48 protein-coding genes (1 of these 48 running past the window's edge) are annotated in these 57671 nt (G+C 42.6%); 25 read left to right on the forward strand and 23 right to left on the reverse strand.

Features of this window, described 5'->3' with window-relative positions; genetic code table 11:
- Positions 1-452: DUF4157 domain-containing protein (locus HWQ43_RS20395; protein ID WP_292737437.1), on the forward strand; the 452-nt coding region annotated here is incomplete at its 5' end.
- 119 nt (positions 453-571) lie between these two features.
- The gene (locus HWQ43_RS20400) at positions 572-1051 is read left to right on the forward strand and encodes a hypothetical protein (RefSeq protein ID WP_292737439.1); all 480 of its coding nucleotides are present in this window, start codon (positions 572-574) and stop codon (positions 1049-1051) included.
- A 93-nt stretch (positions 1052-1144) separates the two neighbouring features.
- Here HWQ43_RS20400 and HWQ43_RS20405 read toward each other — a convergent pair whose 3' ends face one another.
- The 4 genes from HWQ43_RS20405 to HWQ43_RS20420 all read right to left on the reverse strand — a co-directional run bounded on the left by HWQ43_RS20405 (position 1145) and on the right by HWQ43_RS20420 (position 5891).
- Positions 1145-2092, reverse strand: coding sequence for a LysR family transcriptional regulator (locus tag HWQ43_RS20405; protein ID WP_292737441.1), 948 nt, complete (start codon positions 2090-2092; stop codon positions 1145-1147).
- A gap of 236 nt (positions 2093-2328) precedes the next feature.
- Positions 2329-3117 carry a WGxxGxxG-CTERM domain-containing protein gene (locus tag HWQ43_RS20410; protein ID WP_292737443.1) on the reverse strand — a complete coding sequence of 263 codons (789 nt, stop codon included), beginning with the start codon at positions 3115-3117 and terminating at the stop codon, positions 2329-2331.
- Between the two features lie 894 nt (positions 3118-4011).
- A complete protein-coding gene (locus HWQ43_RS20415; protein WP_292737592.1) occupies positions 4012-5313 on the reverse strand; it encodes a HEAT repeat domain-containing protein in 1302 nt (433 codons plus the stop codon).
- 164 nt (positions 5314-5477) lie between these two features.
- Positions 5478-5891, reverse strand: a complete 414-nt coding sequence (locus HWQ43_RS20420; protein WP_292737445.1) for a ubiquinol-cytochrome c reductase iron-sulfur subunit — start codon at positions 5889-5891, stop codon at positions 5478-5480.
- Positions 5892-6409: 518 nt separating this feature from the next.
- Between HWQ43_RS20420 and HWQ43_RS20425 the strand changes: the two genes are divergently transcribed.
- The 7 genes from HWQ43_RS20425 to HWQ43_RS20455 all read left to right on the forward strand — a co-directional run bounded on the left by HWQ43_RS20425 (position 6410) and on the right by HWQ43_RS20455 (position 16318).
- Positions 6410-8029, forward strand: a complete 1620-nt coding sequence (locus HWQ43_RS20425; protein WP_292737447.1) for a ferredoxin--nitrite reductase — start codon at positions 6410-6412, stop codon at positions 8027-8029.
- A 293-nt stretch (positions 8030-8322) separates the two neighbouring features.
- The gene (locus HWQ43_RS20430; RefSeq protein ID WP_292737448.1) at positions 8323-9825 is read left to right on the forward strand and encodes a NarK family nitrate/nitrite MFS transporter; all 1503 of its coding nucleotides are present in this window, start codon (positions 8323-8325) and stop codon (positions 9823-9825) included.
- 244 nt (positions 9826-10069) lie between these two features.
- Entirely contained in the window at positions 10070-12304 is a 2235-nt protein-coding gene (locus HWQ43_RS20435; RefSeq protein WP_292737450.1) for a molybdopterin oxidoreductase family protein, read from the forward strand.
- 296 nt (positions 12305-12600) lie between these two features.
- Complete coding sequence (locus HWQ43_RS20440) at positions 12601-13059, forward strand: phosphate-starvation-inducible PsiE family protein (RefSeq protein ID WP_292737452.1); 459 nt, start codon at positions 12601-12603, stop codon at positions 13057-13059.
- 59 nt (positions 13060-13118) lie between these two features.
- Positions 13119-13568 carry a nitrate reductase associated protein gene (locus HWQ43_RS20445; protein ID WP_292737454.1) on the forward strand — a complete coding sequence of 150 codons (450 nt, stop codon included), beginning with the start codon at positions 13119-13121 and terminating at the stop codon, positions 13566-13568.
- Between the two features lie 328 nt (positions 13569-13896).
- Positions 13897-14499: a DJ-1/PfpI family protein gene (locus HWQ43_RS20450; RefSeq protein ID WP_292737456.1), complete on the forward strand. Its 603-nt coding sequence runs from the start codon at positions 13897-13899 to the stop codon at positions 14497-14499.
- Between the two features lie 436 nt (positions 14500-14935).
- Positions 14936-16318, forward strand: a complete 1383-nt coding sequence (locus HWQ43_RS20455; protein WP_292737458.1) for a PrsW family glutamic-type intramembrane protease — start codon at positions 14936-14938, stop codon at positions 16316-16318.
- Between the two features lie 379 nt (positions 16319-16697).
- On the opposite strand, the gene HWQ43_RS20460 is transcribed toward HWQ43_RS20455, so the two are convergent.
- The 4 genes from HWQ43_RS20460 to HWQ43_RS20475 all read right to left on the reverse strand — a co-directional run bounded on the left by HWQ43_RS20460 (position 16698) and on the right by HWQ43_RS20475 (position 22708).
- Positions 16698-17345: a hypothetical protein gene (locus tag HWQ43_RS20460; RefSeq protein WP_292737460.1), complete on the reverse strand. Its 648-nt coding sequence runs from the start codon at positions 17343-17345 to the stop codon at positions 16698-16700.
- 164 nt (positions 17346-17509) lie between these two features.
- Complete coding sequence (locus HWQ43_RS20465; RefSeq protein WP_292737462.1) at positions 17510-19084, reverse strand: CHAT domain-containing protein; 1575 nt, start codon at positions 19082-19084, stop codon at positions 17510-17512.
- A 356-nt stretch (positions 19085-19440) separates the two neighbouring features.
- Positions 19441-21699: a protein phosphatase 2C domain-containing protein gene (locus tag HWQ43_RS20470; RefSeq protein WP_292737464.1), complete on the reverse strand. Its 2259-nt coding sequence runs from the start codon at positions 21697-21699 to the stop codon at positions 19441-19443.
- Between the two features lie 649 nt (positions 21700-22348).
- Positions 22349-22708 carry an NAD(P)H-quinone oxidoreductase subunit M gene (locus tag HWQ43_RS20475; protein ID WP_094350943.1) on the reverse strand — a complete coding sequence of 120 codons (360 nt, stop codon included), beginning with the start codon at positions 22706-22708 and terminating at the stop codon, positions 22349-22351.
- An 867-nt stretch (positions 22709-23575) separates the two neighbouring features.
- On the opposite strand from HWQ43_RS20475, the gene HWQ43_RS20480 reads away from it, so the two are divergent.
- Entirely contained in the window at positions 23576-23860 is a 285-nt protein-coding gene (locus HWQ43_RS20480; protein WP_094350942.1) for an Npun_R1517 family heterocyst differentiation transcriptional regulator, read from the forward strand.
- 647 nt (positions 23861-24507) lie between these two features.
- On the opposite strand, the gene HWQ43_RS20485 is transcribed toward HWQ43_RS20480, so the two are convergent.
- The 5 genes from HWQ43_RS20485 to ctpB all read right to left on the reverse strand — a co-directional run bounded on the left by HWQ43_RS20485 (position 24508) and on the right by ctpB (position 30626).
- Positions 24508-25203, reverse strand: a complete 696-nt coding sequence (locus HWQ43_RS20485; protein WP_094328649.1) for a response regulator transcription factor — start codon at positions 25201-25203, stop codon at positions 24508-24510.
- 122 nt (positions 25204-25325) lie between these two features.
- Positions 25326-25496 carry a hypothetical protein gene (locus HWQ43_RS20490; RefSeq protein ID WP_292737468.1) on the reverse strand — a complete coding sequence of 57 codons (171 nt, stop codon included), beginning with the start codon at positions 25494-25496 and terminating at the stop codon, positions 25326-25328.
- 67 nt (positions 25497-25563) lie between these two features.
- Complete coding sequence (locus HWQ43_RS20495; protein ID WP_292737470.1) at positions 25564-27450, reverse strand: EAL domain-containing protein; 1887 nt, start codon at positions 27448-27450, stop codon at positions 25564-25566.
- 697 nt (positions 27451-28147) lie between these two features.
- Positions 28148-29137: a glycosyltransferase gene (locus HWQ43_RS20500; RefSeq protein WP_292737472.1), complete on the reverse strand. Its 990-nt coding sequence runs from the start codon at positions 29135-29137 to the stop codon at positions 28148-28150.
- 148 nt (positions 29138-29285) lie between these two features.
- Complete coding sequence (ctpB, locus tag HWQ43_RS20505) at positions 29286-30626, reverse strand: carboxyl-terminal processing protease CtpB (protein WP_292737474.1); 1341 nt, start codon at positions 30624-30626, stop codon at positions 29286-29288.
- Positions 30627-30938: 312 nt separating this feature from the next.
- On the opposite strand from ctpB, the gene HWQ43_RS20510 reads away from it, so the two are divergent.
- Positions 30939-31637 (forward strand): YdcF family protein, encoded by a 699-nt coding sequence (locus HWQ43_RS20510; RefSeq protein ID WP_292737477.1) that lies wholly within the window; start codon positions 30939-30941, stop codon positions 31635-31637.
- Positions 31638-32107: 470 nt separating this feature from the next.
- Here HWQ43_RS20510 and HWQ43_RS20515 read toward each other — a convergent pair whose 3' ends face one another.
- Positions 32108-33310: a 3-dehydroquinate synthase gene (locus tag HWQ43_RS20515; protein ID WP_292737479.1), complete on the reverse strand. Its 1203-nt coding sequence runs from the start codon at positions 33308-33310 to the stop codon at positions 32108-32110.
- Between the two features lie 474 nt (positions 33311-33784).
- Here HWQ43_RS20515 and HWQ43_RS20520 point away from each other — a divergent pair, with 474 nt between their 5' ends.
- From HWQ43_RS20520 to eboC, 3 genes are all read left to right on the forward strand, one after another.
- Entirely contained in the window at positions 33785-34666 is an 882-nt protein-coding gene (locus HWQ43_RS20520; RefSeq protein ID WP_292737481.1) for an EboA family metabolite traffic protein, read from the forward strand.
- Between the two features lie 100 nt (positions 34667-34766).
- A complete protein-coding gene (locus HWQ43_RS20525; protein WP_292737483.1) occupies positions 34767-35750 on the forward strand; it encodes a TatD family hydrolase in 984 nt (327 codons plus the stop codon).
- A gap of 88 nt (positions 35751-35838) precedes the next feature.
- Positions 35839-36771: a UbiA-like protein EboC gene (gene eboC, locus HWQ43_RS20530; protein WP_366932871.1), complete on the forward strand. Its 933-nt coding sequence runs from the start codon at positions 35839-35841 to the stop codon at positions 36769-36771.
- Between the two features lie 75 nt (positions 36772-36846).
- Here eboC and HWQ43_RS20535 read toward each other — a convergent pair whose 3' ends face one another.
- From HWQ43_RS20535 to HWQ43_RS20545, 3 genes are all read right to left on the reverse strand, one after another.
- On the reverse strand, positions 36847-37989 hold the full coding sequence (locus tag HWQ43_RS20535) for a beta-ketoacyl-ACP synthase (RefSeq protein WP_292737485.1): 1143 nt from the start codon (positions 37987-37989) through the stop codon (positions 36847-36849).
- Positions 37990-38072: 83 nt separating this feature from the next.
- The gene (locus HWQ43_RS20540; protein ID WP_292737487.1) at positions 38073-38873 is read right to left on the reverse strand and encodes a peptidylprolyl isomerase; all 801 of its coding nucleotides are present in this window, start codon (positions 38871-38873) and stop codon (positions 38073-38075) included.
- A 121-nt stretch (positions 38874-38994) separates the two neighbouring features.
- Positions 38995-39564 (reverse strand): photosystem I assembly protein Ycf4, encoded by a 570-nt coding sequence (locus HWQ43_RS20545; protein ID WP_292737489.1) that lies wholly within the window; start codon positions 39562-39564, stop codon positions 38995-38997.
- 918 nt (positions 39565-40482) lie between these two features.
- Between HWQ43_RS20545 and psbD the strand changes: the two genes are divergently transcribed.
- The 3 genes from psbD (at position 40483) to HWQ43_RS20560 (ending at position 43233) form a co-directional block, all read left to right on the forward strand.
- Positions 40483-41538 carry a photosystem II D2 protein (photosystem q(a) protein) gene (gene psbD, locus HWQ43_RS20550; protein WP_012409998.1) on the forward strand — a complete coding sequence of 352 codons (1056 nt, stop codon included), beginning with the start codon at positions 40483-40485 and terminating at the stop codon, positions 41536-41538.
- On the forward strand, positions 41522-42913 hold the full coding sequence (psbC, locus tag HWQ43_RS20555) for a photosystem II reaction center protein CP43 (protein WP_292737493.1): 1392 nt from the start codon (positions 41522-41524) through the stop codon (positions 42911-42913). Before psbD ends, psbC begins: the two co-directional genes overlap by 17 nt.
- Positions 42914-43047: 134 nt before the next feature.
- Positions 43048-43233 carry a PCP reductase family protein gene (locus HWQ43_RS20560; RefSeq protein WP_292737495.1) on the forward strand — a complete coding sequence of 62 codons (186 nt, stop codon included), beginning with the start codon at positions 43048-43050 and terminating at the stop codon, positions 43231-43233.
- A gap of 138 nt (positions 43234-43371) precedes the next feature.
- Here the strand turns inward: HWQ43_RS20560 and HWQ43_RS20565 are convergent, their stop codons facing one another.
- Both HWQ43_RS20565 and HWQ43_RS20570 read right to left on the reverse strand, forming a co-directional pair.
- Positions 43372-44208 (reverse strand): SWIM zinc finger family protein, encoded by an 837-nt coding sequence (locus HWQ43_RS20565; RefSeq protein ID WP_292737497.1) that lies wholly within the window; start codon positions 44206-44208, stop codon positions 43372-43374.
- 385 nt (positions 44209-44593) lie between these two features.
- A complete protein-coding gene (locus HWQ43_RS20570) occupies positions 44594-44914 on the reverse strand; it encodes a hypothetical protein (RefSeq protein ID WP_292737499.1) in 321 nt (106 codons plus the stop codon).
- 64 nt (positions 44915-44978) lie between these two features.
- Between HWQ43_RS20570 and HWQ43_RS20575 the strand changes: the two genes are divergently transcribed.
- The 6 genes from HWQ43_RS20575 (at position 44979) to minE (ending at position 50180) form a co-directional block, all read left to right on the forward strand.
- Positions 44979-45476 carry a DUF29 domain-containing protein gene (locus HWQ43_RS20575; RefSeq protein WP_292737501.1) on the forward strand — a complete coding sequence of 166 codons (498 nt, stop codon included), beginning with the start codon at positions 44979-44981 and terminating at the stop codon, positions 45474-45476.
- Between the two features lie 40 nt (positions 45477-45516).
- Positions 45517-46179, forward strand: a complete 663-nt coding sequence (locus tag HWQ43_RS20580; RefSeq protein WP_292737503.1) for a hypothetical protein — start codon at positions 45517-45519, stop codon at positions 46177-46179.
- Between the two features lie 160 nt (positions 46180-46339).
- Positions 46340-47662, forward strand: coding sequence for a four-carbon acid sugar kinase family protein (locus tag HWQ43_RS20585; RefSeq protein WP_292737505.1), 1323 nt, complete (start codon positions 46340-46342; stop codon positions 47660-47662).
- A gap of 165 nt (positions 47663-47827) precedes the next feature.
- Complete coding sequence (gene minC, locus HWQ43_RS20590) at positions 47828-48868, forward strand: septum site-determining protein MinC (RefSeq protein WP_292737507.1); 1041 nt, start codon at positions 47828-47830, stop codon at positions 48866-48868.
- Positions 48869-49040: 172 nt separating this feature from the next.
- Positions 49041-49847 (forward strand): septum site-determining protein MinD, encoded by an 807-nt coding sequence (minD, locus tag HWQ43_RS20595; RefSeq protein WP_292737509.1) that lies wholly within the window; start codon positions 49041-49043, stop codon positions 49845-49847.
- Positions 49848-49883: 36 nt separating this feature from the next.
- Positions 49884-50180 carry a cell division topological specificity factor MinE gene (gene minE, locus HWQ43_RS20600; RefSeq protein ID WP_094350996.1) on the forward strand — a complete coding sequence of 99 codons (297 nt, stop codon included), beginning with the start codon at positions 49884-49886 and terminating at the stop codon, positions 50178-50180.
- Positions 50181-50568: 388 nt separating this feature from the next.
- On the opposite strand, the gene HWQ43_RS20605 is transcribed toward minE, so the two are convergent.
- On the reverse strand, positions 50569-51903 hold the full coding sequence (locus tag HWQ43_RS20605) for a hypothetical protein (RefSeq protein ID WP_292737511.1): 1335 nt from the start codon (positions 51901-51903) through the stop codon (positions 50569-50571).
- 1138 nt (positions 51904-53041) lie between these two features.
- On the opposite strand from HWQ43_RS20605, the gene fmt reads away from it, so the two are divergent.
- Complete coding sequence (fmt, locus tag HWQ43_RS20610) at positions 53042-54073, forward strand: methionyl-tRNA formyltransferase (RefSeq protein ID WP_292737513.1); 1032 nt, start codon at positions 53042-53044, stop codon at positions 54071-54073.
- 75 nt (positions 54074-54148) lie between these two features.
- On the opposite strand, the gene HWQ43_RS20615 is transcribed toward fmt, so the two are convergent.
- Both HWQ43_RS20615 and HWQ43_RS20620 read right to left on the reverse strand, forming a co-directional pair.
- A complete protein-coding gene (locus HWQ43_RS20615) occupies positions 54149-54502 on the reverse strand; it encodes a DUF6464 family protein (RefSeq protein WP_289797939.1) in 354 nt (117 codons plus the stop codon).
- Between the two features lie 145 nt (positions 54503-54647).
- A complete protein-coding gene (locus HWQ43_RS20620) occupies positions 54648-56156 on the reverse strand; it encodes an FAD-dependent oxidoreductase (RefSeq protein WP_292737516.1) in 1509 nt (502 codons plus the stop codon).
- A gap of 251 nt (positions 56157-56407) precedes the next feature.
- Here HWQ43_RS20620 and HWQ43_RS20625 point away from each other — a divergent pair, with 251 nt between their 5' ends.
- Positions 56408-57310 (forward strand): class I SAM-dependent methyltransferase, encoded by a 903-nt coding sequence (locus HWQ43_RS20625; RefSeq protein ID WP_292737518.1) that lies wholly within the window; start codon positions 56408-56410, stop codon positions 57308-57310.
- Between the two features lie 287 nt (positions 57311-57597).
- Here HWQ43_RS20625 and HWQ43_RS20630 read toward each other — a convergent pair whose 3' ends face one another.
- Positions 57598-57671, reverse strand: the 3' end of a protein-coding gene (locus HWQ43_RS20630) for a TrkA family potassium uptake protein (protein WP_292737520.1). 1975 nt of this gene lie beyond the right edge of the window; the window shows 74 of its 2049 coding nt (coding positions 1976-2049); its start codon lies off the right edge, out of view; it ends in the stop codon at positions 57598-57600.

A 57671-nucleotide genomic window follows, 5' to 3' on the forward strand; every position in this document is an offset into this window, starting at 1 on the left:
TACCAGAGGAAGAAGAAGAATTACAAATGAAATCTCTGGCGGATACCAATATTTCACTACAACGTCAGGGTGGTGGGGTTGCAGCCACATCTGACTTGGAAACTTCAATCCAACAACAACGGGGAAGTGGACAGCCACTCTCAGACGATATCCGCCAACCAATGGAGCAAGCTTTTGGGACTGACTTTAGCAATGTCAAAATCCACACAGATAGCCGCTCTGACCAACTCAACCAATCTATCCAAGCTCGTGCCTTCACTACAGGACAGGATATATTCTTTCGTCAAGGAGAATATGCTCCAGAGAGTCATGGAGGAAAAGAATTACTTGCCCATGAGTTAACTCACGTTGTCCAACAAAATGGTAGTGCGCTTGGGCGTAAATTGCTTCCTGACCAGGGGATAAAAAAAAACAAAATCCAAGCCAAAGCCCTTCTGGGTATCAACCAGTAATCCAGCGTAACCCTTTTAAAAAGGTTAAAAAATTCTTTTCCAAAGACAGTGGCGATATAGATAACGGTGGCGAGCAAATAGAAGAAATAGAGGTGAACGGGGAGGACTGGAAAAAATACATGGAGTTAGATATCTTGACGATGCAGCCTAGCGATATCATAACGGACAGGCAATTTGGGCATAATTTATATATAAATATCAGATGGTACAACAAATCGCAGAAAAGATTACGCCTTTTGACACCGCCACCATTGGAATATTTTGAGGAAATAACAAAGATCACGACAGACAACGGTGGCAATAGAACTACAGAAACAGAATCGCTGGATCAGTACGCAAACAGGCCAAATTCTAATACTTTCCGTAGCTACGCACTCGGAACCCAGGGCATGATTATAGATCCAGGTAAGTCGCTCACCGCAAGATTTCTTGATCCGCCGCAGATCACAATCACACAAGAGTATAAATCCCGCACAGTTAAGTTCAAAATCGGGTTACAGGGGTCGCAACAGTGGCTAACTGGTGTGCAGCGACTAACGTGCGAGAATAACAAGATCATAGAGCATGAGTTTATCCCAACAAGACTCAGGGCTGGCTAAGAACCACGGCATAGTTAGTTTTATATAAACTATTAATTATCTTGCAAAAGTCCCATCAGAAATTAAAGACTCTTGAATAATGACTAATAACGCTTAAGAAGCCGATCGCTGCTGGTTAATTTGCAGTGGAATATTTTCTCGCACTAGTTGCCAAAAGTGTTTGATGGGAGGAATTTGCAGACGGTCTTGAGTTGTCACCATAACGACCCGACGAGTCAAACTCGAACCATCTGCTAAACCACTAGTATTGTTACTGGCCAAGGAACGAATCGCCAGGGTAGGGTCAAGATGAGCTTCTAGTAATGCTGATTGAGGTAGCAAAGCTATCAATTTCCCTTGGCGCACAACTCCCCGGAAGGCATCTAGGGTATTTACTTCTAAAGCCGACTGGAGTGTAACTTCCATCCGCTCAAATCTGTCTTGTATTAAGCGTTGCATCCCATAACCATCCTTAAAAACCACTTGGGGATAACGAATTAGCTCCGACCAAGGGATGAATTCATATTGTGCCAGGGGATGATTAGCTGCGATTAAAACTTCTATAGGTTCATCATAAAGTACTTCTACCACCATTTCTTTACTAGTGGTTAAAAAGCGATTATTCATCACAATTGCTAAATCCACCAATCCATCTTTGAGGACTTTGAGAGCGCGATCGCTTCCTAATGAAGTCACTCGCAATTGCACTTCTGGATAATCATGACAAAATTTTTGCAACACTGGTGGTAAGTAAGATCCACATAGGGAGTGAATCACGGCAATGCAAAGTTCTGGTTGCTTTCCGGCAATTAAATCGGCTAATTCTTCTGTAGCAGTCTGCCACTCTTGACAAATTTTGCGGACGCGGGGTAACAAACGTTCACCTCCTAGCGTCAGTTTGGCATGAGTGCTTCTGTGAAACAGTTCTATCCCCAAATCTGCTTCTAATGCTTGAATTTGGCGACTAATCGTCGATTGGGTAACACCGGATGTTCGCGCTGCTTGTTGAAAGCTGCCGGTTTGGGCGATCGCTAGAAAGGCTTGCAACTGCTCTAGGCGCATTTTTATGTAGCCTGAATTACATTTATCAGTTTTATTAAGTTAACGGATTTTTATCCACAATTTAGTAGAGTTTGTTACTTTTGAATTGTTAAATAGCGATTCCTAAGACAAGGTTTTACAGAACCTCAAGCAAATAGCCGTACACTTGCGGATACGGCTGCGATCGTGTCAAATTTGTAAGAGGTGCAGAGGGCACAAACAAAGGCTGTACCCTCCTAAAGTAAGTGTAGTGAATACTATCTGGAGCCAGAACCTTTTACTTCATCGGGATCTCTATAAGCCCGCACTTTTTCGCGATTACGAGCCAGTCCTGCTAAACCAGCTAGACCAAGCAAACCTAGCCAACCGAAATTGAAACCGCGATCGCTAGTTCTTTCGGAGGCTACGACACCTGTATTTCTGTTAGTACCTGTGGCATCAGTGCCAGTACCTGTGGTATCAGTGCCAGTGCCTGTAGTTCCAGTACCTGTGCCTGTAGTTCCAGTACCTGTGGTATCAGTGCCTGTTGTACCAGTACCTGTGGCATCCGAGCCTGTTGTTCCAGTACCTGTAGTTCCACTGCCCGTTGTACCACTGCCTGTGGTTCCAGCGCCTGTAGTTCCAGTGCCCGTTGTGCCACTGCCTGTACCAGTGCCAGTACCTAGACCACTACCCGTTGTGCCACTACCTGTACCTGTAGTTCCAGTGCCCGTTGAGCCACTGCCTGTACCTGTACCAGTACCTAGACCACTACCCGTTGTGCCAGTACCTGTAGTTCCAGTGCCCGTTGTTCCACTACCCGTTGTGCCACTGCCAGTACCTGTAGTTCCAGTACCTGTAGTTCCAGCACCTGTACCAGTACCTGTAGTTCCAGTACCTGAGCTAGAGCCTCCACTGGCGCCACCACTGCCGGAGCCACCACTGCCGGAGCCACCACTGCCGGAGCCTCCACTCTGGGCAAAGACTGAAGGAGGTAAGGACACAGAAGCGAAACTGATTGCAAAGACAGTAGCTAAAACAGCTTTAGATAAATTCAAAGGCTTCATACTTATGGTTCCTGTTATGTTCTTAGATTTCTGTGGGTGATTGATTTTAAAACCGATATTGTCTACTCAATCCACTGCTAGATAAGTAAATGTTTACAAGAGTTGAGGAGTCTTTCGCCTAGCTTTTTTGGAAAAGTTGAAAGCATTTGAATATCTCACAGCAACTTACTATTGGAACTTACTATTGGTCAGATATAGCAAAACAATTCACAATCAGTAATTACTAATTTAGGATTAGAAAACCACGATAAAATTGCTTTTTCACACTAGCTAGATAATGAATAACAATATTTATTATTAATAAAATAAAATATTATATTCACTTCTATCCGATTTTTAATTACTTATTGTGAATTATTTTGTAACTGCTACACAGCATAGCTGCTAGTTTTTCGTCTGACTTCTACCATAAGAGTAAAACCATTTATATCGCAGGAATTAATTTGGCATTTTCGTCTATGAGTGTGAAAAAATGCAACCTTTTAGAGCTTGTAATTAAATGAACCTCTTGAAGACGTGAGGCGTAGCTTGCTTTTCCAATAGAAAGGGTCTACTACAAACTTTTAATTATTTACACCAACCTACTTAAAAACTACAAGCGATCGCTAAGTTAAGTAAGATTGTTTCCCTCAATAAATATAATTACTTTGTTGACATTAGCTTTTAGTTATTTGGATATAAAGGAACTAGAGATTATAAGCAGCCCGACGCTGCCAACGGTTGAGGCTCTATTAAGAATACTTCACAATCTTATTTCACCTGAGAGCTTATAACTTCATACTCCAGGTGTGTCTTGCTTTAGACTTAAGGAATACTTTTATTGTCAGTTATAGCGGTTCTCGGTTCAGTAGGTACTTAACCCCACCCTACACGATTAAAAGTTGACACTGAAATTTACCATTCAGCTAAAGCGATCGCTATTCCTTGTTTTAAATCTGGTGTGATTGCGTCATTATTCGCTAACTGCTGCAATTGTTGATATGTGGTTTCCCTATTCAGATTTTTCAGTGCTGCGATCGCATGTAGTCTCACCGATGCATTAGAATCGCCTAACAGCGAAATCAATGGTTCAATTGCCTGCATTTGGCCTAACTGTCCTAAAGACAAGGCGATCGTACTTTTGATACTGGCAATCTCTGTCGCTGGATGGTGCAATCGCAGTATTTGCAGTAAGATTTCGGCGGCTGGTGTAGTTAACTGCGGTTCTTGGACTCGTCCCAAAACTGTGACAATTTCTTGCCACACTGTCTCGGAAGTGCTTTGATTCAGTGCTATTTGCAAATATTCTAAACTCGATAACGTCCCCATCCAACTTAAAGCGCGGATGGTTTCTAATTGCAGCGTTATCGGTGTCTGGGGTGAAATCAGCAAATCAAATAAATATTTGGCAGCGTCATCACTACCAATTCGAGAAAGGGTAACTGCGGCTGCACAACAAACATCAAGGTTAAAGTCGTAAAGTTTGGGTTGCAGTCTCGTTATTAAATCTAATGCTTGATGTAAATCGGGGCGAAAACCTAAACCAAGCACTGCTGCACGCCTCGCTGTGGCGGCTGTATCATCCAAAGCTTTTAACAATACTGGCGGTACGCGTTCATCATGAAAACTGCTGAGGGCTTCAATTGCAGCGGCGCGGATTGCTGCTTGTGGATCTTGCACTATACTTAACAGCGGCGTAATGGTTTCTGGCTGCCGAATACAACAAAGTGATCGCACTGCTAACAATCGTGTATTTTCATCTAATAGAAGTTCAGTTAGTGAAGCAATAGCAACAGTACCCATTTGTCCCAGTGCTGTCGCTGCGATCGCTTTGAGTTCTTCATCCTCATCATTTTTCAGCAATTCAACTATTGAGGCGATGACTTCTGGGTGTTTAAATTCACCCAAAGTTCTTGCTGCATACCACCGCAATTCTTCTTCTGCATCTTCATCTTCTAATATTTCAATCAGTGGTGGGATGGCAATATTACCAAAGTGAATCAACACTTTGGTAATTTCCCAGCGTTGCTGAAAATCCCCCATCTCTAAGATTGAAAGTGTTAATTTCAGGAGATATTCTCGATTTTTAACTATCTCTGTATCTTCCGAGTCTGCACCTAAAATTAACTGTTGTAAATATTGAATTAGTGATGACCAATCAGCAGCATTCTGTGCTGCCTCGGCTTGTACCAAAAGCTGGTTGATGTTACTCACAATATCTTGCTTTAATATCTTGCTTTAATTATCATCTTCTGCCCCCTAAGAGTGCTGAGTTATGAGTGCTGAGTGGGGAATCTCACTTCTTTACTCAGGACTGGGAACTGGCCCAACGCCCCGGTATCACTAACGGAAAAGAGGAACTATTTTGTCTCCTGCCTCTATTAGCTTGGTTTGACTACAACAGAATTACCCTCAATTTTGGCGGCGTAAGTTTTCAGTGGATCTGTCGCTGGGCCTTTTTGCACTTTACCATCGGCCCCATATTCCGAACCATGACAGGGACAAGCGAATTTTTTTGCATCAGCTTTCCATGCTACAGTGCAACCTGCGTGAGTACAGGTAGGATCAACGGCAGTTAGAGTTCCGGTTTTAGATGTGCCGACTACCAGCACAGACCCAGCAGGTGAGTCTTTCACCAGCAATTGACCTGTTTTATCTAATTCTGCTGATGTACCTACTGTTTGCCAATCTTTAGATACCGGAGTTGTTTGAGAAGAACAAGCTGCGATCGCTACAGGTAGAGAACTCGCAATCAAACCTAAACCTACCCAATTAATAAAGTCACGACGTTTCATAGCTACTGAAATAATATCTAAGTTTTAGCTAACATCTGCCACTCAATTTTGGATTTTAGATTTGAGATTAATCTATGGCGATCCAAAATTGCTTCAGTCATCTCAAATATCGTTGATTGAGGATTTTACATGGTTCATTGGTGACTCTAATGTAAAAAATGCATACTATTCATGCGTTTTTTGGAAATTTTCCCAAAAAACGTAACATTTTATACGATTTTAACAAAAATATCATCTTAAGTTATGAGTATCGAAATTGTTACATAAACATTATCTAAACCTGCTTGACAAATTCCCAAGATGTAAATGGCCACAAGTTTCCTTTAACTAACCACGGATTTGAAGTTTCGCGTAGGAATGTTCTTGAGTAAAAATAATCAGCCGTAGTTAAATAATTAAGTTTTTATTCCCTAGCCCTCGTAGATACAGCACCTGATGTAACTACGGATTGATTGGTATTGGGAAATTACGACCACAGTTCCCGATCATATCAGTAATTTGCAACGATATTTAGCCTCATGACAGACACAGCAACTACCACTAACCTTAATAAGTTCGAGAAATTAAAAGCAGAAAAAGATGGACTCGCCATCAAGAGTGAGATAGAGGAATTTGCCGCTTTGGGTTGGGAGGCGATGAACGAAACAGATCGCGATCATCGACTCAAATGGGTAGGCGTGTTTTTTCGCCCAGTTACCCCAGGCAAGTTTATGATGCGGTTGCGGATGCCTAACGGTATTCTTACCAGCAGCCAGATGCGTGTTTTGGCCCAAGTAGTGCAGCGTTACGGTGATGATGGTTGCGCTGATATTACTACCAGACAAAATATTCAATTACGGGGGATTAGGATTGAAGATTTACCAGATATCTTTAATAGATTTCACGCAGTTGGTTTAACCACAGTGCAGTCAGGGATGGATAACGTCCGCAATATTACAGGCGATCCTGTGGCGGGGTTAGATGCAGATGAGTTGTACGACACGCGAGAGTTGGTACAGCAAATTCAAGATATGCTCACCAATAAAGGGGAAGGAAACCCAGAATTTAGCAACTTACCACGGAAGTTTAATATTGCGATCGCAGGTGGACGAGACAATTCGGTTCATGCTGAAATTAACGATTTAGCTTTTGTGCCAGCATTTCAAGAAGCAGGGGAGCAGGGGAGCAGGGGAGCAGGGGAGCAAAATTTCCCCTCTGCTGATTCCCACCACAAAATTTTTGGGTTTAACGTTTTAGTCGGTGGCTTTTTCTCAGCTAAACGTTGTGAGGCGGCGATTCCTCTAAATGCTTGGGTGGCTCCAGAAGATGTAGTAGCTTTATGTAGAGCGGTTTTGGAAGTATTTCGAGACCATGGCCCGCGTGCTAATCGGCAAAAATCGCGCTTGATGTGGCTAATCGATGAATGGGGTTTAGATAAGTTTCGAGCAGAAGTAGAAAGCCGTTTGGGTAAATCATTATTACCCGCAGCAGCAAAAGACGAGATCGACTGGGAAAAACGCGACCACATCGGGGTATATAAACAAAAACAAGCAGGATTAAATTACGCAGGCTTGAACATTCCTGTTGGTCGGTTGTATGCCGAAGATATGTTTGAAATCGCTCGTCTAGCAGAAGTTTACGGCACTGGTGAAATCCGTTTTACAGTTGAGCAAAACATTGTTATACCCAACATTGCTGACTCGCGTTTGGCAACATTTTTAACAGAGCCTTTGCTGGAAAGATTTTCTATCGATCCAGGTTTGCTGACGCGATCGCTAGTATCTTGCACAGGCGCACAATTTTGCAACTTTGCCCTCATCGAAACCAAAAACCTCGCCCTGGCAATGATTAAAGTCTTAGAAGAAGAGTTAACCTTCTCCAAACCAGTGCGAATTCACTGGACAGGTTGCCCCAACTCCTGCGGACAACCCCAAGTTGCAGACATCGGCTTGATGGGAACTAAAACTCGCAAAAATGGCAAAACCTTGGAAGGTGTTGACATATATATGGGCGGCAAAGTTGGTAAAGATGCCCATTTGGGAACTTGCACCATCAAAGGCGTACCATGCGAAGACTTGCAGCCATTATTGCAAGATTTACTGATCAAAAACTTTGGGGCGAAACTCAAGCAAGAAGCCTTACTAGTTAGTAACTGCTAGTACTTATCGGGGGTATTGGGTATTGGGTAAAACTCATACTTCAACCTTAAAGGCTTAATCTTCAAACTTAAAGGCTTAATCTTCAAACTTAAAGGCTTAACCTTCAACCTTTAAGGCTTAACTTTCAACCTTAAAGGCTTAACCTTCAACCTTAAAGGCTTAACCTTCGACCTTTAAGACTTAATCTTCAACCTTAAAGACTTAACCTTCAACCTTAAAGGCTTAATCTTCGACCTTTAAGGCTCATCTTCTCCTACCTCTTCACCGTATTTTATTCAATTAGAAAGATTGGAATGCTTAAAAACTTATTTTCATTTAGCGATCGCTACCGAATCTTACATCAGACTTGGTTTGCTTTTTTTCTCACCTTTGTTTGTTGGTTTAACTTTGCCCCCTTCGCTACAACCATTGGCAGAGAACTACATTTAGCACCAGAGCAAATCAAAACTTTAGGCATCTGTAACCTCGCCCTGACAATTCCCGCACGGCTAATTATTGGGATGCTTCTGGATCGTTTTGGCCCCAGAATCACCTACTCAATGCTGCTAATGTTTGCGGTTGTTCCTTGTTTAGCGACGGCGCTAGCGCAAGATTTTAATCAACTAGTCATCAGTCGCTTGTTGATGGGGATTGTCGGCTCTGGGTTTGTTGTGGGTATCCGCATGGTGGCCGAATGGTTCGAGCCGAAAGAGATGGGAATTGCTCAAGGTATTTATGGCGGTTGGGGCAACTTTGGGGCTTTTGGCGCAGAATTTGCGTTGCCGATACTTGCAGTTTCTACGAGCTTTTTCGCTGGTGGTGCTTCTAACTGGCGGTTTGCGATCGCACTTACAGGGATCATTACAGCCATCTACGGCGTAATTTATTATAACAACGTCCAAGATACGCCCACAGGTAAAGTCTACAAGAAACCTAAGAAAAATGGTTCTCTAGAAGTGACCAGTATTAAAAGCTTCTGGGCGATGATTGTCTCAAATTTTGGTTTGATATTCGCTCTAGGTTTATTAGCTTGGCGCTTAGAACAAAAGAATATTCACTTCCTAACTTTGAACCAAATGTATCTGACTTGGTTGCTATTAGCAGGATTATTTGCTTACCAAAGTTACAAAGCTTGGCAGGTAAACCGAGAACTTCTAATTGGCAAGAAAACTTATGCTCCATCTCAACGTTTCCAATTTGGTCAAGTAGCCTTACTCGAATTCACTTACATAACTAGTTTTGGTAGCGAACTGGCAGCCGTTTCCATGCTTCCGGCATTCTTTGAAAAAACCTTTGCTTTAGAACATGTTGCCGCTGGGATGATTGCTGCTACTTATCCCTTCTTAAACTTGATTTCTCGTCCCAGCGGTGGCTTAATTTCTGATAAATTTAACTCCCGTAAATGGACAATGACAATTATCAGTGCTGGCATTGGTGTTAGTTATTTAATGGCACATTTTATTAGTAGTAGCTGGCCAATTCCGCTAGCGATCGCAGTGACAATGTTGGCCGCCTACTTTGCCCAAGCTGGCTGCGGTGCAACTTACAGCATCGTCCCCCTAATTAAAAAAGAAGCCACTGGACAAATCGCCGGTAACGTCGGAGCTTACGGTAATTTTGGCGGCGTAGTTTACCTGACAATTTTCAGCTTAACCGACGCTCCCACACTATTTTCCACAATGGGTATAGCTGCACTAGTCTGCGCTTTTCTGTGTGCCTTCTTCCTCAAAGAACCCAAAGGTTCCTTTGCCGCTACATTTGAAGATGAATTACCAGAAACCGCAACAAAAACCCCTATCTTCTTAACTGAAGAATAATTAACTATCAAATCTGAATTAGGTAACTTTACACTTCATCCTTCCATAGCAATCCTAATTCACTGAAAATCTCCTTTTCTTCTCTCTGCGCTCTCTGCGTCTCTGCGGTTCGTTAAAAAAATTATGAAAAAACGAACCGCAAAGGACGCAAAGGAACAAGAGTTTCAAAGAGTTTTTGCATAACACACAAATTTTTCAACCTGGCGCTACATCTGAGATTGCACAATTAAAATAACAAAATGCTATGAGTGAATTTACCAAAACTCTCTGTCCCTACTGTGGTGTTGGCTGTGGACTAGAAGTTTCACCTCCAGCCCAACTTGGCAAAGCAACTAATCGAGATAGCCAAGGAAATCCAACTTGGCGAGTGCGGGGAGACAAAACCCATCCATCCAGTCAGGGGATGGTTTGCGTCAAAGGCGCAACGATCGCAGAATCTTTAGATAAAAATAGATTACATTACCCAATGGTGCGAGACACATTAGATCAAGAGTTTCGCCGGGTTAGTTGGGATGAAGCTTTTAATCTCATCACCAAACGCATTCAAACTGTACGCTTCACCCAAGGGCCAGAAGCCTTATGTATGTATGGTTCCGGTCAGTTTCAAACTGAGGATTATTATATAGCCCAGAAACTCATGAAAGGCTGTCTGGGTACTAATAATTTTGATGCCAACTCTCGCTTATGTATGTCTAGTGCTGTGGCTGGCTACATTCAAAGCTTTGGCTCAGATGGGCCTCCATGCTGTTACGATGACTTGGAATTAACCGACTGTGCATTTTTAATTGGTACTAATACGGCTGAATGTCATCCCATCGTTTTCAATCGGCTGGAAAAATATCACAAAAAGAACCGCAAAGTCAAAATGATTGTGGTCGATCCCCGTCGCACACCAACCGCAGAAGCCGCTGATTTGCATTTAGCCATTCGTCCCGGTACAGATATCGACTTGTTAAACGGCATCGCCCACTTGTTGATGCGCTGGAACTACATTGATACCATGTTCATGGACGACTGCACCATCAACTTTCCGGCTTATGCTGAGGTTATTCGCCACTATCCGCCAGAAGTGGTAGCTCGTCAATGTGGAATCAGCATTGAAGATTTAGAAACAGCAGCTCGCTACTGGGGTAAATCTGAGCGGGTACTATCTTTGTGGTCAATGGGTGTGAATCAATCCTCAGAAGGAACGGCCAAGGTTAGAACGATTATTAACCTGCACTTGATGACTGGACAGATTGGCAAACCTGGGGCTGGCCCTTTTTCCCTCACTGGTCAGCCGAACGCGATGGGAGGACGGGAAGCCGGAGGTTTGGCGCATTTATTACCAGGTTATCGAACGGTAAAAAATCCTCAGCACCGCACAGAAGTTGAGGAGTTTTGGGGACTCAAACCGGGACAAATTTCGCCCAATCCCGGTTTGACTGCTTGGGACATGATTACTGGCTTGGAAAATGGCGCTGTAGAGTTACTGTGGATTGCAGCTACCAACCCAGCTGTAAGTATGCCAGATTTAGAGCGGACTAAAAAAGCGTTGTTGCGATCGCCTTTCACTATTTACCAAGACGCTTATTATCCCACAGAAACCTCTGCCTACGCTCATGTTTTGCTACCAGCAGCCCAATGGGGTGAAAAAACTGGCGTGATGACAAATTCTGAACGCGTGGTAACTCTGTGTTCAGCATTCCGTCAACCGCCAAGAGAAGCTAAAGCCGATTGGGAAATTTTTGCCGAAGTTGGACGGAGATTAGGTTTTGAGAGAGAATTTGCCTTTGCTAACTCTGCTGAAGTTTACGCTGAGTTTGTCAAACTAACTAAAAATCGCCCCTGCGATATGACAGGTATCAGTCACACGCAATTACAGACACAAGGTCCGACACAATGGCCTCACCCTGAAGAGAGCAGGGGGAGCAGAGGAGCAGGGGAAGCAGGGGAAGCAGGGGGAGAAGCATCTGCCAATTGCTCTGGGAAACGTTTATATACTAACTTGCGTTTCCACACCCCTGATGGACGCGCTCGATTTGGGGCATATTACTCTAAGGGATTGGCAGAACCACCAGATCCAGATTATCCTTTTGTGCTAACTAATGGACGGCTTTACGGACATTGGCATACGCAAACACGCACTGGTCGAATTGAAAAAATTTGCAAAATGCATCCCGAACCGTTTATCGAAATTCATCCCCGTGATGCTGCTCGGCTAGGTATTATCGATAGTATGGATGTAGAAGTGCGATCGCGTCGGGGTAAAGCCAAGTTTCCTGCTAAAGTAACAAAAGCGATCGCGCCTGGTACAGTTTTTGTCCCTATGCACTGGGGTTCGCTATGGGCAGATAATGCCGAAGCCAACGCCCTCACCCATCCAGAATCTTGCCCCGATTCGCTGCAACCAGAATTAAAAGCCTGTGCTGTGCAGTTGATACCAATTTCGGTGGAAGTTCCCATCAAAAATCATCAACTCCAGTCCTCACAATGGTAAGCTGCAAAGTGTAGCTCGAAGGTGGTAATTTATAATCACCAATAAGTAATTTAGTCAATAATCAATAGTCAATAGTTATTATCATTTTTTATAACTCTCTAATTTTGGCTGTTACCAATTACTATATCTAAAGAGGTATTTTTTTAGTAACAAGGGATTTTACTAGAGTTAATTTTAGCTATGGATAAAGACTAAAACAAAGATAGAAAAATTACACAAAATCAGCAAGTAATGTTTTTTCAATCCTATAGATAAATCTAGAGGATTTTCTTTTATTTTAGAATCGGGTGCAGCAGATGAAAAAACTAGTGAGGCGAATTCTAGGAGCTACCAAAGATGAGAACTTCATGCACATCATTGAAAACATAGAAGTGCTAGTTTCTAAAGTTCTATCTATTTTTATGGTGGTCGTAATTTTGGTAGCGATCGCAGATTTAGGAGTCTTTATTTTTAAAGAATTATTTACAATACCTTATGGGAAGTTTAACACAACCCTATATAAGGTTTTCGGTTTATTTTTAAATATTTTAATTGCCTTAGAAATTTTAGAAAATATTACAGCCTATTTACGAAGACATGTTTTTCAAGTTGAATTAGTTATTGTCACTTCTTTGATTGCTGTTGCCAGAAAAATTATTATTCTTGACTTAGAAAAAATTGGAGGTCTTGATATAATTGGTTTAGGTGTAGCTATTCTTGCCTTATCAATTAGTTATTTGATAATTCGTCTCAGTAATTCAAAAGATGCAAGTTAATTGAAGGAGGCAGAAGGCAACAGGCAACAGTATAATGAGTTAATTTTAAATACTTTCTTATGACAGATTTTTTTCAATTTGAAGCAGACTTTGTTGATTCTCTGCGTTGCATTCCCATGCAGGTGCGTTGTAAATTAGATACCTGTGGCATCAAGCTAAAATTGCCTGACTGGAATCAAATGACTACAGTCGAGCGTCAAGCTTTAGTCGAATTACCTTGCACTACAGAAACGGAAATTCAGTCTTACCGCGAGCATATCGAGCAATTAATCATCCAACGCACAGGTGTACCAGCTACAAAATTGCCCATCGAGCCTCATCCTGCATGGCTAGATGCCACTGTACCAGCTAGCGTTCAGGAAAAAGCTCAAGAAATAGGTGTAACCTTGACACAGCAAAATTGGTCAGCTTTAACACCCTTACAGCGTTTTGCTTTGATTAAACTGAGCCAGCCAGGACATGAAAACAAAAACTTTAAGAGAGCGATCGCAGAATTTCATCTGTTTTAATTAGACAATAGTCGTTAACACAAAAAATCTGTAGGGTGCATTACACTTTGTTAACTTGCCGCTCTCAAATGATACATTACAACACTAGCTGTGTTGTAATGTATCAAAAATTCATGTAGATGCTAACGAATAAAATAGCTGACTCTAAATTAATATTTACTTTATATAGCGTTTCCTAATAAGAGTGGGGTTAAACATACCTCACCCGGATAAAGCTGTGCTTTATCTCTCCTCTTTGTGAGTTCCCAGAAGGGTTTCAATATGTACTTCATGCACCTGGGAACCGCTATAAACAACTATTGACTAGAAAGATGAGGGTAACAAATATATGGCTGCAAAGAAACTTTTGATGCTCGTTGGCGACTATGTAGAAGACTATGAAGTAATGGTTCCTTTCCAGGCATTGCAAATGGTGGGACACACTGTGGACGCAGTTTGCCCCGACAAAAAAGCTGGCGATAAGGTACGGACAGCAGTTCATGACTTTGAAGGAGACCAGACTTACAGCGAAAAACCCGGACACAATTTTACTTTAAATGCTACGTTTGCAGAAGTAGAAGCCGCAACCTACGATGCCTTAATCATTCCTGGAGGACGGGCACCAGAATATATCCGCCTCAATCAGCAGGTACTAGAAATAACCCGTCACTTTGCCCAAGCGAATAAACCGATTGCTGCCATCTGCCAAGGCTTGCAGCTATTAGCTGCTGCTGATGTACTGCAAGGCAAAAGATGTACTGGCTATCCTGCTTGTAGCCCAGATATCAAGAGTGCTGGAGGAATCTATGTTAATATCCCTGTTGATCGGGCAATAGTTGATGGTAACTTGGTGACAGCACCAGCTTGGCCTGCTCACCCACATTGGCTAGCAGAATTCCTCAAAGTACTTGGAACTAAGATTGAACACCCAGAACTGACTACAGTTGTTTGAGACAAGATACCGGAAATATTTTGGTTCATTTCATAACAGTTTCTTCCCCTACTCCCTACTCTAAAAGAGCTTTGGTAAAAACAACTGACAACAGACGACTGAAAATTATATATTTTTGAAATGGAACTAAATGCAGTAAAAAATACTATTTTTTAATAAATTGCAGTAGCTTTAATTTGCAGCTACGATGTCAAAAGTACAGCATCGAGACAATCTGATTTATCCCCCTAACAAGCCAGTTTTAGGACAAACTCTCAGCAGATGGAATACTTCTTGACATGAGGTGAAACAATTTGAAATTTTGCATCAATAATTTTAAATTTCTTAGCAGTAAGTGAAGCTATAGTGGATTTAGCAATGCTGCTGCTAATGTGGCTAAGGTTAGTCCTGCTGCCAAATTATGTGAAGAATTAGTTTAGAAAAGCACTCTAACTCGATGACAGGCAAAAACGCAAGACATAATGCATTTCTGCGGCTAGTGTCTGGTAATGGGGCAGCTTTGGGAGCAGAATCTCGCTACTCGCTGCCCCCCAGTAAAGAGATGGTAATTGGACGCGACCCCAGCTGCCAAGTTGTCTTGGATGCCATGATGTACCGAATGGTATCTCGTCGTCATGCAGTGGTTCGTCCCCTCTCTCTATCCCCAGATAGCAAATTTAGCTGGGTGCTTTGTGACTTGAATAGTGCTAATGGCACTTATTTGAATGGACAACGCTTATATGAATGTCAGGAATTGCACCCAGGCGATCGCATTTCTCTAGGTGCTGATGGGCCGCAATACATTTTTGAATACGAGTATACCTCACTGACTCCGGCGACGACAGTAAACCAAGTTACACCACTGCCTTCGGCGACAAACTACCATAACCACACGCAATTAAAGCAGCCAGATTCTGTTAGCTTCACCCAGCTTTTTCCGATTATTTCCACTGGTAAAGATTTAACTAGTAAAGCTTACCTTGTACCGGGAATACTGACCGTAATTTTTGTGGTGCTGATGTTCGCTACAGTCGGTAGGCCCCAAGCTAATCAAGTGATCGTAGCAAGTTATATTGCTTTTGCTGCCTACTATTTTGTTTACCAACTTTGCGGGAAACAGAAGCCTTGGTGGGTGCTAATGGCTACGTCATTGGGTACAATCCTGATTTTACTCAGTCCGCTGTTGGATCTATTTATTTTCGTATTTCGCGGCATCCTGCCTGGAAGCTTGCCCACACCCCAAGAATCTATCACCTTCACAGAGTTGCTGGTGCGGATGTTTTTTGGCGCTGGGTTGATGGAGGAATTACTCAAGGCATTGCCTGTACTAGGGGCTTTTGCCATCGGTAGAATGTTGTCTTCACCTTGGCGAGAACGCATCGGTATTTGGGAACCTCTAGATGGTATTCTCCTGGGAACGGCTTCTGCTGTTGGTTTTACTCTCTTGGAAACCCTCGGTCAGTATGTACCTGATATCACTCAAAATGTCACACAACAGGTGGGTATAGGGGCTGCTGGTCAACTGGCAGGTTTACAACTGCTAATTCCGCGAATTTTAGGCTCTGTAGCCGGACACATGGCTTATAGTGGCTACTTGGGTTATTTTATCGGGTTGGCTGTCCTCAAACCTAGTAGAAGTTGGCAAATTCTGTCTATTGGTTATCTGAGCGCCTCTGCGCTCCACGCTCTCTGGAATGCTACAGGGTCAATCAATGCCTTGCTGTTGGTAGTTGTTGGAGTGTTATCTTACGCCTTTTTGATGGCGGCAATTCTCAAGGCACGGGCGCTGTCACCGACGCGATCGCAAAATTTTGCTACCCGATTTCTGGGCCCAAAATAGGAGATGAAATCAATTCAAAATTATAACCTTACAGGCAAGTAAGCTAGCGCAGCGTCTTGTAGATAAGAAAAAGACAGGGGAGATGAGAGAGAACAACCAATGCCCAATGGTTAAATATTTATGTCTTGAGATAGATGATCTAGTTTGAGAATTAGCGTACTGTTACTTTAGTGTAGGTAAATTGTATCTACAAAAAAAATAAAAATCATTCAACTTTTTGCAAAACTGTTGATTTTCGACTCTATATCCTTGCGTAAGGAAAACCAACATCTTTGCAAAAAACACCTCTGAATCGAGTGAACGCAAAGCGCGGGTTACACGAACACAACGCATAATGAAAACTTTTGCTACTCCCTATTTCCGACTCTCCATTCACCATTCATAGTTCTGGCTGAGACTTGTTAAGTTCAGTAAAAGCATAAGAAGCGATCGCTAAACTAACCTTTGCTTTCTCTACTTCTGATAAAGCTGTCCACTCGCTATTTTGAAGATTACTGAGTGCAGATGCCGCATTTTGCGATTCGCTACTTCGCATAGCGTAAGCAAAAGGACGAGCCAGAACGATCAGGTCTTCTGTTCCCCAAGTTGGTAGTACTGTCTGAACGCATTCAACCAGTTGCTCGCTGATTAATTGGCGAGCAGCAAATATCTCAGCCGCTTTGCTAGCAATGGTGTTAAGCAATATTTGGGGGACACAGGCAGAAAAATTTGTACGTAATTTTTCTTGAAGGTTAAGCACTACTGCCTGTTGTAGGTTATGATTGTGGTCAGGTGTAGGAGTAATACTAGTCCAAAGTGTATCTAAATGTCCGTAAAAATCTTGGGATCGCCTCATTAGTTCTTCATCAAGCAAATCTTCCATTCCGAACTGTTGTTCTAGTTCTTGAAAATAAGCTTCTGATTCCTCATCACCTGGATTCCAGGGATAGTTAGCATCCTCTGGTTCTAGTAACGCTTCTAAGAACTCTAAATCTACTTGAGATGGCAAAGATGAGAAAGTATCTGAGCCGTTAATTTTGTGAGCCATATTTTCTTTCCTGATGATTATTTGGTGGTCATGATTATTTGGTGGTATTGACAGCTACAAGTTCTAAGAGGAGATTTCCGCAAAAACTGTTGATTTTTTCTCTAAAAAAAACAGATTTTAAAAGCTAATGCTAAAGGCTCAAATTGATTTATGCAATAGCTCCGCTAGGAGTCTTCAATCACAAACTCCCAGGTCTCACCTCTAGCACTTCCAAACTTTAACTGCATTCCCGATTTCAAAGGGACTTCCTCTCGGAGGATTTGTTGCCAGCCATTGGGACCTAAAAACCAGGTTGTGCCGTAGGTGGAAAAATCTTGCAAGTAATAAGTTCGCATTAGTGTAGCATCAGTCAGAGTGTTGCGGCAGAAGATTTCGGCGTGGCGTTTGGATACAGATGGTTCGGGGATGACAATATCATTATCTTTCGTGCGGCCGATGCGGGTAACTCCATAACGCAATAGCCAGGTTTTACCTTTTGGAGTGAGCGATCGTAAACTTGCAGTTGGAAGCGAGGAACCGACATCAGGAATGGCTGTATCTGGTAGTTCCGTAATACCTTCATCCAGACTCTTAATCAGTTCGCCATTAAAATCTGGATGCAGGTAGAGAACAGGCAAAGTCCAAGCAGGTTGATTAAATTTATACAGTGTTAACAACTCTTGCCTAGCCTGTGCTACGGCTTCATCAATTGGCTTGTGCGATCGCAAAGCTTCGGTAAAGGCTTGAATAAAACTGTGGCTTTCATGGTCAGCGATTTCATCGCGCATCCCCAAAACCGCAGGCACACCATGACGAATCAATACTTCTGCTAAACTACTGGCAGGGATAGCTTGATGATTGATCGCAGCTGGTTGTGCGCCCCAACAGGCGTTGAAAACCGCTAATTTCACACCCGTACGGGTCAATGCTTGCGCCAATTCTATCCCATTGAGGGGCATATCTGCTCGCAAAAACAGTAACCCTCCGTCTGGGTCTGGTAAACCATGTCCAGCGTAAAAGAAAACGTTGTATTCTTTGGTTTCTAATTCATCAATCAACTGTTGTGGAGTTGGTTGAATGAGTTGATTCACTACGCAAGGTGCATATCTTTGGGAGTTACCAGGCGTATCTGCAAGAGCTTGCTGTAAGATAGCGCCTTCTTGTTCTAGTTGCAGCTTGTCATCATGACCTAAAACCAGCAAAATACTTAAAGCTTGGTCAGTTCGCAAATGCGGTAAAGCGTCAACTTCTGTGGTGGTGCGACTAAATAACAAATCTTGCGAGAGAGACATCGCCGATTGGCCAGGCTCACGCTGCATAATTTCCCAAGGGAAAGCGATCAGATCCGGGTCGCGAATTTCTAGTCGAAAGCGCAAACGTGTATGCTGACCCATAGCAATCCCGCGACTGCGTTCTAGACTACCAAGAATTTGCCCGTCGAATACCCAACGCCATAAATTCATTCCCAAGTATTGCATCAGACGACTGCTGTAAGGACCAGTAGGTTGACCTGAAGGGGATGAAATCCAATCTATGGGAAATGGGTTACTCTTTTGAGATGTTGAGTTAGGGGAAATATCTAAGCGACCATGACCAGCAAACATCTGCTGCCATTCGTGCCACACTTGGGTAAGTTCAACAGGCCATACACAGTCATGTAAAACGTAGCCACTGGGATACGGAGCCTTGACCACCCAAATGGCGAAGTTGTCAGTGCCAGTGTTTAAGAGACGGGCGATCGCCAAATTCAGGGATGGCATGGATTCATTAAATTAAAAGCTAAAAAAAATAATTTCAAGAGAAGAAGAAAACAGATACGCCAGAATTCAGAATTCAGAATAAATGAGTAGGGATTTAAACCCGACATTAATTGTGTTGCACCAAATTAGAGATACAGTGGGGGTTTTGAACTTGGTTATTCATCCACCAGTAGTACATAATTCATTCTGTTAGCGGTAGCAGGGCATTTAGCCCATTCTGACTCCTGACTCCTAAATTCTGTTTTGATAACAATTCTCCAGGGTGAAAATTTTCTATTTTTTGACCTTGTAAGTTTTTTAATCTGAATTGTTACCTGTTATTATTCCAGGTTTTTACCAGTTTATCGAGTATTTGATTAAGTTGGACTGGTGTCAGATGGTTCGGTAACTGGCGGTTGCGTGACAGTTCTACATGGATTTGGTGCATCTGATTGTAAAACAATGCCAAAACGGTTGATCTGGGAGGAGTTTAGCAATACAGTAGCTGGCAAAAGTTTTGAATTTGCTGGAACTGAGGTAGTTACCTCTGGGTTATTAATCTTACCTGGAGTTTGTGTACTTTTATTAGCACAGACTCGCATAGACACCAAAAAACTCCCAGAAGCAGGACTTGGATTTGATTTTTTCTCAATAACTTCTAAAAAAGTCCCACGGGGAAGTAATTGGTTTTTTCCCCAGGATATGTCATTGTTGGTTTTAATGACCCAACCAGGAGAAAGATTAGCCAGCGATCGCGGTGTAGGTGTTGCTTCAATGCCAGGATTTTGAGTTTGTAAGGGATTGGAAAAAATTGGAGAGGTTCCTCGCAGTTGCCTGACGAACAATCCTAAAAAACCTGCTGCTAGCACAAATATTAATGGAACTATCCACTGTAAGGGGAATTGACGACTTTTAGCAGGTTCAGTGTCTGGAATCACCTGAGTCTTGTGGTTTGGGCTGCCTAAAACTGTCGCATCTGTTCCTCTGGATGCTAAATCAACAGTTTTGGCAGAATAACTCTGGGGAATCACTGCTTGGATGGTGATTTCTGGTTCCCAATATTGGACTTGATAGTGAACTAAAGCGACGGTGACATTATCATGTCCATTTTTAGTATTAGCAATTTCGACTAATCTATCGGCAACAGTTGCTATATTTGCTTCCCCAATTAAAATTGGCAAGATTTCTGTTTCCCAGTACTCCTCTACCCGATCGAAGTCACTCAAACCATCGGATGTGAGCAGAAAAACAGCATCTTCATCGAGCATAAATCGTCCCGAAGTGGGATGCAATGAAGTGCTAGAACCCATCCCCAAAGCTTGGACGAGAGAGCCAGCGGCACTCTGTTGCACTGCCTCGCGGTAAATGGCATAACCTAGTCGCACTTCACGGGAGGCGACATCATCATCAAGGGTAACTTGATAACAGCCGTGTCGTGTAATCCAGTAGGCACGACTATCACCGACGTGGGTAATGTACATTTCATGAGCAACAGGCAATGCCATGACTAAAGTCGTGCCCATGCGTTGACGCCCTTGGCGATTTTCACTGTCATTGCGCTGACTGATTTTGTCATTGGCCATTGCCACTGCCTTATCTAGGTCATTCAGCAGCATTGAAGGGTCTATGTGGTCGTAGGGAACCTTTGTTAGTTGCTGTACCTGCTGCTGGATTGTTTCAATGGCTAAATTTGAGGCGACATTGCCGCCCTCGTGCCCACCGATGCCATCACAGACAATTGCTAAGGCTGTTGGCTGGGGTGGTTTGCTCACAAGAGTTCCACTGGGGGGGCTACAGGCATCTTCGTTACGTTGACGACTTGGCCCGGTGTCGGTTTTGGTGATAATTTGGATCGTGGGTGTTTGCGATCGCCCTAACCCAGCCAGTCCCCGATCTAAAACTCCGATTAATTGATCGGTGGAATTAATTTCTCCCTGAATTAAAGCCAGGCTAACGCGATCGACAAATTCCGCGATCGCTGGTTTGGCGGTGCTGACCAACTGCTGCCAAAATTCACCTAATTGCGGCAATTCTGGTGATGTGGCGCTGTCAAAACGCAATTCCAACAACCGGACTAACGATCCTTCCACCCGTAACACATCAGAGTCAAGTAAGCTAGAGGCGACACCTTCACTCACAAGAGGTTGCCACAGATGAGCTATTTGCCATAACCAATTCAGTTGGCGCATTGATGTTGCATCATGCCAAGCAGTAGTTAACTCGCTGCCCAAATGCACTTGTTGGATAGTGTCATCTACTAATAGTGGCGGTTTTTCTAAAAGTAATATTTCTCGGTGTGAAGACCCATCAGCAACAAAAAGCACTCCATATACCTGCGGTACGTGTAAACGGTAGGGAATCAGTCTCAGGTAGGCTTTTAGAGGCTGTAAATTATCTAACTCAGGCGTTAGCGCTAATAAACCAGGCTTCGTATCTAAAAGAACAAATTTATCAAGGATTAAATAGCGATCGGCTAATATTTCTCCAGGGCTACCCACACTTGGGCTATCTACCACAGCCCAGAGATAAGTTTTGGGTAGAGGCGTCGAACATCGCTGGCAAAACTTGTGAGTCAGGGGGTTGGCAGCCTGACAATTTTCGTTTGGACAGTAGAGCGTTGCCGCGTCATTTTCCATATTTTTCGCACCGATCAGCGATTGGCAATTTCTTTAATAGCATTAGTAGGGACAATCTAGACCGCTCATCTTTCTTAAACTTGACATACCCAGACTTTAGATGATGATTTTAGCTGGCGGATATCAGCAGGTGCTAATACTTTATCCGAATCCAAAAAATACGCTCCTAACTCAACCCTACAGCCTAATCATAGCTTCTATTGCCCTGTGACTCTTCATCGCCAAAGCAACTAACTCCAACCCTGTCACCACAGCATAACCCAAGCATAACTGCGCGATTTGTTTTTACTAAATTACCCCATCATTAACAGGCAGAGAATGTTGGTATTTATTTAGTTTATAAGTAGGATAGCAAGAATTAACTTTAATTTAAGAATTAAGAATAGCAAATATTAATTTTGGCAAAAGTACCTGATAAATGCAGTGACTCTAAAATCTCTTTCGGACTGCTGTTAGTGGCAGGGGGGGTTAGCCAGTGCTGAGTTAAGAAGTACAGACAATCATAGGGGCACAACATGTTGTGCCCCTACCCTTGTACTTTATTTACCTGAAATACGCTGGATGAATTTTTCCACTTTCAGCAGAGACACTTTTAACTCAGCAATCTTTGTACAGAAGGGTTCAGGCAGCCCGCTACCAACTCATTGGCTTATTGCTTGTCGTCAATGGCAACTTGAGGAACTCCCATGCTGTAATTAGTAACACGGGCAGAAAGATTGTAGCTAACTTCGCCGAGTTGCAGAAGCGATCGCAGATAATGCTCTAAGTCTGACCCCACACGGCGCAAGTTATAGTCTGTGAGGTCTGCGCCACTAGATGCTTCTACTAGTTCATCAAATTTTCGATAAATTTTTTGCAGTGCATCTTCATTCCAATTAAATTCGTTATCTGGGTCAACATCTAAGGTTAAGACTTGTTGACTAGGAACTAGATCGCCATCCCGGTCAATTTCACCTGCAAAAATGCGGATATGCCTGGTTGTGGACTTGAGCAGCATCGGGTTATCCATAAAAAGGTGTAAGATTTGCGTGGATTACACTGAAATTATTGTAGACCTTATATCCGAGCTTGAATGCTCTCAATTTAAAAGCTTTGAATGCTGTTTTAAAAGGGTACATTGAATGGGCATAAGTAAAAATATCACCTTTGCTGATGAGTTTGCTACTTGTGTTATGAGTTGAAGATATATTTAACTGCTAGTACTGACAGTAGTCGAATTATTTTTCTGTAAAAATTAATTGTTAGAGTATTTTCATTTGGTCTACAAATCTGACTTACTGCTAAGATTTTTGGGCTTGATTAAGTCTAAAAGACGGTAGGATAAGGCACTCAGCAGGAATAATTTGCTCTGTGTGCTTTTTTTATAGAGAACAAAAGTTTTGACATTAATAATTATGCCGAGCAATTTATCCTGAATTTTATATTGCAAAAAACGTACATCAAGTAATTTCACTGAATCGTGCTACATCTACTGCTGGCATTAATAAGCTCAAAAAAAATCAGCGGTTTTACTTACGTATAAACACCAAAATTAGAGTAACAAGTCAAACTGTTATTGACGTTCACATAAAGTTGATGTAAAAACCTTTAAAAAGGTTGAACAACTTCTTACAGAAACTTTATTGTGTAGAATCTTAAAAACTGAATAATAGTTATGGCTTACCATAAGCTACATCTGGCACAGAAACGTCAAAATCTAGACACCGAAAATCTAGCTTGAAAATACACCACAGGAGAGTGAAATGGAATACAAAGGTGATTGATGAAGAAAAATTCTTAATTCAAGCACTTTGGATTCAAAAGAGATATAAAGAATTTTTGCTGGACATCTACCTCCTTACCCTCATGACAACCAAGTAAAGGAATCTCAATAGCTATGAACTCCAAAGCATTACCACGCCAGATAAATAATCTCGAAGTAGGTGTTTATGAGTGTGAAATACATCTCAAATTCCGGTTGATTGAGGAAAAAAGTCTATTGAGCGATCGCGAACAACTCTTACAAGTGCTACTTGATGCTTTAACCGAAGGTTCTGATGACTTTCTAGAAACGCTACAAGCGTCCGTTAAAGCCCAGGAAGTATCTGAGTTTAAAGCCTCGCCTCAAATGCGACGCCAGCTAATGCGCTTGCGTAATGTCGCGGAAAATTCTCCAACCTAAAGGTGTAATTTAAGTAATGAAAAACGTGAATTGGGCATCAAATCAAATGTTGATCCCATACCCCCGTTGCCATAAAAACTAAGCAGTCAGTAGATTTCATAAAATATTTTGATTTCTACCTTGTGAAAGTCTTATTTAGCAGCACAAAGTCCCAGGAACAGTTTCCGCTATTAAAAACTTTGTAGCAAAGGGTACTGGTAGAATCTGAAAGCAAATTCAGCCGGGTGCATTTTACCGAGTTTTTATCAAAACATTGCAGAATAATAAAACCCTGTATCTTTACAGATGGGGAATTGGACAACAGGCGCAAATCAAATGAAAATCTAAAAGACCAAAGTAAAAATAAATAACCTTCCTTTTAGCTTTTTGCTTAAGCTAAGTGCCTGATTTGCTGAAATACTTATGTTTTATCTATTACTGGTAATAGGTTATGGTTTAGCACCCAGTTAGCTATGATCAATTACCTAGAGGCAGGGGAGATGAGGGAGACAAGGGGACAAGGGGACAAGTCTCTCCCTTCTTCCTTGTCCACCTTGTCTAGCTTGTCTCTTCTCCAGACCCAATACTTCCCTACCAGAGGTTGCGTCAACGGCTTCTCTAAGAGACTCTACAACGCGAACGGTGAGTACAAGTACAATTCCCAATGCCTATTTAGCAAGACCGTGTTCGAGAGCAAAACGAACTAACTCTGTACGGCTATTGGTGCCAGTTTTACTAAACAAACGGCTGACGTATTTTTCTACATTGCGGACGCTGGTTTCTAAGCGACGGGCGATTTCTTTGTTCATCAACCCTTCAGCGACCAAATTTAAAACACTTTGTTCTCTGGGAGTCAAATCAATTTTAAAAGGCGCTGGCGATTGGGAAATAGCATTTCTTTGAGTTAACAATGCCTTTATTTGGGCAATCTGATTGGCTAGTTCAGCAAGATCGGGGGTTTCAGCGTCATCTCCCGTACTCGCAGCCTTAGCGGCGCGACGCGCTAGCAAATTTTCGACTATAGCCACTAACTCGTCTGGGTCAAAGGGTTTGGGTAGATAGGCATCAACACCAGCGTGATAGCCTTGAATGCGATCGCCTGTCATACCTTTAGCAGTTAAAAATACTACTGGGAGTGCTTGAAAACGGGGGTCTTCCCGTAGTTGCTTCAGAAACTGATAGCCATCCACTTGAGGCATCATCACATCGGAAATCACTAAATCAGGTGTATTCATCTGCATCCATTCCCAACCTTCAAGGGCGTTACTGGCGACTTGAACGCTGAAACCGCTCTCTTGCAAATAGTCTTTCACGGCTTCCCGTATCCCTGGTTCATCATCCACCAGTAACAATTGTGCTGACATTTAAGATTACCTTGAGTTTTCCTTTTTCCAATTTAGCGAAAGTTGGTAGGCATTGAGCAACTTGAATTCACCCCTACCGCCTTTAAAGCTTTTAAAGTTGACATCTCTGCCTCCTATCAACCCTATCGCTGCATTAACCATCGTGTCTCATAGAGACGGGCTGCCTGCAAAGTTGTCCAACATTTCCCTGTAGTAAGATCCCAACAGTTGATGGTTTCATCTTGGCTACCACCGAGGAGAGTTTGCTTGTCGTGGCTCAGACTGAGCAACCAATATAGTAAAACAGTCTCCAATAGCTATATGCCAAATTTTAATAGCGCCTAGACTAGACAAAACTATGCTCAGGATTTTAAATAACCCTTACCATTGAGGATTTTCCATAATTAATGCCTCTGCCACCGAGCTATTTAACGGAACGGAGAAAAAATGTCCCTGGCCATATTGACAGTTTAACTTTCTTAGAAGTAATAGTTGCTCTTTTGTCTCTACCCCTTCGGCAAGCACATCCACACCTAGCTTGTGTGCCAAGGTGACAATTATCTCAATAATTTCTAAATTATTATTATTAGTGCCCATCAGGCTGATGAAAGAACGGTCAATTTTCAACACACTAATCGGAAAGTTATAAAGACCACCTAATGAGGAATAGCCCGTACCAAAGTCATCAATTGATAACTCAATCCCCATCTTTTGAAGTTGTAAGATTGCGGCAGTTACCTTATCACCATTTTCCACAATTGCGTTTTCAGTAATCTCTAGCATTAGAGTGCCAGCATCAAGGCCAGTTGAGTGCAAAATTTGCCCAATCTGCTCTATCAAATCTGGCTGAGAAAATTGCTTGACAGAGAGATTAACACTAATTTTCTCTAGTAATTTAAAACAATGGCATACTCGCCAAACTTGCATCTGGCGGCAGGCTTCATGCAACACCCATTTGCCAATGGAGAAAATTAGTCCAGTTTCCTCTGCTAGGGGAATAAAATCTGCTGGATTAAGCAGACCACGCTCTGGGTGCTGCCAGCGCAGTAGAGCCTCAAAACCGACAATAGAGCCACTAGTGAGCGAAACAATCGGTTGGTAATAAACCCGAAATTCTTCGCGTTCAATTGCTCGGCGCAAATCGGTTTCTAACTGCAATCTCGCCAGAGCATTAGCATACATATCTGAGTTGAATAGCTTATAACGCGCTCTGCCTAGCACCTTGGCTCGGTACATTGCTGTATCTGCATCCCTCAACAGTTCTTCTGGGTGTTGATAGTCTACTGTCGAACTCAACGCGATGCCAATACTTGCCGTAATGAAGACTTCTTGTCCGTCAAGCTCAAAGGGTAATGTCAGTTCCTTCTGAATCCGTTCAGCGACTTTGATGGCGTCTGACATATCCTGGATTCCCTCAAGCAGGATTGTAAATTCGTCTCCCCCAAGTCGTGCCGCTGTATCTATGGAGCGTATGCATATTTGTAGTCTACTTGCAATAGCAAGCAGCAATTGGTCTCCATTTAGGTGTCCCAGGCTGTCATTGATTACCTTAAACCGATCTAGGTCGATAAATAGTACAGCATATAGATAATCTGAATGCCGTTTTGAATAATTTATCGCATGTTTTAGGCGGTTCATAAATGCAACACGGTTTTCCAGACCTGTCAGTGTATCGTGAAAAGCAAGGTGCAGTAGTTGTGACTCGACTTTTTTACGTTCTGTAATTTCATTTAGCAATTTCTGATTTGCTTTTACCAGTTCCGCTGTCCGTTCCGCCACCCGTATTTCTAACTCACTGTAAGCTCGGTACAACATTTCTTCAGCTTGTTTGCGTTCACTGATGTTGCACAGCAGCCAACGCCAGCCAAGTTGCTTCTCCCCAAGGTCGTATACTACAGACGCTTTCACATTAGCAGGGAAAGGCTTTCCTCTCCGTGGCTGTAGGTGAATTTCCCAGTTCAGTATCTCTTGCAAATTGTTTATTTGAGAGCTAAAGTACTGGCGGTCTTGTTGAGCAATAAAAAGAATTAATGGTTTACCTACTAGATACTTTTGTTGGACACCAAGCAAAGTTGCTGCTACATGGTTAGCCTCTTGGATTGTCCCGTTGATATCAGTTACCAAGTAACCATCTGGAGCAAACTCGAACAAATCTTGGTAACGCTGGCGCTCTTTCTCTACTGCTGCTCGTGTTACCTTTAACTCCTCGGAAGCTGTCAATAGTTCTTCCATTGCGGTGTTAAGTTCCTCGTAAGCGTCTGTTATCATCTCCTGTTGTGAGTTCAGCTTAGTTCCATAGCAATTTAATAGTCCCTGTATTTGTGAGCACAATTTATCTATCTGTTGATTAAATCCATCCGCTTTCATGTTGCTCAACTCACAAAACTATGAAGCGTAGCTGTGACTGAAAATACCAGGGGAAGCAAACCCCATGCTTTCCTCAAGACTTCAGACGCTATTGAGCAGGTAAGGAGAGAAGGTTACTTGAAAGAGCGGACACTCTATAAATAAATATGACAGAACTTGGTTTTTTGATTTACTAACTTAATTTCTCAATAATGAGGAAGCAATCAAATTTGTGCAGCCTCAATCAACTTTTCATCTTATTGAGTGCCAAAAACTTGTCTTATAACAACCAAACTGCTAAGTGGCAACAAGCCCTACCTACTGAAACTCTTATTTTATTAAATACAAGGTACTAAAGTTAAAAGTTCATCAATAACAGCATATTTGCTTTATCCATTTTTGAAAATACTTCTTAAGATACATTCGCTTTTGTGAGCTAAGGAAAGAATAAGGCTCTCAGTCAATGCTTCTGGGCTGACAAGAGCGTTTTTGCTTAGGCGTTACTGAATTCAGGTATGAAAACGATTTTGCGTGATTTTAAAACCTTTGTAGAGATTAGCAATTGCAACGTCTCTACACCAAGATTTATACATCTAATCAGCAACGCCTTTTTTCTTCATTACAGTCGAGCAATTATCTTGGCATTCTCTGGGAGCTTGGCGTCTCTTTGTCCAACAGTACGCGCCCTAGCTGTGAACAAACCAATGGGAGTACTTAATAAATCTATAAGGGTGGCTTGACCAGCGATGCCTGGGTTGGGCTGCGCCAACGCCTTTTTAATATCTCTTGGAATTTCCTTCAATAACCAACGTGCCAAACGATAGCCGTATTCTTTGGGTGTCATCTCTCGCATTAAATCTACACCGTGCAGTTCGTGCAGATAGCGATTTGAGCGTCCATAACGCCGCCATTGACTTTGTAGTTCTTGAAGTGTAGCGCGGTGGCGGTGCTGAACGATCGCATTTGGGGCAAATTCCAAACGCCCGATGTTTTCCCCCAAAATTCGCCAACAAATATCAGCATCGCCACCAGTAGTTAGATAGGGACGAAATAAACCCACTTTTTCAAAGGCAATGTGCCGAATCGCCAAATTAGCCGTTTGACCATAGGGACGAAAGGAATGCTTAAGGGTATGCTTTTGCGATAAAGTTTCTTGACGGTCTGCGTGTTGTTCTAGCAGAGTTGTGCCTGGTAGTGCCAAAATTTCTCCAGCAACAATTACCACTTCTGGGTTGACAAAAGGTTGAATGAGTGTATCTAACCATTGCGGTTGTGGGCGACAATCTGCATCGGTAAAAACCATAATTTCACCCGTAGCAGAGCGAATCCCAGTATTACGAGCAGCGTAAGAGCTTTGAATTTGGTTCTCACTCAAGGGGCGAATTGTAATTGGGCAATTTTCGGCAGATGTTTTGAGGATGGTGAGAGTGCGATCGCTACTGTTATTGTCCACCAACAAGTATTCTACCCGGTCTTTTGGGTAAGTTTGAGACAACAGACAATTGATTAACTCTGGTAAATCCGCCTCACCGTTATAAATAGGAACAACCACCGACACCATTGGTAAAAATCTGGTGACAGCGGTTGCATCAACTGGCTGATGATTCATAAATCTGAGATTTTGGAGATGGGATTAGTAGCTAGTATTCCCAAACCAAAATCCTGGAACGGCATATCAAGCAGTTTTCATAACTCCAAAAATCTGGATTTGGGAATACTACTATATAAACACCTGGTAACAAATCATTCGCGTCAATTTAAAATTTCAGGTTATCGGCGCGGCTCATGGGTCGAGTCGGTTGATTTGCTGGCGGCTGGGCAAAGTTGTTATTTGATAGAATTGCGATCGCCCGAGCATATTGGGGATCGCTCTTAGTTCCGATTAAATTTGGATTAGAAGCCAATTGACGCTCTTGTGCTTCTGTCAAATCTAGCTTGATGTCTGGAGCAATCCCTTTATGGTTAATATCTGTTCCCGCCGGGGTGTAGTAATGGGCTATGGTGACAGCCAAGCCGGAACCATCTGCGAGTTCATGAACTGACTGTACTAGGGCTTTGCCAAAAGTTTGACCACCTACAACTACCGCCCGCTTATTATCCTTGAGTGCCCCTGTGAGGATTTCGCTAGCACTAGCTGAATTCCCATCCACTAAGACCGCCAAAGGACGATTTGTCAAAGCAGTGCGATTAGCTTTAGTTTCCTCAGTGCCGCCCACACGGTCTACTGTCTTGACAATTCCGCCGTCATTATACCACATACGAGCAATTTCAATACTCGCTTGCAACAAACCGCCAGGATTTCCCCGCAAATCCAACACATAAGAATCAACTTTCTTAGTGTTCAAATCGCGGATGGCTCGTTGCATTTGGTCTGCGGCGTGGGCGCTAAATTCTCGCAAACGGATATAGCCAACGCGGCGGTTCCCTTCTTGTCTGAGGGTATAGCGTACTGTTGGGACTTCAATACTTGCTCTTGTCAGCTTCAAATCAAAGGCATTTTGCCCCGCCCGTCCCAGTCGTAGCTTGATGGGACTACCCGCTTTACCACGGATTAGCTTCGAGGCATCATCCACTTTCATTTTGAGAGTGGATTTGCCGTCAATTGCCAAAATTTCATCGCCTGCTTTGATCCCAGCTTTCAGCGCCGGAGAATTTTCTATGGCTTCGACAACGGTGAGGCGCTGAGTTTTTTCGTTCACTTCCATCCGAACGCCAATCCCAGAGACTTCCCCAGATGTTTGGCTAGTTAGAGCTTCAAATTGTTGGGGGTCCATGAACCGAGTGTAAGGATCTCCCAATTTTTGTAAAGCTTCGCGGATGGCAGTGTATGCTTCTTCCTTAGAAGAGTAGTCTTTGCTCAACAGGCTTTGCCTAGTTGCTTGCCAATCTTGTTGATTAAATTTACCATCAACATATTCATGATTTACCAGTTGCCAAACTTGGTCAACTATCACTTTTGGGCTGTCTTGTAGGGCTAGAGCAGCACGGACACCACGAGTCCAAGCGGGGCCGAACACAGACATGGTAGCAGTTGTGGCGATCGCTCCACCAATCAAGGCTACTTGGAGCGGTGAGTAACTTTTCGCAGATTGGTTCATGTATACTTAGCTGGAATAATTGTGTTGTTGACAGTTTAGCAATCAGGCTTTCCAGAAATTTTTAAGTTTTTATACCCCAGAATCAACAATTTTCCTTCATCATTTTTATCCTTAAATGATGCCAAAAATGCCGCATTAGTTGTTAACAATGATTTCTCAGTTTGTTAGTCTTCTCCGGAAGGCTATACTGAGCATGTGACACTTTAATTAGCGTCATGTTTGCATTCAAGATTACTTTTATAAGATAGCACTTTGCTCACTGAATTGCAGTACTGTTAGACAGTAATAAAATCAGTTTTTCTTACTTAAGTCATGAAACGCAAATTTACCATCAAATCATTAATTTCTATTAAAAAAAAATCTGTTAATTTGTGGCAATTGTTACAAAAACTCAGTGGTGGATTGTATGTTGTCCTGGGTGTTTGGCTGATTTTCACTACTATAACCTTACTTTTTGCTTCTTCGCAGCCAATAGATGCCTTCTTTGTCTTGGGTGGCAGTATTCGTCGAGAAACTTATGTTGCCCAATTAGCAAGACAATACCCACAAACCCCAATTTTAATTTCTCATGGTTCCCCAGATCCCTGTATACGCTTAATTTTTGAGGCGGAATTAGCAGAGTTACAAAACGTTTGGTTAGAAAACTGCGCGAATTCTACCTTTGAAAATTTTTATTATAGTATTCCAATTCTGCGCCGTTGGGGAGTGCATAAAGTCATGTTGATTACCTCGCCAAGTCATTTACCCAGAGCTAAATGGATGGCACAGATTCTTTTTGGCGCTCATGGTATTTGGGTAGAGCCAGAAATTGTTCAAGAATTGGGTATTCCTGGTAATCGGGAATCTTGGACTAAAACTGGATTAGATATAATACGCAGCTTATTTTGGGCGATTTTAAGTCAAATTATTCAACCGCAATGCTCAAATGTCACAAAACTTACTGATGTAGATATGCAAGCTTGGGAGCATCGAGGTTTTCATTGCGAACACCAAGGGGGGCTGAGGAGATAAAGGAGATGAGGATTTATCAGAGGACTATAATGCTACTCAGTTTTTGGTAGCATGATAACCGTGTCATCATGCTAATTAGGATAGTATCATTTAAGGATCAAGTAACCGAAGATATTTTGGTTCTTCAGTACGTATTATGCTGAACTTTTAATTAAAGTCCGTCACTTACCTTGAAAATCAAGCCTTACAGGGAGTTATAGCTTCAATTTCAAAAATCTTGCCTCAAGCGCTAAGAGTGACGGCTGTTATTATTGCCCAGCAAGGATTTTAAGCTAATTTACAGACGTATTTAGCATAACAAGTACTGAAGAGCCGATATTTTTGAGAACCACGAAGTAGCGATCGCTTTAAAAATTAAGCAGTATATTTGCATAAAATAATCGCAATTAGGCAAAGGTGAAGAAAATCTTACTCTCCACCTCTGGGCTTGTTGTTAAACATCGCTTCTGCTAATTGCACCCAATGGAGAATCAATGCAAAATTTCCCAATCTTGCAGCATCAAAATAGCATCTCTATACAAAGACAAATCCGCCTGATTAACTTCTATTCCCTCTCCGATTCCTTGGAGAAGCGTAATTGTCAATTTTCCTCCCAAATGTTCGCGGAATTCCGTAAGCCCCCTAAACAGACAATGCGGATGATCTAGTTGATCTAATTGCTCTGTCAGTGCTGATACGTACAAAGTAAAGCCTAATTTTTTGAGTGTAGTTAGAACCATTTGCCACTCTGATTGCAAGAGTTGCCCTGTTAAATATGAATAGGTTGTATCTAAAGCGATGCCGATCGCTACAGCTTCACCATGACGTAAGCTGTAATTAGTTAAATGCTCTAGTTTATGAGCAGCCCAGTGTCCAAAGTCTAAAGGACGCGATGAACCCATTTCAAAGGGATCGCCACTACCAGCAATATGCTCTAAGTGCAACTGAGAGCAACGATAGATCAGTCTTTCCATTATGTCCATGTCTCGATTAGCCAATTTATCGGCATTAGTCATAATGAAATCGAAGAAATCTGCATCTTTAATCAGCGCTACTTTCACAGCTTCTGCAATGCCCGATCGCCAATCTCGATCGTCGAGACTAATAAGAAAATCAAAGTCATTCAAGACTGCATAAGGTGGCATGAATGTACCCAAAAAGTTTTTCTTCCCGAAGGCATTGATTCCGTTTTTTACTCCTACACCCGAATCATTTTGCCCTAATACTGTTGTCGGTACTCGTAGCAGCCGAATTCCTCGGTGAGCGGTTGTTGCTGCATATCCTGCCATGTCTAGAACAGCTCCACCTCCAATTGCTAAGACGTAGGAGTGACGGCATAATCCAGCTGCATTGATCCGCTGATGAATTTGCTCTATAAATCTAGAATCGTTCTTGACTGCTTCTCCACCTGGAACTACTATCGGCTCACCGCTCAGTGTTATTATATCCTCATAGCATTGGGCATAGACTGATAATTTTTTTAACAGCCCATCTTGATACTGTAAAAATCCTCCATCTACCACTGCTAGTACTTGTTTTGGAGTTGTCTCTCCATCTGCGGCGATCGCTTGTGCAAGTAAAGGATTATCTAACTGAAACAGACCTCTAGTGAAGTGAACATCATAATTGAAGGTAACACGGACACATTGGTTAATTGGTTGTAGATTCAGAGCGCTTTTTTGTTGAATAACCATTTGAATATTATTACTTTTTAAGTAACTGTAAATCAACACATTATTGCAATTAAAGTTAATAGCAATACAAATAGAATAAATCCATTATGTAATTCAATTTTTAGATAAATTACTAGACAAATCTATTTATTAAAATAATCATACTTTTGAAGTGTCTTTGCCTAACAGATAAATTCAAATTAAGATAAATTTACAATTTATATTGATGCCTATGCTTGATATCTAAGGTTAGTAATGGAGATCATTATTACATAAAATTCTAATTTTTTTCCGTAAGATAATTTTAGGATTTATCTAATCAAAATGGTATCTTTACAGTATCTTCTTTAAAGTCAGGATATTTTTATAGATTCAGTGAAGTTATAATTCTAGTAGTATATTATCTAACTGCTTCAAACCCAAAAAATCAATTTTAGTGCTATATTTTATACTTGGTTGTCACAAAGAAGTTGGGCAACTTATCCTGAATTTATCATGAGTAAAGTAAACAAATTACTGCATCACTGGCTGTTAAAGTCTGTTTCAGAGAAAGCTTTTACTTGGTTGGAACAGAAGCAGGCACAGATTGCTAGCGGTGCTGCTGAACGAGTGTTTTTTACGGCTTTTAGTGCTGTGCCGCGTTATCTAGGTAAACAGGATTTGCAGCTAACATTCCAGGATTTGGAAGCAGCAGAGGATCTGATTCCTGGCTGGTATCCTGGTAATTGGAGTGTAGATCAAGCAGGTCGCACACTTTTGCTTTTAGCTTTGCCCCACGATGATGCTGAGGGCTATGTGCGATCGCTCGATCGAGTCTTCTCCACTGCCGATATGGGGGAGTTAGTTGTCCTTTATCAAAGTTTGCCGCTGCTACCACATCCAGAGTTACATCGCCATCGTACTGCTGAGGGAATTCGCAGCAATATGAGCAATGTATTCCAAGCCATAGCACTACGTAACCCTTATCCAGCGAATTATTTAGATAATGCTGCCTGGAATCAGATGGTGCTGAAGGCTGTGTTTGTTGGCAGTCCGTTGCATCTAATTTGGGGTCTAGATCGGCGTGCTAACCCAGAATTGGCGAGGATGTTGGCAGACTATGCCCATGAACGTTGGGCAGCTAAACGCTCAGTTACGCCAGAACTTTGGCGACCTGTAGGGCGGTTTGCCGATAACGCCATCATCACAGATTTAGAAAAAGTACTGGCTAATGGGGCTATAGACGAGCAAGAAGCAGCAGCCTTAGCTTGTGCTGAGTCTCCCTTACCACAAGCGCAAGCATTACTTTCTCATTACCCAGATTTACAGTCATCCATTCAACAAGGTAATCTGACTTGGAGCAGTTTTAGCCGCGATGCCTGCGGCGAGCTGCGCTAACGCCTCTTTGTTTACAAATAAAAGGGAATGGAGGAAGACGCGATTAATCGCGTCTGTACAAGGGAGATGAGGGAGACGAGGAGGACAAGGAAAATGCCCAATGCCCAATGCCCAATGCCCAATGCCCAATGCCTCATTCTCAATGCCCAATGCCCCATGCTCAATCATTAAAACCATGATGTTTATTGATCCTCACATTCACATGTGTTCCCGTACTACTTACGATTACTTAGTGATGCGGGAATATGGAATTGTCGCCGTTATTGAACCAGCCTTTTGGTTAGGACAACCCCGAACTAATGCCGGCTCATTTAAAGACTATTTCAGTGGTCTCGTAGGCTGGGAACGGTTTCGTGCTAGTCAGTTTGGCATCCAGCATTACTGCACAATCGGCTTAAATCCGAAAGAAGCTAACAATGAAGCGCTAGCAGCTGAAGTTATGGAACTGCTACCACTTTATGCCTGTAAAGAAGGAGTTGTTGCCATTGGTGAAATTGGCTATGACGATATGACAGAAGCAGAGGATAAGTACTTTTGTCAACAGTTAGAATTAGCCAAAGAACTCGATACGTTGGTACTAATTCATACTCCTCACCGTAATAAGAAGGCGGGTGCTAGTCGGAGTATGGATCGCTGTATTGAATATGGTTTAGATCCTTCACAAGTAGTTATCGATCACAACAACGAAGAAACTGTTGAAGAAGTATTAGGACGAGGTTTTTGGGCAGCTTTCACGATTTACCCACAGACGAAGATGGGTAACGCCCGGATGGTAGAAGTTGTCCGTAAGTATGGGTGCGATCGCATCATTGTAGATAGTAGCGCTGATTGGGGTATTAGCGATCCTTTAGCAGTACCAAAAACGGCTCAGTTGATGTTAGATAGGGGCATTCCTGAAGAACATGTGCAAGCAGTTTGTTATGAGAATGCCTTGGCTGCTTACAGTCAAACTGGGCAGATGAAAGCTTCAGATTGGCTTAATCCCCAATCTGTTGATCAGCGTCAGTTGTTCAGTGGAAATTCTGTGCTACGGGGACAAGAACCAGGAATCAAATCAGTTTCAGATTATGTGTTGATTGAGTAGAAAATTGGGAGTGAGGAGTGTACAAATATCTGGTTCATCTGTAATGTGCGGTTTATTTTGGAAAGTTACTAGGCATGGAGGCAGATAAGTGAATGTTGCAAGCTTAAATTTTCAAAGCTGGCGGGGTTATCTGGAATTGATGCGTCCTGCTAATATTGTTACTGCTTGGGCGGATATTCTTCTTGGTTTTGCTGCTTCTGGCTCTGGAATAATTTTTACTAAATTAATTAATGGCGAAGCAACTGTTGCCATACTAATTCCATTAGCTTGGTTGTTATTGGCTACAACTGGTTTATACGGCGGTGGTATAGTTTTTAATGATGTTTTTGATGCGGAATTAGATGCAAAAGAGCGACCAAATAGAGCAATTCCCAGTGGTCGCGTATCTCGTCAAAATGCTATTTTATTGGGGAGTATACTGTTTGCCATCGGGATTATAGCTGCCTTTCAAGTATCATTGTTGAGTGCTGCGATCGCTATTTTTATAACTCTTTCATGCCTCCTCTATAACTCACTCGCCAAACATCATCCTTTTTTCGGCCCTTTAAATATGGGTTTGTGCCGTGGCAGTAACTTATTATTAGGTGTAAGTGCTGTACCAGAAATAATCGGAGAACGTTGGTATTTAGCACTGATTCCTATTCTTTATATTGCTGCTATCACCGCAATTAGTCAGGGTGAAGTTCACGGAGGTAAGAAGATTACGGGAGTACTAGCATTACTGCTAATTGCAATAGTTTTGACGGCAGTTTTAGCTTTAGGATTAGTGGATGAGTATACAGCGATCGCAGCCTTACCATTTGCTATTTTATTAGCTATCAGAATCTTACCTAACTTTATCAAAGCTGCGCGGGAACCGATAGCCGAAAATATCCGCAATGCTGTGAAAATAGGTGTTTTATCTCTAATAGTCTTAGATGCAACCGTTGCATCTGGTTTTGCTGGTTTGTATTACGGTTTATTCGTTCTAATCTTGCTACCAATTTCGATGAAGTTAGCAAAAGTATTTGCTGTTACTTAAATTTGAATGTATACACCCAGTAATACCATTAATCGGCTGTAGGGGTGCATAGATGTGCATCCCAAGCCCTATTTTTTACCTTGCTAAAGCGATCGCGGCATTCTGTCCACCAAAGCCAAAACTGCAACATAATACCTGCCGGATTTTGCTTAGACGCGCTGCTGTCACGATATCTAAATCAAACTCTGGTTGCTGCAAACCTAAACAAGGCGGTAATATTTGATGCTTTAGCGCCATGAGAGAAAAAGCTACACCTAAAGCTCCAGATGCCCCTAGTGTATGACCTGTGCTTCCCTTGGTGGAACTAACTGCCACGCCTTGAGGAAACAAACGCTGGATTACCATACTCTCCATTTGGTCATTTAGCTGGGTAGCTGTGCCATGAGCATGAATGTAATCGATATCGGCTGGTGTCAGACTACTACGTTCTAGACATTGTTTGATGGCAGCGATCGCACTTTTACCTTCTGGTTCTGGTGAATTACTATGATATGCGTCGTTAGTTAAGCCAAAACCGAGAATTTCACCATATACTTTTGCTTGACGCTGCTTTGCCAACTCTGCTGATTCTAAGACAAACACAGCTGCGCCTTCACCCAACACTAAACCTTCCCGATGCAAATCAAAGGGATAAGCCCCAGTTTTCGCTAAAGCACCCATCTGCTGAAACCCAGCTAAAGTTAAGGGTGTAATCGGTGCTTCCACTGCACCTGCGATCGCTTGTTGACATTGCCCAGTTTGTATAAGCATAGCTGCTTGGGCAATAGACCAAATTCCAGTCGCACAAGCTGCCATCGGTGCCAAAACTATCCCCGATGCGCCGATTTGTCTTGCTGCTGCGATCGCATTTATATGAGGTAATGTATCTAGCCAATTTCCAAAAGAGGACACAGGGAAATTCTTCGCGTTATACATTTGCCGCGCCAGCATTTCCCAAGACGCTTGATAAGAGCGACTCGATCCAATAACTACAGCACAATCAGCTAAAGGGGCAATTAACCCAGAATCTTGTAAAGCAGAAGTAACAACCATCTGAGTTAACATTGTCAACTCAGATGGTTGTTCACCAATCAAACCTAGAGGAAGTGGTGTAAGTTCTGGAAATGGTTGATGTAAACCAATTCCAGATTTACCTGCGATTAAGTTTCGCCAGCTATCCTCTAAGCTTCCACCTAAAGCGGAAACTAGACCAATACCAGTGACACAAACCTTAACCAATCTGAATTTTAGGAGTAAAGAACCTTCCGCTATTCAAACATTCAATTCTTCATTTTGAATTTTGAATTTTGAATTGATTTCTCCTACTGTCCAGGCGTTTTCAGGTTTTCAGCACCTTGAGTGACTTTAGCAGAATCAATGCGATCGCCTTGCTGAATTTTGTTGACTATATCAAAGCCTTGAGTGACATTGCCAAACACGGCGTAGTTACCATCCAAAAATGCTAGATCCGCTAAAGCAAAGTAAAACTGGGCAGAAGCAGAGTCTGGTGATTGCGATCGCGCCATCGCCACTGCACCCTGTTTATGGGGCAATACAACAGCTTGAGCAGTAGCATCAAATGGTTTATTGTAAATCGGAGTATCTGAACCTTTAGCTTTAATTTCTAAAGGTATATAACGAGCATTTCCCGTTTTTGGGTCAATATAGCCACCGGTTCCCAGTCTATCTGCTGGAACTTTCCGGTCTTTGCTTTGAGGATCGCCCCCTTGAACTACAAACGGTTGGGGTTCGCGCACAACTCGATGGAAAGCTAAACCATCGTAAACACCCTTTTGCACTAAATCTACGAAGTTGCCAGCTGTAATGGGGGCATCAGTGCCATCTACTTCGATAGTAATCGGCGAACCTTTAACCGTCAGCACCACAGTAGCTTTGCCTTCGAGCCGTGGTAAATCTGTAATTCCAGGAATACTCTCACTACTAGTTTGAGATGCAGATGTTGCTTCAGTAGTTGCCTTGGTGCTTGCCTCGCTTGTGGCCGAGGTAGTAGTCGAGTTTGGAGAAGAGCTATTAGAAGCGACTTGCTGTGTTGAACATCCTCCCAACATCAAGGCACTGATAATCACAAGAGAAAGCAAAAATTGTGAAATTTTTAACCGCATTGCCTGTTACCGATTTAACCAGAGTATCTTATCGTTTTAAGGGGTATTGGGATTAGGGGAGAGGTGACAGGTAACAGGTGATAGGGAATAATCTGTACCCTGTACCCTATAACCTGTAACCTTACAATCCTTCTAGCGACACTCCCAAAAAGCGGGCTAACTTTGCGCCTTCTGTTTCCAACTCTGTTAAAGATAACGGTTGGCCAACCCGTGTTAAGGGTATATCTCGTCGTCCCTTAATGCGTAGATAGAGGGCGCGACGGGGGTTAAGACCTTCTTTTACGTCTATTAGTACAGATTGGACATCTTCTATGCGGCTATCAATCTGAATTCGGCGGTTTTTGCCAGGAAACCCCCAACGGAAAATTTTGATTGCGCCAGTTTCCCGATCAAATTCGTTGTAACCGCCTCCAACATCCAATACAATCACTAGCCATAGGTATGTGGCTAATAGCAAGCCAGCAGCACCATATAACCCCATCACTAATCCTTGGGGGACGAATACCAGTTGAGTGGGATCGGAAACTATGAGTAAATTAACTTTTAAATAACTGGATATTCCAGACAATAAAAAGCCGCTTGCTCCCAAGGTAACGATAGTTGCCCACCAGTAGTTACTGAACCGACGAGAACCGAGAACATTTTGGTGCAGGAGGCGATCGCCTTTGTTAATCGTTGTTGATGTCGTCATTGAACTACCATTGCCCGTGAGATACTCGCTGTAACATACTCGCACACTGAATGCTTTTGCATAGAGTGGTGGGTTCCTGTGCCAATCCGGCTATTGCTTAGGAGGCACGGAGAGCTATGTTTGAAGTCCACGGGAACCCTGCCGCAGACTATGAATTTTTCACTTTGTACCCTACAAATTTTACTGTCCCGGATAATGCTGGCTTACTTGTACTACGGGACAAACCACTTAGGCTATTTGTATTAGTCAAGATATGCCAACTTCCTTTCTCCTTGTCTAACGTTTCACATAGGTTTTCCAGAGGTGTATCAACGACCGTGGCGGCGAAGTGACTATCCGCATTTTACCAAACATCGTTGACAAAAACTCAACTGCGTCCTTCCATGTTCCTGCTACCGATATAATTTTTTAGGGAATGTTGTACTATTTTTTCACTCAATGGCTGATAAAAATTCTTTCTCCCTGCCCTTGTACCCCCCTTATTCCCTGCTACCCTCTCCCTGCCTCTTTTTGACCTCTTGAAATGAGTTACCTACCTACGTCTATCTGCATTAAATTTTTTTAGATTTCTGAGAAAAGTTGTGTCAAATTGTAAAATTTCTGATATTCATATTATTTATAAGGTTCGTGTTTCATGCCTAATTTGCTTTTGTGTATCAGGCAAAAACCCTGAGTAGTGTGATAAGTTAAGAATCATTAAGTTACCACAAGCTAGATTACTAGCCGATGGTACGTGTAATGTCATAACCCTGAGAAATAATGACTTAACTAGTCAGTAAGCTCTCAGAATCTCAGTTACTTAAAAGCAGTTGAGATTGTCAAAAAAAACGTTAATTCCTCACGGCAGTCGGTTACATTGGCTTTCCGTAATGCCTTAGAAACGTTGCAATTTTAGTAAAAAAAGAGGATTTTAGTCCGATGACCATCGCAGTTGGACGCGCCCCTAGTAGAGGGTGGTTTGACGTTCTCGACGACTGGCTCAAGCGCGATCGCTTCGTATTCGTAGGTTGGTCAGGGATACTATTATTCCCCTGCGCCTTCCTAGCACTAGGCGGTTGGCTGACCGGCACCACCTTCGTCACCTCTTGGTACACCCACGGATTAGCCTCCTCCTACTTAGAAGGTGCTAACTTCCTGACAGTGGCAGTATCCACCCCCGCCGACAGCATGGGACATTCCCTATTGCTGTTGTGGGGACCAGAAGCCCAAGGCGACCTCACCCGTTGGTTCCAACTAGGTGGTTTGTGGCCATTCGTTGCCCTACACGGAGCCTTCGGTTTGATTGGGTTCATGTTGCGGCAATTTGAAATTGCGCGTCTAGTAGGGATACGTCCTTACAACGCCCTCGCCTTCTCAGCTCCGATTGCAGTATTCGTCAGCGTATTCCTGATGTACCCCTTGGGACAATCAAGCTGGTTCTTTGCACCCAGCTTTGGGGTGGCTGCAATTTTCCGATTCCTACTATTCCTGCAAGGGTTCCACAACTGGACACTCAACCCCTTCCACATGATGGGTGTTGCGGGTGTATTGGGTGGTGCTTTATTGTGCGCCATTCATGGTGCGACAGTAGAAAATACCTTGTTTGAAGATGGTGATGGTGCTAACACCTTCCGCGCCTTCAATCCAACCCAGTCGGAAGAAACCTACTCAATGGTGACGGCAAACCGTTTCTGGTCACAGATTTTCGGGATTGCTTTCTCCAACAAGCGCTGGTTGCACTTCTTTATGTTGTTCGTGCCAGTCACAGGCTTGTGGATGAGCGCCGTCGGCATCGTCGGTTTAGCACTCAACCTACGAGCTTATGATTTCGTTTCCCAAGAATTACGGGCGGCGGAAGACCCTGAGTTTGAAACCTTCTATACCAAAAACATTTTGCTGAACGAGGGTATCCGCGCTTGGATGGCTCCTCAAGATCAACCCCACGAACAATTTGTATTCCCTGAGGAGGTATTACCACGTGGTAACGCTCTCTAATAGACCAAATATCTTAGGCGGCGCTGGACGCGACCAAGAATCCACTGGGTTTGCCTGGTGGTCTGGTAACGCACGTTTAATCAATCTATCTGGCAAACTACTGGGTGCTCATGTTGCCCACGCTGGTTTGATTGTATTCTGGGCTGGAGCGATGACTTTGTTTGAAGTCGCTCACTTCATTCCTGAAAAGCCCATGTATGAGCAGGGTTTGATCCTGTTACCTCACCTCGCCACTCAGGGCTGGGGTGTTGGTGCTGGTGGTGAAGTTATTGATACCTTCCCCTACTTCGTTGTCGGTGTACTCCACCTAATTTCCTCAGCCGTCCTTGGCTTTGGCGGTATCTATCATGCCGTTCGTGGCCCAGAAACCTTAGAAGAATATTCTTCTTTCTTTGGTTACGACTGGAAAGACAAGAACAAGATGACCAACATCATCGGGTTCCATCTGATTATTTTGGGATTCGGTGCATTGCTGTTGGTAGCAAAGGCAATGTTCTTTGGTGGGTTGTATGACACCTGGGCACCAGGCGGCGGTGATGTTCGGATTATTACCAATCCGACATTGAACCCAGCAGTTATCTTCGGTTATGTAATCAAGTCTCCCTTCGGTGGTGAAGGCTGGATTATTAGCGTCGATAACTTAGAAGATGTGGTCGGTGGTCACATCTGGATTGCCTTTATCTTAATTTCCGGTGGTATTTTCCACATTCTGACTAAGCCTTTTGCTTGGTCGCGTCGTGCATCCATCTGGTCAGGTGAGGCTTATCTCTCTTACAGCTTGGGCGCTCTGTCGTTGATGGGCTTCATTGCCTCAATCTTTGTTTGGTTTAATAACACCGTTTACCCCAGCGAATTCTTTGGCCCTACCGGTCCAGAAGCTTCTCAAGCCCAGGCTTTGACCTTCTTGATTCGTGACCAACGCTTGGGTGCTAACGTCGGTTCTGCCCAAGGCCCCACAGGTCTAGGTAAATACCTGATGCGCTCTCCAACTGGTGAAATCATCTTCGGTGGTGAAACCATGCGTTTCTGGGATTTCCGCGGCCCTTGGTTGGAGCCTCTACGTGGTCCCAATGGTCTTGACTTGGAAAAAATCAAGAACGATATTCAGCCTTGGCAAGCTCGTCGCGCTGCTGAATACATGACCCATGCTCCTCTGGGTTCTCTGAACTCCGTAGGTGGTGTGGCTACCGAGATTAACTCCTTCAACTACGTATCTCCTCGCGCTTGGTTGGCGACTTCTCACTTCGTACTAGGATTCTTCTTCTTAGTTGGTCACTTGTGGCACGCTGGTCGCGCACGGGCTGCGGCTGGTGGTTTTGAGAAAGGAATTAACCGTGATACTGAGCCAGTGATGTTTATGGACGACCTAGATTAGGTTGTAAAGTTTATTAGTTTATTTCATCACTGACTATTAATTTAAAGGCTCTTGCATAAAAGCAAGGGCTTTTTTTATAGGAAAATTAGTAATCTATGTAATTAAAGTGAGCGACTTGCCAAGGTAACTAATCTATGAATGATTCCAATTTTATTGATTCTTTGCGATGGACATCTGAAGCTAAGGAAAAGCTACAAAATATTCCCTTTTTTGTCCGCTCTCAAGCTAAAGCTAGAATTGAACAGTTAGCTCGTGAAGCAGGCCAAGATGTTGTGACTGCTGATTTGGTAGAACAGGCTAGGCTTGAGTTTGGACAATAAATCAGGAGTCAGGAGTCAGGAGTCAGGAGTCAGGAGCCAGAATTGGGAAATACTCTACCTATAAAGGATAGAATTTTAAGTCGAGAATATTCCAGTCAATTTAATTCATCATTACGAATTACGAATTACGAATTATTCTCAACTTCCTCCTACATTCATTGCTGCTAAAACAGCCTTCTGGCTTACATCTCTGTAAACGGTATTCAAATATTTCATTACCACATCACTCGAAGTTGAATTTACTGCATTTTCCTCTTCCTTTGCTAGGGGAATCGCTCCTAATACATCCAATATCGTCTCGCTGCTAGAGGGCACAATCACTACCAAGGATGACTCTAGTGGCTCATTGTATTGCCAGAAAGAGTCAATTTTTACCGAGTATTTGTTATTAGGAATTGACTGTTGAACATCAGGCGTTTCTGTAGTATTGGGTTCAATCTTGGCTCTACGTAATTTACGCAAATCGCTGATAATTTGCTCTTTGGAACGTCCGCGTAATTGAAATAGTACAAAGGGATCTTCACTGAAGCGATCGCCTAACTGATAGTAAATGGCGCCAATATGTTTACAGGGATTTGCTTTATCAGGACAAGAGCATTTACTTTGGACATCAGCAAGGGTAAATGGAAATATCGAAAGACCATTTGCCGTGAATACTTCTTCTATATTTTGTGGCATTTCTCCTGCTAGTAGCTTGGCAGCAAAAATTGCCCTTTGGGACATGCTTTCAATAACATAACCCCATTGTTCATCGGTAAATGGTTCAAGGGAAAGGGAAACTTTATAAGGTTCTACTTCACTACCTTGCACCCTAGCTAATACTTTTGCTCCTTTAAATTCGATGCTTAAAACATTTCCTTGCCGAGCATAATTTCTCGCACGTTCTAAACGCTTTTTAAAGCGATAGGAATCTAGCAAATCTAGCCATTGTTGTGACCACCATTCTCGACTTGCTTGTAATGTGTAATTAGTCATAAGTCAATTTAAAATTTAAAATTCTTTCATTCCAGTCTGCTCAATTCCTCAAAACGTATAGCCATCAACGGGTACACCCAACTAAATTCAAAAATAGATTACCACAATCTGACATTAGTTGTTGTCATCAAGAGCTACTAGGTCATGCCATTTTTGGCAAGAAAGCTGTCACGTTGGCTCAATCGTTAAGGGACTCCCAATAAATAAATTATCCAATCCTCTGGGGGGCGTTTCGCCCGCCCGTAGTCAAGGGCGGACGAAACGCCCTCCATAAGAAGTAATTGGGTATTTTTTTATTTGGAAGTTCCTAACACGTCTCACTTATAGCACGACTACTGGAGTAAGCAAACACGTTCAGTAATGCATTCCCGTTCTGAAACCAACCTTACGACTGCCCAGAAGGTGCAGTAGCATGAATCAAGTCTGGCTTCTCGTCATTAGGAGGACGCTCAATAGTTTGAGCCGATGTGGAACGTTGATGGCGTAGTTTACCGCCGCAGGCATCGCGAGTTTGGATCTGCACAAGTTGACCAGTTTCAATTGACTGATAAAGTGCTTGAATGATCGAAACATCAATCAAGCCTTCCGTGTCAGATGGCTCTGGGTCTTTATCTTGCAGAATACAATCAGAGAAGTAGGTAAATTCAGCCGCGAGTTGATCGCGATCCTCAAAGGTACGCTCTTGAGTTTCACAGTCAGAGATCACAGGCAATTTTGGATAGAAGCTCAATTGAGCTAAATAAAAAAAATAGTAGGAGTTCGGCTAGTCTATGGTGACACCAATAATCCAATCAGCAACTCAAACCTTATACGACGAAGATTATTATCTCTGGCTCAGGACAACTATCAATCAACTTCGCGCTGGACAGTTTTCTGATGTTGATTTAGATAATTTGTTAGAAGAATTAGAAACTATGGGTAGAAGGGAGAAGCGAACGGTGAAAAGTCTGTTGATTAGACTTTTTGAACATCTCCTTAAGCTCACATACTGGGATAAAGAACGGGAGCGAAATGAAGGGCATTGGAAAGGAGAAATCAGGACATTTCGTAGAGAGATTAAGGATCAACTCAAAGAAAGTCCTAGTCTTAAGCCTTACATCTTAGAAATTTTTGATGCGTGCTACCAAGAAGCAAGGGCAGAAGCAAGCGATCGCTCCAAACTTCCTATTGATACATTCCCTGTTGCACTTCTTGGCTCTTTAGAACAAATCTTAGATGAAAACTGGTTTCCTGAATATAACCACAATCATCACGGTAAACCCGATTAAAATGAATACGCAACTTGGGTTTCCATAGGAGTATGCAGCCGTGCAGCCGGACTTAATAGGCTTGGAAATTAGTAAGGGGGAACTAAGACGTTTGACTGGGTTCGATCCAGAAGACGTTTTTCGTCCCTCAGTTTTGCGAGATGGCAAAAAGCGATTAGGGTTTTTTATCAATGAAATGCTGGTGACGCTGGCGCTAACGCCAATAATTGTAGGCTTTGTTTACGCGTTTATTATTCTTCCAACTATTGGTTCTTCAATTCGACTGGGAATTCTTTTACTAATTTTAGTGCCAATGCCGATATTAATGGGGCGATGGCTATGGCGACAATTAACCTGTCCTGAAGGACTGACAATACTTTTAGATGAAGTTGATAAATATCATGACCTGGTTGCTGCTATCGATATCAATGACCAATTAGCAGCATCAGGAAACGTAGAAAGTAGTATCCACGATCGAGATAAAGTCACCGCCGCCCTGCAACTAATTAGAGAAGATTTAGTCCGCGCTCTGAAAACGGAACGAATTTTGCGGGATAATAAAAAATTGCTTGCTAATAACCAAGAGTTATTTGTGAATAATTTAGCCAGTCTGCGAGCTTTACAAGTTAGTAGTCAAGCAGGCGAATATGCTCAACTGCTAAATCAATCATTGCAAATTGCGATCGATGTGCAAGCAGAAATCAGAAAATTGCAGAAAGGCTAAGAGAATGTTTGTAAAAGTGGCTACACGAGACTTTACCTGCCTCCACAGGTTAGAAAACCCTTGATTTTGGATTAGTCCACAGAGGTGGACTTTACTTTGTGTAGTAGTGACTTCTACTCGCCCAATACTTTCCCAGAAAACAATCGCCCCGTTGACTTAAATGAGCAACAAACCCAAAATAATTGTCCTGGATGATGACCCTACAGGTTCTCAAACAGTCCACAGCTGCTTGCTGCTAATGCACTGGGATGTGGAGACTTTACGCCGTGGGTTGCAGGATGATTCGCCGATTTTCTTTGTGCTGACTAATACTAGATCGCTAACGCCAGAGTCAGCTGCATCTGTCACCAAAGAAGTTTGCCAGAACCTGAAAATCGCTTTGAATGCTGAAGGAATCGACGATTTTCTGATTGTCAGCCGTTCTGATTCTACTTTGCGGGGACATTATCCTATTGAAACAGATGCGATCGCACAAGAACTTGGCCCCTTTGATGCTCATTTTCTCGTACCAGCATTTTTCGAGGGTGGACGCATCACCCGCGACAGCGTGCATTACTTGATTATTGGCGGTGTAACCACCCCAGTCCATGAAACCGAATTTGCCCGTGATTCCGTCTTCAGCTACCATCACAGCTACTTACCCAAGTACGTTGAAGAAAAGACTCAAGGACGAATTAGTGCCGAAGTTGTAGAAAGGTTTCTCCTGTCCGATATTCGCGCTGGTAGTTTGGAACGATTGTTACAACTTCATGGTAATCAGTGCGCTGTTGTCGATGGTGAAACTCAAGCCGATCTCAACCGCTTTGCAGTGGATATATTAGCAGCCGCCAGTCAAGGGAAACGCTTTCTGTTTCGCAGTGCAGCAAGTATTTTAACGGCTTTAGCTGCTTTACCTCCCCAACCCATTGCTGCCGAAAACATGGCGCAGTACGTGCGCCAAGGCAAACCAGGTGCAGTGATTGTTGGTTCCCATGTGAAAAAGACTACCCAGCAATTAGAAGCGCTGTTGCAACTAGAAGGAACTGTAGGAATCGAAGTGAATGTGGCGCGATTACTTGATGATGCAAATCAATCTGCGACATTACTAACTGAAATCCAAGAAAGTACACGGGCGGCACACGAAGCTGCCAAAACACCAGTGGTTTATACTAGCCGTCAGGAACTAAATTTTCAAGATGTCAAGACACGATTAGAGTTTGGGGAAAAAGTTTCAAATTTATTAATGGATATTGTGCGCGGTTTACCATCTGATATAGGATTCTTAATCAGCAAGGGTGGCATTACTTCAAACGATGTCTTGAGTACTGGACTAGCTTTAACTTCAGCCCGTTTACTCGGTCAAATTTTAGCTGGTTGTTCAATGGTGTTAACGTCATCCGATCATCCCCAGTTTCCTGATTTGCCTGTGGTGCTGTTTCCAGGTAATGTCGGCGATGCTGATGCCTTGGGGACAGTTTATCAGAGGTTGACCGTGCCAATTTGAGATTTTAGATTTTAGATTAAAGAGTTTTTTGGTTAATGTCGGACTAATATTCCGCTACGCCAACACCCCTTGTGAGTGACACAAATCCAAAATCCAAGTTGCGCTGTCAGCGCACCAAAGGTGCGACCCAAAATTTAAAAACTGTTGTCTTTTGGCTAGTACTGCATGACTTCTGATTCTGCGATTCCCAATCTAAAGTCAAATTCTGCACTTCCTAATGCAGAATCAAACTCTATCCTTTCTGAGGTAGAGGTAAATCCTAGTGTTTCTGATGTAGAGTCAGATTCTATCCTCCCGGATGCTGAGTTAAAATCTGTTCTCCTCTATTTAAAATCAAATACTGTCCTTGGAGATGTAGAGTCAAATCCTGCTGACCCAAATGTAGAGTCAAATCCTGATGCCGGATCGGATTTTATCCTGACTGATTTAAATCCCGATGAGTTAGCATTACCAGGGCATCGTGTAAATGACAATAGTCAAGTCCAGTTAAAAAGTAAGGAGGGACGACTGTTATTAATCTTGCCCTCAGAATCTCAAGTATCTGCCTCAGAACTCACTTGGTCTGATATTTGGCAACAAATAAGGCAACGTCTGAGTGCAGGCGATCGCTTCCGTGTATCTAATACACCTGTGCATTTAATGGCACAAGACCGTTTGGTAGATGCCAGACAACTCCAAGAACTCGCCGAGGCTTTGATTGAAGTCCAACTCCGCCTGATATCTGTCTCGACGAGTCGGCGGCAAACTGCGATCGCTGCCGTGACATCTGGGTATTCAGTAGAACAATTACAGCCCGTAACTTCCCTGAGTTCCGAGCCAGCGGCTACAGCGATTCCCCAAGAAGATGCCCTCTATTTAGAAATGACAGTCCGCTCTGGAGTCGAAATTCGTCATCCTGGGACAGTAATTCTCTTGGGAGATTTAAACCCAGGTGGTATTGTAATTGCAGATGGAGATATTATTATCTGGGGCCGTCTGCGTGGAATTGCTCATGCTGGGGCTGGAGGCAATAGTGAGTGTCTGATTATGGCCTTGCAAATGGAACCAACCCAACTGCGGATCGCAGATGCTGTAGCTAGAGCACCAGAAAAACCGCCAATGCAGTTTTCTCCAGAGGTGGCACATATTACGCCTCAAGGAATTCGTATCGCTAGGGCTACTGATTTTTCCAGAAACCAATTCACCAAGAGCAATCAAGAACCATAAATATTTACTTAAAGAATGAAGTATATAAGTAAAGATGAAATAAGACAAATATTCATGCCTCGCCCTCATCAGGGAGAACAGATATTTCTTCATACTTGATACGATACTTCATACTTTATACTGCAATTTACTGTTTTATATTTCCTGAACCCTCATTGACCGCATTTCTATCATGACTCGCATTATTGTGATTACCTCCGGTAAAGGAGGAGTGGGTAAAACCACAGTTTCAGCAAATTTGGGTATGGCTTTGGCCAAAATGGGGCGTCAAGTTGCTTTGGTTGATGCGGATTTTGGTCTGAGAAATTTGGATTTGCTCTTAGGGCTGGAAAACCGCATCGTTTATACTGCGGTAGAAGTCTTAGCCAGAGAGTGCCGGTTAGAACAAGCCTTGGTGAAAGATAAGCGCCAACCCAATCTCGTACTCCTGCCGGCAGCCCAAAATCGCTCCAAAGATGCAGTCACACCCGAACAGATGAAGTTATTGGTGAATGCACTAGCGCAAAAATATCAGTATGTGATTATTGATAGCCCTGCCGGTATTGAAAATGGGTTTAAAAATGCGATCGGCCCGGCCAAAGAAGCGCTAGTTGTCAGCACACCAGAAATTTCCTCAGTTCGCGATGCCGATCGGGTAGTGGGGTTACTTGAGGCACAAGGTATCAAGCGTGTTCATTTAATAATTAACCGCATCAGACCCTCAATGGTGCAGGCAAATGATATGATGTCAGTGCAAGATGTTCAGGAACTTCTCGCCATTCCCCTGATCGGGGTAATCCCTGACGACGAGCGTGTTATTGTATCTACCAATCGCGGCGAACCCTTAGTGTTAGCGGAAAATCCCTCTTTAGCTGCCACAGCCTTTGAGAACATTGCTCGTAGATTAGAAGGGGAAAGTGTCGAATTTCTGGAGATCGACTCGTCCCAAGACAGCATCTTCGCCCGTCTACGAAGGTTGTTCAGGACAAAGATTGTTTAACTTACCTTTCCAGTCTCCGCCCCAGACCTATTCGTAATGATTGAACTTCTAGAAAAACTTTTTTTTCGCGGCCCTGATAGCAGTCGAACTCAAGTTAAACGTCGCCTGCAATTGGTGATTGCTCACGATCGCGCTGACTTAGATCCTCAAACGTTGGAAAAAATGCGGAAGGAAATCCTAGATGTAGTCTGTCGCTATGTAGAAATTGAGACAGAGGGCTTGGAGTTCTCCTTAGAAAGCAACCAACGAACCACAGCTTTAATCGCCAACTTGCCCATCCGCCGGGTGAAGGGTGCTATACCTGAGTGGGAAAGAGGTGATAAGCCTCTCTAGCTTGAATTTTAAGTATTTATATTTATGATTTAGTTAAATTGTTCGTTCGTAGTAAGGACTTTAGTCCTGGCTTTGAGGATTAAAGTCCCCACTACAAACTACTTTTTTATCGTAAATTAAAGGGTTTAAGAACCTGCAATCTACATGTAGCACCCATTTCAGTCGGGGTTTAAATCCCCGTCTGAAATGTCTTTAATTTTGAATTTTGAATTTTGAATTGTTAAAGATGGTTTGGCAAGTATTATATTGCTGATTGAAAATATGAATTTGTCTCACCAAAGCAGTAAAAATTGAAGATATCCAACCTCTGTCATTCTCTGAAAACAGGAATAAAAAAATCCCGTTGTCGTCACTGCTGACAACGGGAGTATGTAGGGTTTTTTATAATCTATCGGTAGGCAACTTGTGGGCCTGCCCAAATTTCTGTCACCTTTTTACCAAAAGTAATTGGTCGATCGTTGTCTGTTGTAGTGATAGTCTTGCCATCATTAGCAACTTGCATTAATGGCCAGTTTTCCTCACCCAATTCCCCTGCACGGAATAACACATGATCCGGTTGGCTTTTACTCCAGCCTAACAATACGGCAATTTTCTCATGTTCTTCCTCACTCACGGGAGCGACTGTGTTAGTGTGATTTTTTTGCCGATCCCAAATCACTGCACTATCTGTAGAATCACCTGTGTTAAATATACCTTCAAACTTGCGTGCTAAGAAGCGATCGCCTTTTTCTGACCAGCTAACTGGAACTAATACCCCAATCTTACCGCTCGGATCATTTTCTTCTAACGATTCCCCTTTTACAGCCTTTAGCTTTAATAAAGGATCGCTAACTGGAGTCGTTGAAGCCATCACCCACAATTTCTTAGTGTGCATATCTTGGATAAACATGACGCTGGTGACACGGCTGTTGTACATTTGCGGTTTTACTTCCAGCTGCACCCGGCTATAAACAGCATATTTACCATCTGGAGAAATCACGGGTACGCTACGATAGTGACGCACTCCAGAACCACCATTAGAAGCAATCGCTTCTTGAGTTGCTGTAATCCATTTCCAAGGAATCGGATGAGGACTACCGATGGGATCTATTTGTTCTGCTTGGGACTCATTAACTGTTTCCACAACAGGTATTTCGGTCGTTGTGGTTGATTGAGATTCTCTAATAGCTGGTGCTACTTGAGTTGCTGTCAATGATTGAGTAAAAGACTTTTCTCTAGAGAGATAATTTTCTTGTCCTCTTAAAGACTTGACATTAGCAGCTTTAAGTTTGCGTACTAAATTAAGTTGACTAACAGGAACATCTGTTGATGGTGCGAGTTCAACTGCTGCCAAAGAATCGGGAACAGTTACATCGCTTAAATCTAAATCGCTGCTTGAGAGATAATTATCTACTTCAGTTGAAGACTCAATTGTATTTGCTGGTAATACTTGCGGTTCCTGAACAGCAGTACTTTGTGTTGGCACAGACTCAAATTCTTTTGTTATCGATTCGATTTGATCTGTTTTTAATGTTTCAGCTATCTCAGGTTCCCCAACTACAGCTATTTCCTTTGATACAGAGTCAGATTCTCCAGCCATCGAAGTTAGTTTATGTACTTCGGATCTTACTGGGATCGAGTGAGCCGATGCTCCTAATAATGGTGCAATAAGCATCACAACGACAACGTAATTGAGAAATGGTTGTGTGCGGAACCATCCTGACAGCAAAAGGGGTTTAAGCATTTGTAGACTCTCTAGAGGGGGCAATTGCTATGTGAGAAGCAATACATCAACAGCAATGGGGCAGGTGGTAGTTATATGTATAACAAGAAACTAAAAGTAATGACGAGATAATATCTTCAAAGTTTGCAGAGTTTTACAAAAATTAAGTATCATTGTCTACGCCTTTTTTTACTTAGGTACTGAATATTTTTTTGCAAAAATATGCGAGTATAGTAAATATGCTGAGAACTCAGTAATTACTACACAATAACTACACAATATATATTTTCCCTATATCCAATCGCACCAAAAAATAAGTCTTGGTTAAGGAATATTTGGGATATAGTTCGAGGAATGACGCTGGCAAATAATAGATAAGCTAACTTAGCTACCGGGGATCGTACTAGTGATCGCTAGTACACAGTAAATAAGCTAGGTTACACACCAAATATAACAGCGCAAACCCTCATTATGGCAAACGTGAGGCGTTAATTAAAAACCTGGGAAAGCGAACGCATAATACATCATACTCAGAAGATATTGCTATCAGCAACCCAAAGTTATAAATTGCTATCTAAACTACAAAAATAGCTAGAAGACGCAATAGTTTTTCGGAAATTTAACTACATTTAAAGCTAATTTCGGGAAGACAATCGGAAACACAACAAAACTAACTCGGTAGATGCTCTAGCGAATCGCAACGAATAACCACTAAGTGATTAGGTTCACTAGAGGCAGATGCGGCTGATACTAGCTGTTACACTTGTCAACTTAACTATTAAGTTAATCAAGCAGCCTTTGGTTTCATGAATACGAAAGTATTGTACCACCAAACAGCCAATATTATTTACAGCTAACAACTGTATTTTGCAACTGCTGTTTTGAATTTAGGAGACTGCTAGATGCTGGCTGAGTGAATTCTGTTTCAACATGCAACTTAAATGTTGTCAGTTATGAGGGGCGCACTTACGATTAACTAGTAGACCTCTTGCACAAATACAAAATTCGCCCACTCTGGGGGATCTTGCTACATCCCCTAACCCCTTCTGCCAATTTTGGGAGCAGGGGAGCCAAATTCAAAGTCCCTCTGATTTAGGGTCAGGGCTTTTGATTTATGCAAGAAGTCTAATGACTCACGACTAGCAACTACTAATTATTAATGAAAATTGTATTTTTTGGTACACCTCAGTTTGCTGTACCCACCTTGGAAAAATTATTGAATCATTCAGAATTTGAGGTGCTGGCGGTTGTCACCCAACCAGATAAACGCCGGGAACGCGGAAATAAACTGACCCCTTCACCAGTAAAAGCGATCGCAACTGCTCACAATTTACCAGTATGGCAACCCGAACGGGTGAAAAAAGATACTGAAACTTTAAGCAAACTCAAACAATCAGATGCAGATGTGTTTGTTGTTGTCGCTTATGGACAGATTTTATCGGCAAAAATCTTGAATATGCCAAAATTAGCTTGCATTAATGTGCATGGTTCGATTTTACCCAAATATCGCGGTGCAGCGCCGATTCAGTGGTGTTTGTATAACGGTGAGAAGGAAACGGGGATCACCACCATGTTGATGGATGTGGGGATGGATACCGGCGCAATGCTCCAAATCGCCACTACACCTATTGGATTACTGGATAATGCCCAAGATTTAGCCGACAGACTAGCGGCGATTGGTGGAGATTTATTGGTGGAAACTCTGCTGAAGCTGGAACGTAAGGAAATTCAACCAATTCCCCAAGATAATTTAGCAGCTACTTACGCCTCTCTGATTCAAAAACAAGATTATGCTTTGGATTGGTCAAAAAGCGCGATTCAATTACACAATCAAATCAGAGGCTTTTACCCTAACTGCACGGCTACCTTTCGTGACAACCTGTTGAAAATCACCGCTTCTGCTCCCCTTGGTTCTGTAAGCGATGTCTGGCGGCAAGCCGCTCCGCGTCTACGCGATCTCCCACCAGAATTGCAAGAATTGACTCATAAATTGCCTGATTTGTCAAACGTATCAGATCGACCAGGAGTTGTAGTGAGCATTGTCAAAGGACTTGGCGCAATCGTCCAGACTGGGGAAGGATTGTTGCTGTTGCGAGAAGTTCAGCTAGCCGGTAAACGTCCCCAGTCGGGATGGGATTTTGTAAATGGTACCCGCTTAACTGTGGGAGAAGTTTTTGGTGCGGGAAACTGACGGGGATGGAAGAGATGAGACGAAAATAACTTTTAACTCCTCACTCCTGTACAGACGCGATTAATCGCGTCTCTCCTAAGACTTTTCATAAAAGCGGCAAGATTCGCAAGGCCCATCTGGGTTGACTGCACAGCGAATGAGTTCTGAATGAGCATTGTAGCAGCAGGTGGCATCACCGATTACCCAACGTCCCGCTACCAAACTTTTCTCAGATGGTCGTTTAGCAGACTGTACATAAATGACAATATTATGCAAGCGATAGCGCCCAGCTTGAAGTTTGTATCTATGGCGGCGCTCTAAAACTGCGTAGGTTTTACCTTCAAAATCGAGATAGTTTCCGGGTTGGGGTGTCCAATCAAGTTGCACTCTACCAAGGGACTCACGCGGGTGCGTCAGAATCACCTCGGTTGGTAAAGAGTCTGGCTCCATAAGCTTATGTGATTTGATTTACATTATAAGGATAGTATCGCGATCGCTTTCTTTAGCTTACCGAATTTAAATTACAATTAATGATTAACTAGATTTGCGAGAAATATACAAACAGTAGGGTAGCACAGCAGTGCATCCCTACAGATTACGGCAACCAAAAGTTAGGTAGGATAGATTTGCTCAAGTTATGCAAAGTTTGGTTGAGCGATCGCGCCACTTGGATATGCACTTCATCCTCTTCTACAGCTAAAATCTCAGATGGCTGACCCTCTCCCAAATAAGACACCACCAAATTCGCCGCCTCTAAACCAGTAACATAAGCCTTTTCCTGCGACCAGGAACCATGACGGTTCACAATCCAATCCCCACTCATAAACACATTCTCAAAACTTGTCTTAGCGGGCAACATATAACGATAGCTGCCAGGTGCAAAGTGAGTTACCGCTTGAGGTAGCCGAATTACACTGCTATCAATAATCTTTGCCTCCCGAAAGGCTGCCACACAAGTTGCTAAGTAACCCTGAACTATTGATAAAATCTCCTCATCGCTCAAATTGAGAAACTGATTCGCATGATAGAAATCAGCTTCAATCACTGTTCCCGGTTCATCCCGATATTCATCATGTAGAGCATTCAAATCAAAAAACGTCCAACCTGTACTTGCGTCAAATCCAAAACAAGCATTAGAAGGACGAGGAATATCAATTTTACGGTCAAACCATAGTCGCGTTGCTAAAACATCAATTGCTCCTAAATTGTTCAAATTACGGAATTCTTCACGGCTTTGTAAACTAGGGCTAGTTGAGACAATTTTTTTCATCCCCGTGATCCCAACGGCAAAAATCACGGCATCTGCTTCAATTACTTCATCACCACAAACCACACCCTTGACTTGATTACTATCAACAATTAAGTCTGTAACCCGACGCTTGGGCAACACTCGCGCACCAGCTTTTTCGATACGTTCCACCCAAGGACGAAATATTTTTTCTCCGACAGTTCCCCGACACCAAACCACATCAAAATCGGGTTGATGAGCCAGAATAAAAAAGTAAAGCATTCCTAAAGTTGCGGCGGCTGAACATTGTTCGCCAGGGGCAAATAAGCCCACTAATAACATCGGTTCAAAAGCCTCGCGGTAAAGTCGTGCAGAAACGTTAAAGTCTTTGAACAATTCACGGGCAGTTACAAAATCATAGCGCCGCCAAGCTGCATCAGAATTGTCAAAATCAACGACAGCATAAAGTAAAGGCAGGGCGCTAAGACGGTCAATTAGTGGCAGCCGCTTAAACTGAGTGTAGAGAAAAGTTCCTAGTGGCGAGGGGAGTCGCGGTAAATCTTGAAAAATCGGTGATTCAACTTCCAAACCTGCTGGCGAATATTGCGAAGAACGAGTCCAAGTAGTAAAAGGATTAATTTCTAATTCATTGATTAGGGAAAAAATATTTTTGTAAGGATACCAGAAGCCATGAATGCCAGCTTCAACAGATTTTCCGGCAGATGTTTGCCAACCTGCCACCAATCCACCGGGATAGGGGCCGGCTTCGAGAAGTGTCACATCATAACCTTGTTTTGCCAAATGGTAGGTTGCTCCTAAACCGGCCCAACCAGCACCTACAACTACCACCCGTTTTTGTTGTAACCCTCCTACCATCGCAGCCTCCAATTGTTGCAGTCCATCAACTAATGTATACGAACTTGTGTTTCGATCGAGTAAGGGTTGTCATTATAGCGGTTTTCAGTTGGATGCAATAGGCGCTTTGCTAGCACATTCCATCGAATTTAAAATAGTTATAGAGTTTAAAAAAGGCTTAGGGAAAGTCGTTCAGTAAAAATCACTTGCGGGTAATGCTGAGTTAAGAGTATAACAGAAAACAGACTTAACTATTCATGAGGATAATCATAATGTCTCAATTAGCAAATGTAAAATCCAGTTTGAATGACTTTGAATTACGAGATGGTATTTATTTTCCTAGTGACTATGAACAATTAACTAATACTCAACATAAAAAAACATGGGATGCAATTGGTAAAACATACTATGGTTCCCAAAAAATTGAAAAAATTGCCGCGACATCGCCCATTAAACAAGATTACACTCTGCTAACTGGCACGCCTGGAGGTACTTGGAACAAATTTCCGTTGAATAAATCTGTCGGTTCTATTCTAGAAATTGGTTCAGGTTATGGTCGCGCACCTTTACATCTCTCTAAAGCGAAAAATCTGAAATGCGAGAAATATTACGGCATTGATATTTCTGAACCTTTATTGCGGCGGCTAATCAAAGTTAAACAAGAATACAATTTTTTCCCAGAAGCTGAATTTAACTTGATTTGCACTTCTGCTGAAACATTGCCTTTAGAAGATAATTCTATAGATTTGGTAATTTCTAACTGTGTCTTTATGCATATCCCAGATGCCCAATTAAGAAATTTATTGGCTGATATCTGTCGGGTGCTAAAACCTGGTGGAATTTTTGTTTTTAATCATTCATTTCACAATAAGTCCTGTCCTTCTCATATTATCCACAATTTTATCAGAAGGCTGAATCCATTTGTAAGAAATCCAGTTTATCTCAAGCAATATTCATCTGCTGAAATAGAAGAAATGTTAGCTACTGCTGGGATGAAAGCGAAGTGTCCAGAATACATTGTCGAACCAACAGCAGAATATGCAATTTTGCCGGAAACCATCAAAGGGATTCCCGTACCTTTTGCTAATGCTATCAACAGAAGTCTCAAGCCATCAGATAGCTTAAAAGAAACTTTGGCTTACGGTTTTAGTGCCTACAGTACTCAACTTGACTAATTAAGAAACTATCTGCCTGTCACAATGAACTGAATACAAATAATCTACAAAAGCACAACAATGTTGTGCTTTTACTTTTACAATAAATGCCTATGAACTTTAGTTTTTTATTTTTTGTTTTGAGTTTGATTATTTAGTCTAAACTCCAATAATTATCCACAGTATGACTTCCGATACGGTTCGGCTAAGGTTTTTGGATGAAAATTCTAGATCCTAAAGATGCGATAAATCATCGCGTCTCTTGCCTTAACCGAACAGTATTGATATGACTTCTAGTTATGAAAAATTCAAGGTTGCCCAATGAAGATAACATTTGCCAAAACTTGTACTTTTGTTAACTCGCGCACAAGACGTTGAGCTT

It is taken from the genome of Nostoc sp. JL31 (assembly GCF_017114965.1).
Classification (GTDB): Bacteria; Cyanobacteriota; Cyanobacteriia; order Cyanobacteriales; family Nostocaceae; genus Nostoc; species Nostoc punctiforme_A.

Excerpts from the sequence above, each read along its gene's own strand:
- minE (WP_094350996.1), top strand. The coding sequence starts at position 49,884 with ATGATTGAACTTCTAGAAAAACTTTTTTTTCGCGGCCCTGATAGCAGT.
- HWQ43_RS20480 (WP_094350942.1), top strand. The coding sequence starts at position 23,576 with ATGAACTCCAAAGCATTACCACGCCAGATAAATAATCTCGAAGTAGGT.
- HWQ43_RS20540 (WP_292737487.1), bottom strand. The coding sequence starts at position 38,873 with ATGCGGTTAAAAATTTCACAATTTTTGCTTTCTCTTGTGATTATCAGT.
- ctpB (WP_292737474.1), bottom strand. The coding sequence starts at position 30,626 with ATGAACCAATCTGCGAAAAGTTACTCACCGCTCCAAGTAGCCTTGATT.
- fmt (WP_292737513.1), top strand. The coding sequence starts at position 53,042 with ATGAAAATTGTATTTTTTGGTACACCTCAGTTTGCTGTACCCACCTTG.
- HWQ43_RS20605 (WP_292737511.1), bottom strand. The coding sequence starts at position 51,903 with ATGCTTAAACCCCTTTTGCTGTCAGGATGGTTCCGCACACAACCATTT.
- HWQ43_RS20485 (WP_094328649.1), bottom strand. The coding sequence starts at position 25,203 with ATGTCAGCACAATTGTTACTGGTGGATGATGAACCAGGGATACGGGAA.
- HWQ43_RS20560 (WP_292737495.1), top strand. The coding sequence starts at position 43,048 with ATGAATGATTCCAATTTTATTGATTCTTTGCGATGGACATCTGAAGCT.
- HWQ43_RS20450 (WP_292737456.1), top strand. The coding sequence starts at position 13,897 with ATGGCTGCAAAGAAACTTTTGATGCTCGTTGGCGACTATGTAGAAGAC.
- HWQ43_RS20455 (WP_292737458.1), top strand. The coding sequence starts at position 14,936 with ATGACAGGCAAAAACGCAAGACATAATGCATTTCTGCGGCTAGTGTCT.
- HWQ43_RS20470 (WP_292737464.1), bottom strand. The coding sequence starts at position 21,699 with ATGGAAAATGACGCGGCAACGCTCTACTGTCCAAACGAAAATTGTCAG.
- HWQ43_RS20430 (WP_292737448.1), top strand. The coding sequence starts at position 8,323 with ATGCTTAAAAACTTATTTTCATTTAGCGATCGCTACCGAATCTTACAT.
- HWQ43_RS20520 (WP_292737481.1), top strand. The coding sequence starts at position 33,785 with ATGAGTAAAGTAAACAAATTACTGCATCACTGGCTGTTAAAGTCTGTT.
- HWQ43_RS20410 (WP_292737443.1), bottom strand. The coding sequence starts at position 3,117 with ATGAAGCCTTTGAATTTATCTAAAGCTGTTTTAGCTACTGTCTTTGCA.
- HWQ43_RS20420 (WP_292737445.1), bottom strand. The coding sequence starts at position 5,891 with ATGAAACGTCGTGACTTTATTAATTGGGTAGGTTTAGGTTTGATTGCG.
- HWQ43_RS20445 (WP_292737454.1), top strand. The coding sequence starts at position 13,119 with ATGACAGATTTTTTTCAATTTGAAGCAGACTTTGTTGATTCTCTGCGT.
- HWQ43_RS20500 (WP_292737472.1), bottom strand. The coding sequence starts at position 29,137 with ATGAATCATCAGCCAGTTGATGCAACCGCTGTCACCAGATTTTTACCA.
- minC (WP_292737507.1), top strand. The coding sequence starts at position 47,828 with ATGACTTCTGATTCTGCGATTCCCAATCTAAAGTCAAATTCTGCACTT.
- HWQ43_RS20515 (WP_292737479.1), bottom strand. The coding sequence starts at position 33,310 with ATGGTTATTCAACAAAAAAGCGCTCTGAATCTACAACCAATTAACCAA.
- HWQ43_RS20460 (WP_292737460.1), bottom strand. The coding sequence starts at position 17,345 with ATGGCTCACAAAATTAACGGCTCAGATACTTTCTCATCTTTGCCATCT.
- psbD (WP_012409998.1), top strand. The coding sequence starts at position 40,483 with ATGACCATCGCAGTTGGACGCGCCCCTAGTAGAGGGTGGTTTGACGTT.
- HWQ43_RS20525 (WP_292737483.1), top strand. The coding sequence starts at position 34,767 with ATGCCCAATGCCCAATGCCCAATGCCCAATGCCTCATTCTCAATGCCC.
- HWQ43_RS20575 (WP_292737501.1), top strand. The coding sequence starts at position 44,979 with ATGGTGACACCAATAATCCAATCAGCAACTCAAACCTTATACGACGAA.
- HWQ43_RS20585 (WP_292737505.1), top strand. The coding sequence starts at position 46,340 with ATGAGCAACAAACCCAAAATAATTGTCCTGGATGATGACCCTACAGGT.
- HWQ43_RS20405 (WP_292737441.1), bottom strand. The coding sequence starts at position 2,092 with ATGCGCCTAGAGCAGTTGCAAGCCTTTCTAGCGATCGCCCAAACCGGC.
- HWQ43_RS20465 (WP_292737462.1), bottom strand. The coding sequence starts at position 19,084 with ATGCCATCCCTGAATTTGGCGATCGCCCGTCTCTTAAACACTGGCACT.
- HWQ43_RS20400 (WP_292737439.1), top strand. The coding sequence starts at position 572 with ATGGAGTTAGATATCTTGACGATGCAGCCTAGCGATATCATAACGGAC.
- HWQ43_RS20565 (WP_292737497.1), bottom strand. The coding sequence starts at position 44,208 with ATGACTAATTACACATTACAAGCAAGTCGAGAATGGTGGTCACAACAA.
- HWQ43_RS20620 (WP_292737516.1), bottom strand. The coding sequence starts at position 56,156 with ATGGTAGGAGGGTTACAACAAAAACGGGTGGTAGTTGTAGGTGCTGGT.
- HWQ43_RS20425 (WP_292737447.1), top strand. The coding sequence starts at position 6,410 with ATGACAGACACAGCAACTACCACTAACCTTAATAAGTTCGAGAAATTA.
- HWQ43_RS20615 (WP_289797939.1), bottom strand. The coding sequence starts at position 54,502 with ATGGAGCCAGACTCTTTACCAACCGAGGTGATTCTGACGCACCCGCGT.
- HWQ43_RS20495 (WP_292737470.1), bottom strand. The coding sequence starts at position 27,450 with ATGATAACAGACGCTTACGAGGAACTTAACACCGCAATGGAAGAACTA.
- HWQ43_RS20440 (WP_292737452.1), top strand. The coding sequence starts at position 12,601 with ATGAAAAAACTAGTGAGGCGAATTCTAGGAGCTACCAAAGATGAGAAC.
- HWQ43_RS20510 (WP_292737477.1), top strand. The coding sequence starts at position 30,939 with ATGAAACGCAAATTTACCATCAAATCATTAATTTCTATTAAAAAAAAA.
- HWQ43_RS20545 (WP_292737489.1), bottom strand. The coding sequence starts at position 39,564 with ATGACGACATCAACAACGATTAACAAAGGCGATCGCCTCCTGCACCAA.
- HWQ43_RS20475 (WP_094350943.1), bottom strand. The coding sequence starts at position 22,708 with ATGGATAACCCGATGCTGCTCAAGTCCACAACCAGGCATATCCGCATT.
- HWQ43_RS20435 (WP_292737450.1), top strand. The coding sequence starts at position 10,070 with ATGAGTGAATTTACCAAAACTCTCTGTCCCTACTGTGGTGTTGGCTGT.
- minD (WP_292737509.1), top strand. The coding sequence starts at position 49,041 with ATGACTCGCATTATTGTGATTACCTCCGGTAAAGGAGGAGTGGGTAAA.
- HWQ43_RS20625 (WP_292737518.1), top strand. The coding sequence starts at position 56,408 with ATGTCTCAATTAGCAAATGTAAAATCCAGTTTGAATGACTTTGAATTA.